This window comes from Mycobacterium sp., assembly GCF_032159765.1.
GTDB lineage: Bacteria > Actinomycetota > Actinomycetes > Mycobacteriales > Mycobacteriaceae > Mycobacterium.
On record NZ_JAVHWM010000205.1, the window covers coordinates 1 to 57,203 of the forward strand.

The window sequence follows — 57,203 nt, forward strand, 5'->3', positions numbered from 1 at the left end:
GAGGTGGAGACGGGAATCGAACCCGTGTGCACGGCTTTGCAGGCCGTTGCCTCACCACTCGGCCACTCCACCGCTGGGGGTTAATGCGACTGCACCTTCGAGCGGATGACGGGATTCGAACCCGCGACCCTCACCTTGGCAAGGTGATGCGCTACCAACTGCGCTACATCCGCGCGCGACGGGCGAGGTCGTCGCCACGTGCGAACCGAAACGATAGTCCACTCCAGTATGGCCACACAAATCTCTATCGGGCATGTCCATGGCGGTCCGCCAGGCGATTCACCGGATCTGATAACCCTCACGGGACAGGGCGAATTCGTGCCCGTACTGGAAGTCCCAGCAGTTCATTCCGGACGTCTGGCTGGTGCATTCGATCGAACCGGCGGTGATCTTCTCCCCGTACCCAAGGGCGAGCCCGTCATTGAGGGCAGTGTCTCCAGCGCAGACGAAACTCGCCCCTGCACCTGCCTTCAACGCGATGCCCTGGCCGTAGTCCGTCATGCCAGGACAGTCGGCGGGCCGCGGTGGTGGAGACCATGCGCGGTCGCGGATGTCGCACCGTACGTAATTCGGCTCGATGTAGCAGCCGATGTTCCCGGATGGAGAGCGGAAGGCTGTCAATTCGTGGACTTCACGGGTGGCCGCCAGGGTGATGTCGTAACTCTTGGTATCGCTGGCGTAGTCGGACCCGATGACGAGTGCGGCGCTGGCGACAGCGATATACAAGGCAATCCACAGTCGATGGACAGTGAACACGGAGCGAACGATACCGCCGGCGAGTCGCCCGCGTTGGCGGTTTCGACCAGCGCAAATACCCGCCGGAGTCCGTGCGTGTTAATGTTCGACCTCGTTCGCGGGTCTCGTAGCTCAGCGGGAGAGCGTCCGCCTCACACGCGGAAGGTCGCTGGTTCGAAACCAGCCGGGACCACAACCTCATCGCAGCTCAGTGGCTCCGAGCGTCATTCTCGCGATCGTGTAGCCGACTGACGCGGCGTGGATGAGGGCAACAGCCAACAATCACGTCTGACGCGGGTAATGACCGATCCCGGCATCCAAGCCTGGACGCACTCCGGACATATCATTCGGCCCGATCGGCCCCGTCAGTGGAAAGCGGTGCGCGATTCGTGCGCCGTAGACGGTGCGAGCGTCGCAGAAGGCCCCGATGTAGTGGGAAGTTGGACCCCCAAGAGTTTCGCGACGACGAAGCTCGCCGCCTGGTCGGTGTAGATGGGCACGTAGCCCTCGGTGTGCCCGCTCCATTCGTTGCCGGGGCCCGCGTGACAGATCGGGTCGCTGGGGTTGCACAGATCGAGGGCCCTGGAACCGAACAGCGGACTCTGGGTCGTTATCGGTTGACCGCTGCGGTCGGCCACATTGCCGAAGGTGACGACCGCCGCGACCATGTTGGCGTACTGGGCGGGCAGCGGAGTGCCCCTGAGGATGCCCCCCGCCGAATCTCCGGTGACGATATCGATCACCGACGCACCCTGCGAGTACCCGCCCAACACCTGCGGCATATTCGGGCATTTGTCGGCCATGGATTTGATGTGCGATACGGCGTCCTTAGAGCCGTCGTCGGTGTGCAACTGGAGAAGGCTTGCCTTGTAGTTCACCGGATACACACCGATGTTCATGCCGGTCTGCTGGCGCAGCGAGTCCACCAGGGCCTGGCCGACGCGCCCGACGCCGGGCGGTTCGTCGGTGCCTCGGGCGAAGGTCACCTCGGCGTCCGGGCAGTCGTCGGCGCTGGCCGAGGGGAGGCCGCGCGAGACAGCGCTTGGCGCGATCAGCAGAACACCGGCGGCCAGCACCGCGGCGGCGCCCAGGCCGGCCCGTCGCAAACCGCGTGACCAGGAATGACGCAACACCCCACGCGTCAGTTGGTATTCGCTCATCGGCCAGATATTACCGAGAAACCGCGGGCAGGTTCACATCTGCGGGGTCGTCCGCCCGCTAACTGACCGAACAGTCGGGGCAATCTGCAATTAGAGCGGCTGTTCGGCCATGATCGAATTATTTGACGTGTGCGCCGCACAGGGCTTCCCCGCGTTATTCTTTGGCGATGATCGCGGGCGAGAAGGCGCCTGACTTCGCTTTGTATGACCACACCGGTCGGCCTCGGACACTGTCCGCGCTCCTTTCCGGCGGGCCGGTTGTGCTCTTTTTCTTCCCACTAGCGTCCTCACCGATCTGTACAGCCCAGGCCTGCCATTTCCGTGACTTGAGCAATGAATTCGCCAGGGTGGGCGCCCAGCGGGTGGGCATCAGCACCGACACCGTCGACAAACAGGCCCACTTCGCCCAACAACGCTCGTTCGACTATCCGCTCCTCTCCGACGCGGACGGTGTGGTGTCCGAGCTGTTCGGGGTGCACCGAGGCAGGCTCGCCAAGCTGCGTGGATCCCTCGTGGCGCGTGAGGAGGATCGGCGTGGCCGGCACTCTCGGCGTCGTGGCCTGCTGTCCCGGCTGCTGCCGGTCCGGCGGACTACATTCGTCATCGACACCGACCGCACCGTACTCAAGGTCGTCTCCAGCGAGCTGCGCGCATCGGTGCACGCCGACCAGACGTTGTGGTTCTTGGAGAACTACAAGCTGCCGCATGGTTCGCCACATCTCCGTGAGAAGCACACCGACGCACATCAGCAGTCGGAGGGCATCGGCGAACCGATCGGCGACTTGTTCACAGAACCGGAAACCGCGGACGAGCCGAGCCTTGGCCGGCCATACGCGCGGACGGCAGGCCGTACCGACTCTGGTGTTGAACTGGCGCTCGAGGCTCGCGTCGAAGCGCTCGACACCACAGCGAAGCCGCCGCGCTGGCCGAAAAATGATGTGCGGGGCCAGATCCTGACCTGGTGCGCGCAGAGCCGCTCGCTCGCAGAGATCGCCGCTCGTCTGTCCTTGCCGCTCGGTGCGACGCGGTTCCTCGTCGGCGAACTGGTGACACACGGTTATCTGCGGGTGCTGGCCCCCGCCGGTGACTCGATGACAATCGACGAACGACGTGAACTGATAACAAGGACCCTGCGTGGCCTACGAGCACTCTGAGGGGTGGGGCGCCACCTCGACGAAGATCGTCATCTCCGGCGGGTTCGGCTCTGGCAAAACGACTTTCGTCGGCGCGGTCTCCGAAACCATGCCGCTGCACACCGAGGCGCTCGTCACCAACGCGTCTGCGGGGATGGACGGCCTTGAGGCCACCCCGATGAAGAACACCACGACAGTGGAAATGGACTTCGGCCGCATCGCCCTCGATGAGGATCTGGTGCTCTACCTGTTCGGCACGCCGGGCCAGCGTCGGTTCGGGTTCGTGTGGGACGACCTGGTCCGTGGCGCGATCGGCGCGATTATTCTGGCAGATGTCCGGCGCCCGCAAGACAGCTCCGCCGCCGCCGACTTCTTTGAGGCGCGTAGCCTGCCGTTTCTGATCGCCGTCGATGAATTCGACGGTGCGCCACGGCATCCGACGCACGAGGTCCGCAAGGCGTTGACCGCGCCCGACCACATCCCGGTAATTACCGTCGATGCTCGTGATCGCCACTCGGCGAGGGCCGCGTTGATCGCCGTCACGGAGTACTCACTGAGCACCCTCACACCGCTGCGTAGCTGACCAACACCCTCTAGAACACCGACGAGTGCTGTAGCGCGCTGAGCATGACGAGTCCCATGCCAATCAACAAACCCAACGCCACGAGAACAAACGCGACGAACAGGACGCAACGCGTGCCGAACCGGCGTCCTCGCTTGAACTTCGCTCGACGGTCCTCACGCTCGAGTTCGATTGCCGTGAGCGCGAACCTGATGTCCGTCAACTCGTCGCCCGCGAACGCCGCGCCCGCCGAAATCTGCCGCAGACGGGTCGCCGGGATCGCGACGCCGACCCCTGCGAATGACCGGCTCATGCGGCGCGCGTGCCGGCGACCCAGTGCGTCGGCCCTCATGCCGGGACGACACGGTCGAGAATTCCATTCCCACGGGTTTGACGCGGTCGTCACAGCCGAAATTCTGCTCCGAGGCCAGCCCTTTGTCAGCGAGTTGGCGCGACTAAACCGTCACGGCATCCAGGCCGAACATCACCGTTCGGAAACGGAGTGATGTGCGGTTTGGAAACGGAGCGATGTGCCGTGTGGCGCCCCCTAAAGATGCTGTTGATAATTAACGCGGTTGTCGAGCAGCGATTGCGGGCTTGCCGGAGTTGTTGCACCACTTGAATGCACGGATGGAGGAGTCGATGTCGGTGGCGAACTTGGGACGGGTCAACGTCGGAGTTGTAGCAGCCGGGGTTGGGTTGTGCGGGGTCGCCATAGCGTTGAGCCCGAGCGTCGCAGCTGCCCCGCTGACCACCGGCGGCGAGAATTGCATGTATACGTCGGCCGGCGAGGTCGGTGCGGTAGCTCCGGAAGCGTGCGTTCCCGCTGCCGCGCCGGTCGCTGATATGGCCGGTATCCCGATGGCCCTGCCCGGGCCCATTCCAGTTGTCCCGGCCGCGCCCGTCATCCCCGTGGTACCTGTCATCCCGGCGGTCCCTGTTGCCCCGGTTCCGTTAGGTGCTCCGATCGCAGCGGGTGCACCCGTTGCAGCTGGCGCCCCGCTTACCGAGTTGTCCGGCACCGTCGGCGGCAAGGGCGACCCGATTGCTCCGCCCCCCGACGGGGCGCCTGTGCCAGGGCAGCCAACTCCGCCCGGGCCTGTCGCCGGCGGGCCGCGCTAGAGCTGCCCGCTAAAGCTGTTCTCAATCAGCGCGACGAGTGCATCCGAGGAACCTCGATGCTGTTCTCCTGCACTATCACTGGGTCACCGACGCTGACCGTGTTGAAGTACCACTCAGCGTCTTCGGGGCTCAGGCTGACGCACCCGTGGCTAACGTTGTCATAGCCGAGCGAGTTGACCGCCCAAGGCGCCGAATGCACGAAAAGGCCACGGCCGGTGATGCGGACGGCGTAATCCACCGTCAACAAGTAACCGTCGGGAGCGTCGACCGGGATCCCGACGCTGCTCGAGTCCATGGTCACCGCGCGATCTTTGGACAGCACCGTGTACATGCCGACGGGCGTCGGGTACTCCGGTCTCCCCATCGAGGCCGGGAACACGCCCTCTTGGCCCCAGTGCGGCCGATGATGCGGCGCCGGTAGCGCCGACGGCGGACCCGCCCCGACTCCGTCGACGGTCACGGTGAACGTGTGATCCGAGATGCTGGCGACGCCAACGACTGCAGCACCCGTCTTGAAGTCCGTCATGCGGCCGCCGACTGAAAGCGCGATCGTAGTGTGCGCCGGCCAGAGTCGATCCGGAACCCACTGCGCCACAACGTCGTCGAGCCATTCGAACCTGCCCGTCATCGCGGGTGACGATGTGATATCAATGGCGCGCTCGGCGGCGCGCCGGTCGGCGACGGGTGCGCCGAACCTCACCACTACCGGGTGCGCCACACCCACGACCTCGCCCCGCGTTGGCAGAACGGATGCGATCGCGGGCCTCGGCGACGGGTTGACTGCCGCCATGCTGGCGCCGGTCGGTCCGGCAGCCACGATTGCCGTGATTCCGATCACTACAAGAACACACCGAACAACCTGAGGCATGGCTCCGGATCCCTTGAATCACAACAATGTCACTTGATCCTAGGGTGTCGCGACGATTCGAAGTGCCCGTGCGCCTTCGCAATTCGATAAACGATCCGTCACGCTTCGGCCACGGCCGGCTACGCGCGTCTGGCGTCCTTGCCGCGAAGAGTGCCCTCCGCCTTGTGGAGAGGGGCGGAGTTCTGTACCGCTGCGGGATTGACCGCGACGGGAGTCTCATCAGCGGGATCGAGCTGACGTGTCACCACGGATTCGAGCTGTTCCTCGTAGGCGCCCTCGTCTCGCGCGAGGGCGATGGTCGCCGCGGCCATCGCCAGCACGGCGATCGGCAAGGCCACCGTTTCGTAACCGGATACCGACAGCTGCTCGTTCAGAACCAGCGCGCCCAGCAGCACCGCGACGATCGGCTCCAACATCAACATCGTCGGCACCGACGCTTGTAGCGCGCCAGCGTGAAAAGCAGACTGCTGCAGCACCGTCGCGGAAATACCAACGAACACAGTCCAATACACCGGCGGCATCATGAGCATGCCCACGGGGCCCTTCTCCGCCAGCTCGTACATCACCAGCTTGGTCAGCACAGCGAGGAGCCCGAACAGCACGCCGACGGCAACGCCGATCAGCAGCGCACGTCTGCGCCCCACAGAACGGGCAGCGAACACCACGCAGGCGGCGATGATCACCGTGATCACCACAATCGCCACCGCCCACGCCACTTCCCGCCCGCGGTACTCAGCGGGTTTGGGACGCGCCATCAACACGAACATCGCCAGCGCGAGAGTGAGCACGAGTGCCCACAGCCACTCGGAGTGGGTGACGCGGCGGTGGGCAAGCCGGGCGCTCATCGGCAAGGCGAACAACAACGACGACACGAGCAGGGGCTGCACAACAATCAACGAACCGTGTGCCAGCGCCGCTGCCTGGAACACGAAGCCGGCCACCGCCGCCGCGGTGCCGACCCACCACACCGGCTTGCTCAGTAGGGCCTTCACCATCGTGAAGCTGACGCCCTTGTCGACGGGGACATCGACCGTGGCCCGCTGCCGGATCACGATGCCGATCGCCATGCAGATAGCCGACAGCAACGCGAAGACGATCACCAGTCCCTGCGTTACCAATGGGTCACCCGTAAGCGTTAGGGTCCCGCCCGTCGACGGCGCTTCGCTGCTAGCAAAACGCTAGCTTGCCGACGTTCGAGACTTCTCGATGAGTTCCTGTGCGATTCGGGCAAGCGGCACGTTCGAATCCTGCGACAACTTCCTCAGCATGTCGAAAGCCTGAATCGCGCCGATGTTATAGCGCTCCATGATCATGCCCTTCGCCTGCCCGATCATGTCGCGACTTGTCAATGCTCGCTGAAGTTGTTCATCCCGGCGAGCCGAGTTCCACGCCACTGCCGAGTGCGTGGCAAAGATCAGCCCGACTTCCTCCGTCTTCTCATCGAGGGCCCCGGGTTCCTCGGCGTAGACGTTCAGCGCACCCATCGAACGGTCGGCGATGAACAGCTGGAAAGCCATGATCGACCGGATTGGCGTCTCGGCCAGTGCGTCCCTCCGATATCTTGGCCACCTGAAGTCTTTTTCCAGGTCAGCGATGTGGAACGTCTTCTTTTCCCACGCCGAGGCCAGGCACGGCCCCTCGCCGTGGCGCTGCTGGATGTCGTCGAGGATCAGCGGGTACGCATGGCTTGCCGCCGGGGTGTCGATCCGCTTGCGATCGGTGGTGACCGTGACGCCGGCGTACTTCGCGCCCGGGATTTCCTGAACCGCATGCTCGGCCAGCTCGGCGATCACAGTGTCGGAATCACTCTCCGAGCGGTCATGCAGGGCACGCACGATCTCGGCGATGCGGCGATATGTGCCTTGCCCTTCGAGCGCGTTGGTCACCCGTTTAACTTACGCGTTTGTCAACAGCTCATGCCTGTTGGTCACACCGCGGACACGTAGCGTTTCGATATCACCCGCTGAAACAGCGAGGTGACGGGCCCTGCGGCCCTGCTCCACCATGTCGCGTGCCGTGAGAACGCGGCCACTTCGCCATACACCGCGTCCTCGGACGGCTCGTAGCGCACCGAGAAAAGCTCTTCGCCGCGCTCCGGGTGGCCTGCCAACGTGCCATATGCGAATCCCCGACGGTGCTGCTCGTCGATGACGTACACCACGCGGCACGGCGCCCGGATCGGCCCGAGGTGCACCACCGCCACCGTGCCCACCTCGGCGACCTCAGAGCTGGACGTCACGCGCACGCCGGCACCGCGCAGCATCCCGAACTTCATCACCCGCGCTGCGGCGTCCTCGAAACGCGTGAGGCCGGTGCCGATCCGCGCCGACTCGTGCAGGTGGTGGTAGCCGTCCGGAAGCGGCCCGCGCGTCGCGCCAATCTCCGTGTAGGTGAACGGCGCGTCCGCCAGCCGCGAAAGGTCCACGTCCTACGCCGCGCCGCTCTGCGGATCGATAGCCTCCGCCGTCACCTGAATCGGGTCGGCCGTTGGCAAGGACAGCACCATGCTCGACACGTTCAGCTCGCCGAGCGACCAGATTGTCTGGTACGAGGCCGCCGACGAGACCAACTGCAGCGTCACGGTCTGTCCGGGCTGCAGCGTGTGCGCGACCATCTCCAGCGGAATGGTGAGTTCGTGCTCGTCACCATCCAGCGTCACCGGTATCGGAGTCACCTGGTTGCCCAGCACAGCGCTCGTGCTGTCGACCAGCTGGGCGTAGACGTGGCGGCCCACACCGGTGCCCGAGTAGGTGAGTGTCAATGTCGGTGCACCGACGATGTAGGTGGTGGTCGTCGCGGCCGGGGTGGTGAGGTTCAGTGCGTTGCCGGCCTTCGTGCCGCCGATCGGGAGCACGAAGAACATCGGCCCGGAACCGCCCACCACCGGCAGCAACGGCAGTGTTTGGCTCGTCGTGGTCTGCGCCAGGATCGGATCGCCGTGGGCCACCGGGTAGGTGTCCGAAGCGAAGTACTGGCCCGTTTGGTCGACCCATTCGAATTTGGGGCCGGTCTGCACAGCGGTGTCGGCCTTCACATACCGGTCCAGCCACTCCAACGTGCGTTGTGTGATCAGCGCGCCGTCGCGTTGGTCGAGAAGATCGTTTGAGCAGAGGCCGTGGCCGCCGCAGAACCACAGCACCTTCGTGGGAACGCCCTCGGCCATCTCCTGCATGTTGGTGTCGGTTTCCTGCAGGGTGAACAGCGTGTCGACCGTGCCCTGGATGAAAAGCGTTGGCGCAGTGATCTGTCCGAGCAGTTCACGTATGCCTCCTGGCCCGCGATCAGCCAGCAGGGCTTGATTGTCCGGCGACACCAGTCCGGTCAGGTCGCCCAGGATCGCGGCAGGAATGATGGCGGGATTCGGCCGCGCGAGGGTCGCGACGAGCGCTCCGGTGAGGATCGATCCCCAGCCGCTCTTGAACGCTTCGCTCTTGTACAGCGAGGTGTTCAGCGTGTTCCAGGCGATCGTCGGCACGATCGCGTCGACCCGATGGTCGGTGGCCGCGGTCACCAACTGAATGCCGCCGCCGTAGGACACGCCGACCATCCCGATCCGGGGATCATGGTCGGCTTCAACGCCGTCGAGCTTGGCCTCGGGCTGAGTGGACAGCCACGTGATAATCGCGGAGACGTCCTTCGCCTCGTAGTCAGGGGAGTCGATCTCCAACTGCCCGGTCGAGTTGTATTCGCCGCGGGGATCCCATGTCACGACGTTGTAGCCCGCGTTACGCAGGGTCGCGATGCCCACCTGGCCCAGGTTGTCGGTGATCAAGCCGCCCAGCAGAGTGCCGTCGAGGTTCGTGGCACCCGGCATGCCCAGGCCCGGGCCGTTGAGGATCGTCGGCGCCTTCTGGTCCGCCTGGAGTCCGGCCGCCGGCATGAAGTGAACGTAGATCTGGGTGCCGTCGAAGGACGTCACTTTGTAGTCGCGTGCGACCGGCGTGCCGGGCGCCAGCCCAAGCTGGACCGGGTAGCCGATCAGCGGATGGATGATGTCGCCGACGACTGGAATCTGATGAATCAGCGCGACAATCGGAGTCACAAACACGGGCCCGATAATCGGCAACTGCTGCAGACCCGCGAGTGGCGCAATTTGCTCGACGGCGACCGGGGTGGTCTGCGCGACCACGAGCGGGCTTGGGCCGGTGAGGGTTTCACGACGCGCGGCCGCCATCACCGCCCACGTCGCGGGGGAGTCCGGCGGTGACGTCGGGGATGTTCCCGCGAGCGGGTTCACCAAAGAACTCACCAGGTTCGACATCGCGCCGATCGCGACGTCGACCGGTTTCCGCGGCGCGGCAGGTGCCGACACGACGTGCGGAGTGGTCGCAAGCCGGTCGGCCTCCGGTGCGTGAATTGTGGCGGCTGCCACGGCGGGGATGCCCGAGGGCGACTGCGCCTTCGCGACGTTGGTGGTGAAACTCTTTGGCGTAGCCAACGTACTTGTGCGCGTTGATGTCTCGGTTGCTTCGTGGATGAAGCCGCTTGGCGGGCGGAGCGTGTCCGGGCGGTTCTTCGGCAGTCCTAGGGCGTCCACGCCGGGAAGCGACTTCGTCAGGTCTTTGACGCGCGAAGGCTTCTTCGACTGCGCTGGCGTCTTCGCCGCGTCTGCCACGTCGGTCGGCGATTTGGCCACCGTGGCGTCTTGACCAGTCGCGGGGGTGGCGCCGCTCGACGAAGGAGTTCCCGTCGACGATGACTCGCCGCCGGTTGTCCCTGTCGGGTCGGCCCACGCCACCCCGTAGCCCGATACCACCGCGGCGCCAATCCCTAACGCCACCGCCAATCCGCCCGTCCGACCGATGCACCCCGCCGTATTCATAGCTATCTGCTTACTACGCACTTCGCGAAGTTGACAGCGATTCGCGGCGTAGGTTCGATCATGTGACCGCACATGGCATTGCACAAAAATCTGGAACCGTCACCCTCGGCGATGATCTGACCGTCAATCGGCTCGGGTTCGGGGCCATGCGATTGACCGGCGAGGGCGTCTGGGGGCCGCCCGCCGACCACGACGAGTGCATCCGCGTTCTTCGCCGTGCCTACGAGCTCGGGGTGAACTTCATCGACACGGCCAACTCGTACGGACCCTACGTGTCCGAGGAGCTGATCAGGGAGGCCTTCGGCACCTATCCCGACGACCTCGTCATCGCTACCAAGGCCGGTTTTCTGCGCACCGGGCCCAACGTGTGGATACCGCTCGGCTTCCCGGCGTACCTGCGCCAGGAGTGCGAGATGAGCTTGCGACGACTCGGGGTGGATCGCATCGACCTCTTCCAACTGCACCGCATCGATCCGAAGTTTCCGCTCGAGGATCAGTTGGGCGAGCTCGCCAAGCTGCAGCAGGAGGGAAAGATCCGGCACATCGGCTTGTCCGAGGTCGACGTCGACCAGCTCGAAGCGGCGCAGAAGGTTGCGACGATCGTGTCGGTGCAGAACATGTACAACCTCAGCGTGCGCAAGGCCGAGCCGGTGCTCGAGGCGTGCGAGGCCAAAGGCGTGGCGTTCATCCCGTGGTTCCCGCTCGCCGCGGGCCCGTTGGCCGCGAGCGACGGTCCGCTGCAGCTCATCGCCGCCACGCACGGGGCCACGCCGTCGCAACTCGCGCTCGCATGGCTGCTGAAGCGATCGCGGGTGCTGCTGCCCATCCCTGGCACGTCGAAGGTCGCCCACCTCGAGGACAACGTCGCCGCCGCCGAAATCGCGCTCTCAGACGCGGAATTCGACGAGATGAGCAGCGCGGCATAACCGCACTCAGCGATTCAGCTCGGCCCAGACCTTCTTGCCGTGCGGCGTCAGCGTGTAGCCGTACCGAGACGCGCACGCTTGGACCTTCGCTAGATCAAGCGATGCGCCATCTGCCACCGGAACAGCGTCCTCGACCTCTATCCGCACGGTCGTCGAGGCCTGCGAGAGGGTAAGCCGATATGCCGTATGCGCATGTTCCACAGCGTTGGTGGCCAACTGCGACGCGATGACTTCTGCCGAGTCGACGAGATCTGCTGCCTCCCACTCGGCGAGGGTGTGAGTGGCGAAGTGGCGTGCCACAGAGACCGTCGACGGCATCGGAAACGGAATCAAGAGTTGGGCGTTGTCGGGCGTCGTAATGGCGGACCGTTCTGCATACTGCATCGACAGGCCCAGCAGCCAGCTCTGCGAGTGTTCGTCGCGCATTGCGTCGATATCGCGCAGTCGTGACCCTCGAAGCGACGCCCCGGGGTAGGCGCACATCAGGAAGAAGCGCCGCTTCGCCGCCAGGTCGTTCCACACAGACTCCAACGCGAGAGCTCCCGTGACGTTGCCTTCAGCCCAGAGCATGGCCACCATCTCGCCGCACAGGCGGACTTCGCGTCCGTCTGCGGTGAGGGGGTCAAGGATTCGGTTGCTCAGCGCCTCGAGGACTGCACCGTCGGGGTGGCCGTCCACCATGATCTCGTTGAGCGTCTCGACGGCGTCGAGAATAACGAGGGATTCTCTTGCCCCCGCTCGCAGAGGCCTGCGGTCGAGGAGGGCGAGGACCGAAGCGCGGTGCTCAGCGGTTACGGCGACGACAACGGCTTCGCCGAGGGTCAGTCCGTCGGCGACGAAGCGGGCGAGCTCCTGGGTGAGGGCGAAATCGTCTACATAGACGTGTACGACGTGGTCATGCGGTCGCGTGTCGCGCATCTCGTCAACCGAATGCTTGTCCACCGTCACAACTCGCCTGACGTCGATCGGGGAAATGGCGCGGCGAGTCGTGCCTGCGGCGAAGGCCACGCCTTCGTCGCAAACCGGACCGCGGGCGCACTCGTGAACAGATTCACTTGCCTATGGCATTTCAGTTTCCCTGCGAGCCTCTTTCAACCACGTTCCCACGGGGTGAGGCGGCGCATTTCGAAAACTACCCCAGCTTTGCTCGTAATCGGCCGGGATGACGATATTCGTCGACAACGCGGCGAAAAGACCCCCGCTACGAGCCGGTGCCGCGGCGCGCGTCGTAGCGTCATGTCATGCACACCAGAGTCGCCGAGATGCTCGGCGTGGAGTTCCCGATCTGCGCGTTCAGTCACTGCCGTGATGTGGTGGCCGCCGTCTCGAATGCGGGCGGGTTCGGCGTGCTCGGAGCGGTGGCCCACACGCCCGAGCGTCTCGACACCGAGCTCACCTGGATCGAAGAGCAGACCGGTGGCCGACCGTACGGGGTCGACCTGTTGCTGCCGCCCAAGTACGTCGGGGCCGAGGAAGGGGGGATCGACGCCGAACGGGTACAGGCCCTGCTGCCTGCCGAACACAGGGCTTTCCTCGACGACGTTCTCGCGCGCTACGACATCTCGGTGGCGCCCGACGAGGAGCGACGGCCCCGCGGCGAGATCAACGTGTCGCCGAAGGGGTACGAGCCGCTGCTCGACGTCGCCTTCGCGCACGAGATCAAGCTGATCGCAAGCGCTTTGGGGTCGCCGCCCGCCGATCTGGTCGAGCGCGCGCACGCCAGCGACGTCGTCGTCGCCGCCTTGGCGGGCACAAAAGATCACGCGCTGCGGCACGCGGCTGCGGGCGTCGACCTGATCATCGCGCAGGGAACGGAAGCCGGCGGTCACACCGGACAGGTCGCGACCATGGTGCTGGTGCCCGAGGTCGTCGACGCCGTCGCTCCCATTCCAGTGCTCGCGGCCGGTGGTATCGGGCGGGGGCGGCAGATCGCGGCCGCGTTCGCCCTGGGAGCTGAAGGCGTGTGGTGTGGGTCGGTATGGCTGACGACAGAGGAAGCCGAAACGATGCCCGTGGTGAAAGACAAGTTCCTCGCGGCCACGTCGTCTGACACGGTGCGCTCGCGGTCGCTGACCGGCAAGCCCGCCCGCATGCTGCGCACCGCGTGGACCGACGAGTGGGAGCGGCCCGACACCCCCGAGCCGCTTGGTATGCCGCTGCAGACGACGCTGACCAGCGACTCGCAGTACCGCATCAATAAGGCGGCGAACAAACCCGGCGCGAAAGCCCGTGAGCTGGCCACCTATTTCGTCGGCCAGATCGTCGGCTCGATGGACACCGTGAAGCCGGCGCGCAGCGTCGTTTTGGAGATGGTCGAGGAATTCGCCGACACGATCGGCAGGCTCGAGCACCTCGCCGACGAGTGAGTGTCAGAGGTCGATCAGCGCATCGAGATCACCAAGAGATCGCAGTGTGTCGTTCAGATGGGTGCATGTGCCGGTGCCGACGAACTCGGTGCGGATGCGACTTCTCAGCTCGTTGATCGCCATGCCACGCACGCGCGTCGAGCTCGCCAGCGCTCCTGGACATTCGCGCCACGGCAGGACGCGGACGGCGGCCGTCAGGTCTGTGATGGTGTGCGTCGCCAAGCCGACTGTGCCGTTGACGGTGTACTCGTGAACGACCGTCTCGACGCCCGCGCCGTCGACGTGAGTGTCTCGGAAATGCGCGTCGAACCCGGCGGACTCCTCGTCGCGGGGGTCCAGGTCGAGTCGGCGCAACCGGCGCATGCTGTGTGGCGGCAACGCCTCGACGGCGTGTAGCCCGTCGCGATCACCGCGGGTGAGGTCCGGCGCGAGAGGTCCCGGTGCGTTGGGCATCAGCCGGTTCTTTTCGACGAACGTCACCACCGACGAGTGCGGCGCGAATCCGGAGCAGATGCCGGTCATGCGTTCGGACACGTGATCGTCGACCTCGAGCTCGACGCCGCGGGTGATCATCGCGTGCTGCGCGGCGTAGCCGGCGACCAGCGACGCGCCCGGCCAGTCGTCGAGCAGGAGATGCAGCAGGCTCGCCGACTCCACTTCGGTGTTCAGTGCATCGCGAAGGAGGTTGCGAAACCCGGGACCCACCAACTGCTTTCGCAGTGCGGCAAGCCGGGCATCTTCCGGCGTGCCGGCAATGCTCTCGATGATGCGATTGCTCAGGTGTGCCCGAACCTCACAGTGGGCAAGGACCTCGATCGCGCCCGTCGGGTCGGTCTGAATGTCGCGCGCCCGCAGGTCGACGTCGACCTCGCCCGAATCGGCGCCGCGAGTGTCGATGGTGCTGGTTCGCCGCAGCGACCCGGGCCGTCTCTTCGGCCACGACGCGACCGGGTCCTGCGGCCCGACGAAGTCCGAGATGAACGGCATGGAATCCAGTGTGCTGCTCGCCGCAGCGAGATCTGCAGGAGGGTCGCGGGTTGGGCCGCATCGACGACCCTGGCGCAGAAATCGGCGAGGCTGGCCGCTGACGTAGCGTGACCGGGGTGTCAACACAGCAGCACCCCGGTGGCGGGTTCAACCCGCCCGAACCCACCACCAAGGGCGGTCCCGACTACGGCGAGTTCGTCGAGGCGGTGCGGTCGTTGCAGGACCATGCCAGGGCCGTCGACGCACCGGACGAGGTGATCACGAAGGCCGCGGGGCTGCTCGAGGGTGTCACCGCGTTGCTCTCTCCGTATTGGGCTGACGAGTGGTGCTCGCCATCCGGTCGTCGGATGGACCTGCCCAACCGCGGCAACATCCTGCAAATCCCCGTCCTCTTCCGCAAGACCGACGACGGCCGCATCGGTGGGACGGCCCGATTCCGCCGATTCCACCTGGGCCGTAATGGGGCCGCTCACGGCGGTGCGATCGCGATGCTGTTCGACTCGCTGCTGGGGTACACCGCCGCGAAGCTCACCGGCAGCCCGTACCAGCGCACCGCGTTTCTCCACGTCAACTACCGCCACATCGCGCCGGTCGAAAAGGAGCTGACGGTCGACGCCGGCATCGCGCGCATCGACGGGCGCAAGATCTTCGTCGAGGGCAGCATCACCGACGGGGACGTGCTGCTGGCGGATGCCGAGGCGCTTTTCGTACGGCTGCGCCCGGGCCAGCCCTGAAACGGCGATGAGCCGCGTGCGCGAAGAGCAGAGAACGTCGTGGGGCGATGGTGCCCTGCACCGATAACATGGTCCGCGATCAGCCACAACAGACCCAATGGAGATATCGCGATGAGCGCCGCCGTGACCGCCAGCCCCGCAGCACCGATCCGGGTGGCTGCCGGGACGACCGCGGGCGCCGCCGTGCGCGAAGCGGGGCTGCCAGGGCGGGGTGAGAGCAACGCGATTGTGGTGGTGCGCGACCCCGCCGGCCAGTTGCGCGACTTGAGCTGGGTGCCTGATGCCGACGCCGACGTCGTGCCGGTCGCCGCGGACACCGACGACGGCCGCAGCGTGATCCGTCACTCCGCCGCGCATGTGCTGGCCCAGGCGGTGCAGGATCTGTTTCCCGACGCCAAGCTGGGCATCGGCCCGCCGATCACCGACGGCTTCTACTACGACTTCGACGTGGCCGAGGCGTTCACGCCCGAAGATCTCGAAGCGCTGGAAAAACGCATGCGCCAGATCGTCAAGGACGGACAGTTGTTCTCGCGCCGGGTCTACGAGTCGAAATACCAAGCGCGCGAAGAACTTGCCGACGAGCCCTACAAGCTCGAGCTCGTCGACGACAAGTCAGGCGACCCGGAGGTCATGGAGGTCGGCGGCGACGAGCTGACCGCATACGACAACCTCAATCCCCGTACCCGCGAACGAGTTTGGGGTGACCTGTGCCGCGGCCCGCACATTCCGACCACGCGGTACATTCCGGCATTCAAGCTCACTCGCAGCTCGGCGGCGTACTGGCGCGGCAACCAGGACAACGCAAGTCTGCAGCGCATCTACGGCACTGCCTGGGAGTCGCACGAGGCGCTGGACAAGTACCTCGAGTTCATCGAGGAGGCGCAGCGCCGCGATCACCGCAAGCTCGGCGCCGAACTGGACCTGTTCAGTTTTCCCGACGAAATCGGTTCCGGCCTAGCTGTTTTCCATCCCAAGGGTGGGATCATCCGCCGGGAGCTGGAGGACTACTCGCGGCGCAAGCACAGTGAGGCGGGTTACCAGTTCGTCAACAGCCCGCACATCACGAAGGCGGAGTTGTTCAAGATCTCCGGCCATCTCGACTGGTACGCGGACGGCATGTTCCCCCCGATGCATCTCGACGCCGAGTACAACGACGACGGCACCGTGCGCAAACCGGGCCAGGACTATTACCTCAAGCCCATGAACTGCCCTATGCACTGCCTGATCTTCCGGTCACGTGGGCGGTCGTATCGCGAACTTCCGTTGCGGCTCTTCGAATTCGGCACGGTGTATCGCTACGAGCTGTCGGGGGTCGTGCATGGTCTGACTCGAGTGCGTGGCCTGACGATGGACGACGCGCACATCTTCTGCACCCGCGATCAGATGCGCGACGAGTTGACGTCCCTGCTGGGTTTCGTGCTCGACCTGCTCGGCGACTACGGGCTGACCGAGTTCTACCTTGAGCTATCCACCAAGGACCCGAAGAAGTTCGTCGGCTCAGACGAATTGTGGGAGGAAGCCACCGAGGTGCTGGCCGAGGTCGGCGCCGCGTCGGGGCTGGATTTAGTACCCGATCCGGGCGGCGCCGCGTTCTACGGCCCCAAGATCTCCGTGCAGGTCAAGGATGCGTTGGGCCGCAGCTGGCAGATGTCGACAATCCAGTTGGACTTCAACTTCCCCGAGCGCTTCGAGCTGGAGTACACCGCCGCCGATGGCACCCGGCAGCGGCCGGTGATGATTCACCGCGCGCTGTTCGGCTCGATCGAGCGGTTCTTCGGCATCCTCACCGAGCACTACGCGGGCGCGTTCCCTGCCTGGCTGGCACCCGTGCAGGTGGTCGGGATCCCGGTCGCCGACGGTCACGTGCCCTATCTGGAAGACGTTGCCGCCCAATTGAAATCCCACGGCGTGCGGGTTGAGGTCGACACGAGCGACGATCGGATGGCCAAGAAGATCGTCAACCACACCAATCAAAAGGTGCCGTTCATGCTGCTGGCCGGAGACCGGGACGTCGAGGCCGGCGCCGTCAGCTTCCGGTTCGGCGACCGCAGCCAGCTCAACGGTGTTCCGCGTGATGAGGCGGTCACGGCGATCGTCGACTGGATTCAGCGACGCGAGAATGCCTCGCCCACAGCCGATCTGCTGAAACCCGGCGGTGCGCAGTGACACAGCCGCAGCCAGACGGCGATGAGCCGCTTGCGCGAAGAGCAAACGATGATGACGATCGCACCATCGTCGACAAAGGCGTCGGAGTGCCCGACAGACTGCAGCGGCTGTGGACGCCCTACCGGATGACTTATATCGCCGAGTCGCCTCTCAAGCGAGAAGACGCGACGCCGGAGCGTCCGTTCAGCGAGATCCCGACCCTGCCCGACGAGGAGGGCCTTGTCGTGGCACGCGGCGAGCAGGTGTACGTCGTGCTGAATTTGTACCCGTACAACCCTGGCCACCTGATGGTGGTCCCATACCGGCAGGTGTCCGAGCTCGAGGACCTCGACGACGCCGAGTCCGCCGAGCTGATGGCATACACGCAAAAGGCCATTCGCGTGATCAAGGCGGTGTCGCGGCCAATGGGGTTCAACGTTGGACTCAATCTGGGTAAGGTGTCCGGCGGATCGCTGGCCGAACATTTACATATGCATGTTGTGCCCCGATGGGTGGGCGACGCGAACTTCATCACGATCATCGGCGGAACGAAGATGATTCCTCAGCTGCTGCGCGACACACGGCACCTGCTCGCCACGGAATGGGCGAAACACCCGTGAGACAACCGGAGCGACGGGAGATTGAGCCGGGGCGGGCGGAGCGACGGGGGGTCCAACCCTGAGCAACTTCTACCTGATGACGCGGGCGGCCTACGAGAAGCTCAGCACGCCGGTGGCGAAGGCCGCGCTGCGTGTGGGACTTACCCCCGACAGCGTGACCATTCTTGGCACCTCGGCCTCGGTGGTCGCCGCGCTGACGCTTTTTCCGAACGGGCAGTTGTGGTGGGGCACCTTGGTGGTCTGGTTCTTCGTGTTATCGGACATGCTCGACGGTGCGATGGCGCGTGTGCAGGGCGGTGGCACCCGGTTCGGCGCGGTGCTGGACGCCACCTGCGACCGCATTGGCGACGGGGCAGTCTTCTGCGGCCTGTTGTGGTGGGCGACTTTTGGGCTGAACAGCCAGTCGCTGGCAGCCGCGACGATGATCTGCCTGGTCACCTCCCAGGTGATCAGCTACATCAAGGGCCGCGCCGAGGCCAGCGGCCTGCGCGGTGACGGCGGGCTGATCGAGCGCCCCGAACGGTTGATCATCGTGCTGGTCGGCGCGGGGCTCTCGGACCTGCCGTATTTCCCGATGCCGTGGATCTTGCCGATCGCGATGTGGTTGCTCGCGATCGGGAGCCTCGTGACAGTCGCGCAGCGGCTGCACACCGTCCGGACGTCGGCAGGAGCGACCGACAAGATCCAGACGGCGGAGCAGGTAGAGACACAGGAGACGAGCGAGACGTGATTCCCGACCTTCCGGGGTCACGACTCTGGCGTGGCGGTCGCGCCCGGATGAGTGAGCAGCTCGCTGACTTGGGATACGCCACCGGCTGGCGCGTGGTCCGCGCAATGCCGGATATCGTGGCCCGCAGAACATTTGAGGCCGGCGGCTGGTATGCGTCGCGTGGTCGTGGTCCCGAGCAACTTCGCAAGAACCTCGCCAGGGTGATCGGGGTCGCGCCGTCGGAGGTGCCGCATTCGCTGATGCGGGCGGCGTTGATCTCCTACGCCCGTTACTGGCGTGAAGCATTCCGGCTGCCGTCGATGGATCAAGGGAAGCTCTATCCGCGACTCAATGACGCCGTCGTCGGCCAGGAGAACGTGGATGCCGCACTCGAGGCGGGCTGCGGCGCGATGCTGGCGCTGCCGCACAGCGGCAACTGGGACATGGCGGGGGTGTGGCTGGTCGGATACCACGGCACGTTCACCACGGTCGCCGAGCGGCTCAAACCCGAGTCGCTCTATCGCAGGTTTATCGAGTACCGCGAGAGCCTCGGCTTCGAGATGCTGCCGCTGACCGGTGGGTCGCGGCCGCCGTACCAGGTGCTCGCAGATCGGTTGCGGGCCAACCGCGTCATCTGCCTGATGGCTGAACGTGACCTGACGCGCACGGGCGTGCAGGTCGACTTCTTCGGCGAGCCGACCCGCATGCCCGCAGGCCCCGCGAAGCTGGCAATCGAGACCGGAGCCGCCGTGCTTCCCACGTACTCCTGGTACGAGGGCGAGGACTGGCGACTCGAGGTATGCCCACGACTGGACGTCTCGTCTGGGGACGTCGGGGTCGTCACCCAGACGCTGGCCGACATCTTCGCTTCCCGTATCGCAGCCCATCCGCAGGATTGGCACATGATGCAACCGCAATGGCTTGCCGACCTCCCCGCCGAGCGCTTGGCGCGGTTAGAGGAGAATCGCTGATGAGCGCTTGCGCGAAGAAGAGAGTGCAGCGTTGAACGCTTGTGCGGAGAAGGATTGAGGCCGATGCGGATCGGGATGGTGTGCCCGTATTCGTTTGACGTGTCAGGCGGGGTCCAGTCGCACGTGCTGCAGCTCGCCGAGGTCATGCGCGCGCGAGGCCACGAGGTCAGCGTGCTGGCGCCGGCGTCGCCGGACGTTCCGCTGCCCGACTACGTCGTGTCCGGCGGCAAGGCCGTGGCTATCCCGTACAACGGCTCCGTCGCGCGGCTGCGGTTCGGCCCGGCCACCCACCGCAGGGTCAAAAAGTGGCTCGCCGATGGCGATTTCGACGTGCTGCACCTTCATGAGCCCAATGCGCCGAGCCTGTCGATGCTCGCCCTCATGGTGGCCGAAGGTCCGATTGTCGCGACCTTCCACGCGTCGACCACGAAATCGTTCACGCTGTCGGTGTTCCAAGGCATCCTGCGGCCCTTCCACGAGAAGATCATCGGCCGCATCGCGGTGTCGGACTTGGCGCGGCGCTGGCAAATCGAGGCACTGGGATCCGACGCCGTGGAGATACCCAACGGGGTGGACACCGGTAAGTTCGCCAATGCGCCTGTGCTGCAAGGATATCCGCGCTCCGGAAAGACGGTGCTGTTTCTGGGCCGCTACGACGAACGGCGCAAGGGCATGGATGTGCTGCTGGGCGCGCTGCCACGACTGGTCGAACGATTTCCCGAGGTGCAGGTGCTGATCGTCGGACCCGGTGACGAAGACGAGCTGCGGGAGCAGGCCGGAGCGCTGAGCAGGCATCTGCGCTTCTTGGGGCACGTTACCGACGACGAGAAGGCCGCCGCGTTGCGCAGTGCCGATGTCTATTGCGCACCGAACACCGGCGGCGAGAGCTTCGGGATCGTGCTCGTCGAGGCGATGGCGGCGGGCACGCCCGTGGTGGCTTCTGATCTCGACGCGTTCCGGCGCGTGCTCAAGGACGGTGAGGGCGGACGGCTTGTCCCGGTTGACGACAGCGGTGCGCTCGCCGACGCGCTCGTCGAAGTGCTCAGCGACGATGAGCTGCGGGCGCGCTACACCGCCGCGGGCAACGCCGCAATAGTCCGTTACGACTGGTCCGTGGTGGCGCAGCAGATCATGCGGGTGTACGAGACAGTCGCGGCACCGGGAGCGAAGGTCGAGGTGGCTGGCTGATGACCTGGGCCACCGTGGGCATCGCCGTACTGGTGTTGGTCTTCCTAACGGCCGCGTTGTGGGCGTATCAACGAGCCACCCGGCTTGACCGGTTGCACTTCCGGTGCGACCTGTCCTGGCAGGCGCTCGACTCTGCGCTGGCGCGCCGTGCGGTGGTGGCGCGCACCGTCGCCGACGACGCGTACGGCCCGGGGGAACGGTGCCGGCGGCTGACGGCACTGGCCGATGCCGCCGAACGGGCTCCGCGATCGCAGCGGGAGACGGCCGAGAACGAGCTGTCGTCGGAGCTGGCCGCCGTCGACATCGGCGCCCTGCGCCCGGCGATCATCGCCGAACTGGCTGATGCCGAAGCACGGGTGATGCTGGCCCGACGGTTCCACAACGACGCGGTAAGGGACACGTTGGCGTTGCGGCAGGATCGCCCGGTGAGGTGGTTGCGCCTCGGCGGAACCGCGCCGTTGCCAACCTATTTCGAGATCGTCGAGCGCGCACAGATGTCGGACGGCGTCGAGAGCGTCGTCAGTTTGCGGACGTCGGCGCGGGTCGTGCTTCTCGACGAGGACGGCAGGGTGCTCCTGTTCTGTGGTTCTGATCCGGCGCGGCCAGGCTCCGGGGCGCCCAAGTGGTGGTTCACGGTCGGCGGCGAAGCACAACCGGGGGAGACGCTGCAGCGCGCTGCGGCGCGAGAGGTGTACGAGGAGACGGGCCTGGTCGCAGATCCCGACGAGATGATCGGCCCGGTGTGGCAGCGCGACGCGCTGATCGACTTCAACGATTCGGTGATCCGAAGCCACGAGCTGTTCTTCGTGCATCGCACCCAGCGGTTCACGCCGTCGTCGGCGGGTCACAGCGCGCTGGAGCTCCGATACATCCACGGACACCGCTGGTGTAATGCCTCCGACATCGCAGAGCTGGTGGACGGTGGAGAGGCGGTATACCCGGTACAGCTGGGTGATCTGCTGCCCGAAGCGAACGCCCTCGCCGACGGGCGGTCCACGCCGATGCGCGGCACACCGCAGCCGATCCGCTGACTTTCTGCGCCGAGACTGCTGCGAGATCGCGAGTCGCGCGATTTTCGCGATCTCCCAGCAGTCTCGGCGGGAAAGGGCGTGGACCCCACCTACTAGACTGGGCCGGTACCAGGGGTTACCGACGGAAGAGGCAGCAGTGGAAACCGGCGCAAACGGCCAGACCGGAACCGCGCGCGTCAAGCGCGGGATGGCCGAGATGCTCAAGGGCGGCGTGATCATGGATGTCGTCACCCCCGAGCAGGCCCGCATTGCCGAAGCGGCTGGTGCCGTTGCCGTGATGGCGCTCGAGCGGGTGCCCGCTGACATTCGCGCCCAGGGCGGTGTCTCGCGGATGAGCGACCCCGACATGATCGAAGGCATCATCGCCGCCGTCACGATCCCGGTCATGGCGAAGGCGCGCATCGGTCATTTCGTCGAGGCGCAGATCTTGCAGAGCCTCGGCGTCGACTACGTCGACGAGTCCGAGGTGCTGACTCCAGCCGACTACACGCATCACATCGACAAGTGGAAGTTCACGGTGCCGTTCGTCTGCGGCGCAACGAATCTCGGCGAGGCTCTGCGTCGCATCACCGAGGGTGCCGCGATGATCCGCTCCAAGGGCGAGGCGGGCACCGGTGACGTGTCCAACGCGACCACGCACATGCGGGCGATCGGCGGTGAGATCCGCAGGCTCGGCTCGCTGACCGACGAGGAACTCTTCGTCGCGGCCAAAGAGCTGCAGGCGCCCTACGAACTCGTGGCCGAGGTGGCACGGGCCGGAAAGCTGCCGGTGACGTTGTTCACCGCCGGCGGCATCGCGACGCCGGCCGATGCCGCGATGATGATGCAACTGGGCGCTGAAGGCGTGTTCGTCGGCTCCGGGATCTTCAAGTCCGGTGATCCCGCGCAGCGGGCCGCGGCAATCGTCAAGGCCACCACGTTCTTCGACGATCCTGACGTGCTGGCGCGGGTGTCGCGCGGGCTGGGAGAGCCGATGGTCGGCATCAATGTCGAGGAGATCGCCGAGCCGCATCGACTGGCACAGCGCGGCTGGTAAGAGAAAAGATAGCCGCATGGCGATCGAGGAGATCCTCGATCTCGAACAACTCGAGATCAACATTTTTCGCGGCAACATCGCCGGCGTCGGTCCAGGGGTTCCTACCCGCACCTTCGGCGGCCACGTCGCCGGTCAGTCGCTCGTCTCGGCGGTGCGCACCGTCGATGAGAGGTATCAGGTGCATTCGTTGCACGGATATTTCCTGCGACCCGGGGATCCCACGGCGCCGACGATCTTTTTGGTAGACCGCCTGCGCGACGGCGGCTCGTACTCCACGAGGCGGGTCGGCGCGATCCAGCACGGCGAGACGATCTTCTCGATGTCGGCGTCGTTTCAGACCGAACAAGACGGCATTCATCATCAAGACGAGATGCCGCCGGCACCCGCACCCGAGGAGTTGACCGAGGTGCGGTCCACGCACTACATCGACAGCGAGGGCTGGGCACAGTTCCAGGAGTGGGATCTGCGGATCGTGCCGCGCGAGCTGCTCAAGCCGGTTCCAGGAAAGGCCTCACGCCAGCAGGTGTGGTTCCGTCACCGGGACCCGCTGCCCGACGACAGGGTGCTGCACATCTGTGCGCTGGCCTACATGAGCGACCTGACGCTGCTCGGTTCGGGCCAGGCGATCCACGGTGAGGAACGCAAGCACCTGCAGGTGGCTTCGCTAGATCACGCGATGTGGTTCATGCGGCCGTTTCGTGCCGACGAGTGGCTGCTCTACGACCAGTCGTCGCCGTCGGCGTGCGGCGGCCGGGCGCTGTGCCAGGGCAAGATCTTCAAACAGAACGGCGAGATGGCCGCCGCCGTGATGCAGGAGGGATTGACCCGCTACCTGCGCGATTACCTGCCGCCGTCGGAGTGACGCCACGCGTCGGTGTTCTTGCCCTGCAGGGAGACACCCGCGAGCACCTCGCGGCGCTGCGCGAGGCGGGCGCTGACGCGACGACGGTGCGTCGTCTTTCCGAACTCGACGCGGTCGACGCGCTTGTGATCCCCGGCGGCGAGAGCACCACGATGAGCCATCTCCTGGCCGAGTTCGAGCTGCTCGAGCCGCTGCGGGCGCGCATCAGCGACGGCATGCCTGTCTATGGATCCTGTGCGGGAATGATCTTGCTGGCCAGTGAGATTGCCGACGCAGGTGCGGACGGCAGGCAGGCGGTGCCGCTGCGCGGAATCGATATGACCGTGCGGCGCAATGCGTTTGGGCGTCAGGTCGACTCGTTCGAAGAAGACATCGCCCTCGAAGGACTCGACACGCCGGTGCATGCGGTGTTCATCCGGGCCCCGTGGGTAGAACGCGTCGGCGCCGGAGTGCAGGTGCTGGCGGTGGCTGCCGGCCATCCGGTTGCCGTCCGCCAGGGCCGCATGCTGGCCACGGCGTTTCATCCTGAGATCACCGGCGACCGCCGCGTGCACCGGCTTTTTGTCGACATGCTCAGAGGGTGATTTCGGCGTGCAAAACGACGCTGAGCGTAGGTTTGCACGCCGAAATCGCTAGGTGCGCAGCCAGACCCCGCGCTCACCGCGCACGAGGTATCCGGCGGACGGCGGGCTGTAGTGCGTGCCGATGATCAGAACAGGTTCGTCGGCGAGTTCGTCGGCGATGCGTGTGCGCGTGGCGGACGCGGCCGCCGCATCGTTGTCGGAGGGCGACATCCGCTCGGGCATAAACGCCCACGTAGACTGGTTGACCGGACTTCGAAGCATGCGAAAGAGGTAGAAGTTAGATGAGCGGCCATTCCAAATGGGCCACCACCAAGCACCAAAAGGCCGTCAAGGACGCGCGACGCGGTAAGGAGTTCGCCCGGCTGATCAAGAACATCGAGGTTGCGGCCCGTACCGGTGGCGGCGACCCGGCGGGCAACCCGACGCTGTATGACGCCATCCAGAAGGCCAAGAAGACGTCGGTGCCCAACGACAACATCGAACGGGCCCGCAAGCGCGGCGCGGGCGAGGAGGCCGGGGGCGCGGATTGGCAGCCCATCACCTACGAGGGCTACGGACCCAACGGGGTGGCGGTGCTCATTGAGTGCCTGACCGACAACCGCAACCGCGCCGCGGGCGAGGTGCGCATCGCGGTCACCCGCAACGGCGGCACGATGGCAGACCCGGGATCAGTGTCATACCTGTTCTCGCGCAAGGGAATTGTGATGCTGGAGAAAGACGGGCTGACCGAGGACGACGTGCTCGCCGCAGTGCTTGATGCGGGCGCCGAGGACGTCAACGACCTTGATGATTCATTCGAAGTCATCTGTGAGCCAACGGATCTTGTTGCGGTGCGTACTGCGCTGCAGGACGCCGGCATCGAATACGAATCCGCGGAGGCTGGGTTCCAGCCGTCGGTCATGGTGCCGCTGGATGCCGACGGCGCGCGCAAGCTGATCAAGCTGGTGGACGCGCTCGAGGACAACGACGACGTGCAGGACGTCTACACCAACGCCGACATCTCCGACGAGATCATGGCCGAGCTCGACGGCGAGGAGTAGCGCCGCCGCGCGGCACGCAGTTTCGGCAAGCATCGAATACTCTCGCTTCGACGCGATCCAGCAAACAGAAATCGAGGACGACGCATGGCGAAAACGGAAGTGACCGACTCCAGCGGGGTGAAGTGGTCGGTCAAGCGTTGGTGGCTCAATCCGTGGCTGGGCTCGACGGGCCTCGACATCCTCGATTTGATCATCTTCATTTTCATGCTGCCGATCCTGATCGCGTGGCCGTTCTGGTACGCCTCGAAGTGGTTGGGGGCGCGGTGGAGCATTGAGATCAGGCGCGACGGTAAGAAGGTCAGCGAAGAGCGCGTGCGCGGGTGGGGCCCGTCGGGTCAACGCGTTGACGAGCTTCGGCAGGCTGCGGAGGCCGGCGCCTTGAGCCAGCAATACCCGGCGGAACCGGTGGCCGCAGCGCCGCAGCAGTAACGCGCCGCGTGTCGTTGCCCGGCCATGTCGGGTCAACCCGTTAAAGTTTCGTCGAACAATTGTTCGGCTAGCGGTGGAGGCGGCGCGCGTGCGTGTCATGGGAGTCGATCCTGGGCTGACCCGCTGCGGGCTGTCCTTGATCGAAAGCGCGGGCGGCAGACAGCTTGTCGCGCTCGACGTGGATGTGGTGCGTACGCCCACCGACATGCCGCTGCACCGGCGGTTGCTGGCCATCAGCGAAGCGGCCGAACACTGGATGGACACGCACTGCCCTGACGTGATCGCGATTGAACGCGTGTTCTCGCAGCAGAACGTGTCCACGGTGATGGGGACCGCGCAGGCCGGCGGAGTGGTCGCGCTGGCCGCCGCCCGCAGGAACATCGATGTGCACTTCCACACCCCGAGTGAGGTCAAGGCGGCGGTTACGGGCAGCGGCGTGGCGGGCAAGGCTCAGGTCACCGCAATGGTGACGAAAATCCTTGGGCTGCAGACAAAACCGGCGCCCGCCGATGCCGCTGACGCGCTCGCGTTGGCGATCTGCCACTGTTGGCGCGCGCCCACGCTCGCGCGGATGGAGCAGGCAAAGGCATTAGCCGAGCAGCAGCGCAAGAAGTTCGAAGCGAAGGTGAAGGCGGCACGGTGATTGCATCGATTCGTGGGGAAGTTCTCGAGTTGGCCCTCGACCACGTCGTCATCGAAGCCTGCGGCGTCGGGTATCGAGTCAACGCGACGCCGTCGACGCTGGCGACGCTCCACCGCGGCAGCGAGGCCCGGCTGGTGACCGCGATGATCGTGCGCGAGGACTCGATGACGTTGTACGGCTTCGCTGATGGCGACGCGCGCGACCTGTTCACCACCTTGCTGTCGGTGTCGGGCGTAGGGCCTCGCCTGGCGATGGCGACACTCGCCGTGCACGAGGCGCCTGCGTTGCGCCAGGTGCTCGCGGACGGTGATGTCACGGCGCTCACCCGGGTGCCGGGTATCGGCAAGCGCAGCGCCGAGCGGATGGTCCTCGAGCTTCGTGACAAGGTGGGCGCTGTCTACGCGACGGCAGGCGCGCCCGCCGTCAACGGCCACTCCGTACGCGGACCTGTGGTGGAAGCCCTTGTCGGTCTTGGGTTTGCGTCGAAGCAAGCCGAGGAGGCCACCGACAGAGTGCTCTCGGGAGACGATGGTGCCACCACGTCGAGCGCGCTGCGTGCCGCCCTGTCGTTGCTGGGCAGGACGAAGTGATGAGCGCTTGCGCGAAGAGGAGATGGCCATGAGTCGCTTCGACGACGCCGCGGAACCGGAGGACCGGGAGGTCTCCGCGGCTCTGACGGTCGGCGAGGGCGACATCGACGCGAGCCTGCGGCCCCGCACGCTGGACGAGTTCATCGGCCAGCCGCGTGTGCGCGAACAGCTCCAGCTCGTCCTCGAAGGCGCGAAGAACCGCGGCAGCACACCGGATCACATCCTGCTGTCCGGGCCGCCCGGGCTCGGCAAGACGTCGCTGGCGATGATCATCGCCTCCGAGCTGGGGAGTGCGTTGCGGTTGACGTCGGGGCCGGCGCTGGAGCGTGCCGGCGACCTTGCGGCCATGCTGTCCAACCTGGTCGAGCATGACGTGCTGTTCATCGACGAGATCCACCGCATCGCCCGGCCGGCCGAAGAAATGCTGTACCTGGCCATGGAAGACTTCCGCGTCGACGTCATCGTCGGGAAAGGTCCAGGGGCGACGTCGATTCCGCTCGACGTCGCGCCCTTCACGCTCGTCGGCGCCACCACCCGGTCGGGCGCGCTCACTGGCCCCCTGCGGGACCGGTTTGGATTCACCGCGCACATGGACTTCTACGATCCGGCCGAGCTCGAGCAGGTGCTGGCGCGCTCGGCGCGAATCCTTGGCATCGCGTTGGACAGTGACGCCGGCGCGGAGATTGCCAGCCGCTCGCGCGGCACACCGCGCATCGCGAACCGGCTGCTGCGCCGCGTCCGCGATTACGCCGAGGTCAGAGCCGACGGCGTGATTACCCGCGACGTCGCCAAACAGGCGCTGGCGGTCTACGACGTCGACGAACTCGGGCTGGACCGCCTGGACCGTGGCGTGCTTAACGCGCTGATCCGAAGTTTCGGTGGGGGTCCGGTGGGCGTGTCGACACTCGCCGTTGCCGTCGGCGAGGAAGTGACCACGGTCGAGGAGGTGTGCGAGCCGTTCCTGGTGCGGGCCGGGATGGTCGCGCGGACTCCCCGTGGACGGGTAGCCACCACCTTGGCCTGGACCCACCTGGGCATGCGGCCACCTGCGGGTGCCAGCGGGCTGGGACAACCCAGGCTCTTCGACTAGGAAAGGGACACGCAGATGGGGACGCTGGCAACGCGTATCGGCGGAGCCTTCGGGATCTTGGCCGCGCTTGTGATGATTCCCGCGTTCACGGTAGGTAGCCCCGATCAGCCGCACACCGCCGACGAGGCCCGCGCGTACTACGACGCCGGCACCTCGTTTGTCACGGCCAACGGCACGGTGCCGATGCTGCACACGCTCTTCGGCATTGTTTTCGTCGGCGCGCTGACGTCCATGCTGATCCGCGCGGTCGGTCCGCGAGCGGAGATTTACATCGCGCTGGCGGGGGGTGTGATCTGGCTCGCGCTGACGGCCGCGGGTCTTGCCGTCGAGGTTGCGTTTCCCGCCACGATCGTCCGATTCGGCGACGTGACCGTCAACGCAGTAAGTCAGCCGCTGCTCGTGTTGTCGACCTGGCTTTATCACTATTCGCAACTTGGTGCTGCCGCGATGATTCTCAGCTCATCGATCTCGATCTGGCGCACCGGCGTGCTGCCTAAATGGGCGTGCGCGCTGGGGATACTGGGCATACCGCCGCTGCTGCACACTTGGATTCCGCTGCCCGCCGCGATCAGCACCCTGGTCTGGGTCGGATTGATCGGTGTGGTGATGCTGGTCGCGGCGAAGCAGACTAGGCCGGCCGCGGTGGAAGCCCGCGCCGCGAAAGTGGAAGGTTGAGCTGACATGGAGATTGCAGCCCTGGTGTTCGCCGCGCTCGCGGCACTGGTTCATGTCTACATTTGGGTGCTCGAGTCGTTCTTGTGGACGGCACCCCGCACCAGGGCGGCATTCGGGACATCCGAGGAAGAGGCTGCGGCCACGAAGCTGCTCGCGCTGAACCAGGGTTTCTACAACCTGTTCCTGGCGATCGTCACCGCCGTCGGCGTCGTGTACTTCGCGGGCGGTTGCGTGCCGGTCGGATCCGCGCTGATCTTCGCAGGAACTGCGTCTATGGCGCTGGCGGCCGTCGTGCTGGTGGTCTCGTCGCCGGACAAAGCGCGCGGCGCGCTGATCCAGGGCACGTTTCCGCTTGTTGCAATCGTGTTGCTCGCGGTCTCTTTGATGCGCTGACGGTTATGGCGTCACCCGATGCGGGTACTCGCGTCCCGGTCGGAAAAAGGAGACGTCATGAACGAGATGGACAGCGACGTGCCCGTGCGCGGCAGTCGGATGCGAATCGCACGCAGCCGTGGGGCGGCGAGCGGCTTTTTACTCATTCTGTTGGGAGCGTGGGGCGCGCTGATTCCGTTCGTCGGGCCCTCCTTCGATTTTGCGTACAGCCCGGATCAGATGTGGGTCTGGACGACGGCACGCGGCTGGCTCGAAGTGCTGCCTGGCGCGGTCGCCGTGGTCGGAGGCGTGCTGTTGCTGAGCTCGCGCAACCGAGCGACAGCGATGCTCGGCGGTTGGCTGACTGTGGCCGCCGGAGCGTGGTTCGTTGTCGGGCGGACGTTCACCAACCTGTTGAGCATGGGGGACCCCGGCACTCCGATCGCGGTTCGGGAAGTCAAACGCGTGGCGTTGGAGATCGCTTACTTCTCCGGGCTCGGTGTGCTGATCGTGTTCCTCGGCGCGGTGGCGATAGGCCGGGTTTCGGTACGCAGTCTGCGCGACGTGCAGGTCGCGCAGAGCGCGGTCGTCACGCCGGAACCGGTCACCGAGACGCCGCGCTCGGTGGTCGCGACCGAGCCGCCGCCGTCGGCGACGACGGAGCCGGTTCAACCCGCGTTCGGGCGCCACGCCGAGCCGCAGACCGAACGCATGCCGGTCGAACGGGTCGAGGAGCCGGAGCATCGCGGGTTCGGCTGGTTCCGGCGGCACCGCCAGACGACCACCACCCGCTGATTCGCCGTTAGGCCGCCCGTAACTCGGCCAGTCCGTCGGCCCGGTCTTTGATGGGCTGATAGCCGAGTTCGCGGCGGGCCTTGGCGATATTGATCGTGCATTCCTGCGACGAAACCCAGTAGGTGAAGCGCGTCAGCGGCGGCTGACCCGGCAGCGGGAAGACGCGCCACAGACTCTCGCTCGTCGCGGCCAGGGGCCCCGCCACCCATGTGGGGATCGACCGGCTCGGTGGCGTGACGCCCTGAGTTTCCAGCAGTGCACAGACGAACTCGCGAAACTCCACGGGCTCTCCGTCGGTGACGAAGTACACCTCCCCGCCGCGTCCCTTGCGTGCGCCCAGCACCAGTCCCTCGACGACGTTGTCGACATGCGTGACGTCGGTGAGCTGCTTCCCGCCGCCGATCCAGGCGAACTTGCCCGCCTTCACCATCTCGACCATCGCCGGCAGAAGCGTCGTATCGCCCGCGCCCCACACGAAACGCGGCCGCACCACCACGGTTTCGAAACCCTCGCCGTTCGCGTCCTTCACGGCCTGCTCGGCGCGCGCCTTCGTGGCCGGATAGGGCGCAGGCGAGTCGGGCCTTAGCGGCGCGGTCTCGTCGACGTTGTGCAACGGCTCCCCGGCGATCAGCACCGCCTCGGTGCCGCAATGCACAAACCGCGCCACACCTGCGGATCGTGTTGCGGTCAGGACGTTTTCGGTGCCGGTGACGTTGTCGCGGACGAAGTCCTCCCACGGGCCCGACTGCTCGACGTTGGCTGCGAGGTGGTAGGCCGTATCGCAACCCTCGGCGCCCGCCGTCATCGCCGCAACGTCGGCGAGGTCGCCGCGCACCGCTTGGGCGCCCAGCGCCTCGACCGCGGCGGCCGAACGGTCCGAGCGCGCCAGTGCACGCACGTGCACACCGTCGGCGACGAGTCGCGTGATCAGCCGCCCGCCGATGAAACCCGACCCGCCGGTCACGAATGCGGTACTCATGTTGCCCCTCTCGCCGAAAGTGAAGCCATGGTTGTAAATCAGCCGAAACTACGACATGGAATTCTATTTCGGCGCAGCGGGGTTGACGTTTGGGCAGATGAAATTGAGCCAGTACTGCGTCCGCGACTCGGTGTCGGAGCCGTTGATTACCCATTCAGCGGGATTCTTCGCAGTCATGCTCACCGAGGGGATCCCTGGCGACTTGATCTGAGGGAGCACCACGTTCTCGGCGACCGGCGGATTTGCGAACAAGTCGACGGTGGCGCTGAGCTTCTCGCGATCGGCTGAGATCGTGAGTTGATCTTTGGTCAATACGCATTTGGTGTCACTGAGCGGGATGTTCTGATTTCTTCCCGCGACCGTGTACGTGAGTTTGAGCGCCTTTTGGCCTGCCGGTTCGTCAGTCGATGGCGTGAAGATCAGCCAGCCGACAACCAACCCGACAACGATGGCGACAGTCGCGGCCGCCACCAGCAACACGGCCTTGCGCCGACGGGCCGGCGCGCCCAGTGACGATCGCAGCGTGTCGACCTCCGTACGCGTTTGATGCGTGACGTCGGAGCGGGCACCGAGGGTGTCGAGCAAGCGCGCGATGTCACGCTGCGCGATGGGATCGTCACCGATCTCCTGCAGCGCCGTGCGGATCTCGAACACCAACTGCGCCTGCTCATGTGGGCTCAGTTGCGGGGCGGCGACCGCTGTGCCCAGCCGCGCGATGTTCGCGAACGGCATCGGAGGTGGCGGCGGCAGTGGGTCAGGCAGGGGTGCGAGTCTGGCGTGCAGCTCTTGGACGGCGTGAAACAGCCGGACTCCTGTCTCTGGCGTCTGTTCTCGGTAGTCCACCACATGGAGTGCAGCAAGCGGTTGCGCTCTCATCGTGTCGACTGCTGCGACCTGGACGGGCAGGATCGGCCGCTGCAGGGCCTGGGCGTACCCCAACTCGGCCTGGCACGGTTGTGATTTCAGTGAGCGGTTGGACATCGCAAACACCACGATGTCGCAGCCACGGATCCGATCGAGGATCGCGTTCCACCACTGCTGACCGCCACCGAGTTCGTCGTCGTACCACACCTCGTGCGCGTGCCGCAGAGCCGCCACCAACTTGTGGACTGCCGCGCCGTCGCGGCTGGAGTAACTGACGAATATCCTCATCGGCCGCGCTAGCCGATGTTGACCATCACGTGCTTGACGCGGGTGTATTCCTCGAACCCGTACATGGAGAGGTCCTTGCCGTGGCCCGATGACTTGAAGCCACCATGCGGCATCTCAGCGACGATCGGGATGTGTGTGTTGATCCATACGCATCCGAAATCCAGTGCCGCAGACATGCGCAACGCCACCGACACGTCCTTCGTCCACACCGACGACGCCAGCCCGTACTCGACACCGTTGGCCAGCCGGGCCACGCCCTCGACGTCGTCGAACGACTGCACGGTGATCACCGGCCCGAAGATCTCATTCTGCGACAGCCGATCGTCTTGGCGCAGGCCGCCGATGACGGTCGGCTCGACGTAGTAGCCGGTGTCGCCCTGCCGATGTCCGCCGATTGCGACCGACGCGTGGTCGGGCACCTCGTTGAGGAAGCCGAGCACGCGCTGCAGCTGGTTGTCATTGTTGACCGGCGGGACCCACGCGTCCTCATCGTCGGCGGCTCTGCCGAAAGTCGTTGCCGCGCCGCGGGCTTGCTCGGCCAACGCGTCCGTCAAGTCGCTGACCACCGACGCGTGACCGATCACCCTGGTCGCCGCGGTGCAGTCCTGCCCGGCATTGAAATAGCCTGCGGTGGCAATGCCTTCGGCGGCTGCGGCGATGTCGGCGTCCGGGAACACGATCACGGGCGCTTTGCCGCCGAGCTCGAGGTGCGTGCGCTTCAGGTTGGCCCCGGCCGACTCGGCCACCGCCCGCCCGGCCGCGACCGATCCCGTGATCGACACCATCTGCGGTGTCGGGTGCGCCACCAGAGCAGCTCCCGTCGCCCGGTCGCCGGTAACAACATTCAGCACACCGGGTGGCAGGTGCTTGGCCGCGAGCTCGGCCAGCATCACCGTGCTCACCGGGGTGGTGTCGCTGGGCTTGATGACGACGGTGTTGCCTGCCGCGATCGCCGGGACGAACTTCCAGATCGCCATCATCATCGGGTAGTTCCACGGAGTCACCTGCCCGATCACGCCGACCGGCTCGCGGCGGATCCATGAGGTGTGCCCCTCCATGTACTCACCGGCGGATTTGCCCTCCAAAAGCCTTGCCGCACCGGCGAAAAACCTGGTCTGATCGATCATCGGCGGGACTTCCTCGGCCATCGTGACGTGCACGGGCTTGCCCGTGTTGCGCCCCTCGGCCTCGGCAAGTGCCTGGCCTGCCCTCTCCATCTCATCGGCGAAGCCGAGCAGCGCCTTTTGACGCGCCGACGGTGTGGTGCGTTTCCACTCCGAAAACGCCCGCGCCGCAGCCGCATACGCGTTGTCGATGTCCTCGTGGTTGGACACTCCGGCGGTGCCGTACTGTTCACCGGTCGACGGGTCGACCAATGGCATCGTCTCGCCACTCGTCGAGTCGACAAGCTTGCCGTCGATGAAGTTCTGCACTGCGGTCATGTCCGTGCTCCTGTCTTGCCGCTCATTCGCCGGCGTCTTTGAGGATCAATGCCAGTACGTCGAGGCCTTCGATCAATAACTCGTCGCTGATGACAAGCGGCGGCAGGAACCGAAGGATGTTGTTGAAGGTGCCGCACGTCAAGACGATCACGCCCGCCGAGTGCGCGCGAGTGGCGAGCGTCCGGGCCAGCACCGGGTCCGGCTCGGCCGACCCGGATTTCACCAGTTCCACCGCGATCATCGCGCCGCGGCCGCGGACATCACCGATGCGGTCGTCCTCGGCCTGCATCCGCCCGAGCGACGACTTCATCAGCTGCTCGATCTGGACCGCGCGCTGCACGAGGCCGTCGGCCTCGATGGTGTCGATCGTGGCCAGCGCGGCCGCACAGGCGATCGGGTTTCCGCCATAGGTTCCGCCAAGCCCACTGATGTGCGGCGCGTCCATGATCTCGCTGCGACCGGTCACTGCCGACAACGGCAGTCCGTCGGCAATGCCCTTGGCGGTGACGATCAGATCCGGCTCGATGCCTTCGTGTTCGCAGGCGAACATCGTGCCCGTCCGCGCGAAGCCTGTTTGCACCTCGTCGGCGATGAACACCACACCGTTGTCGCGGCACCAGCCCAGCAGGGCGGGTAGGAATCCCTCGGCGGGGACGATGAATCCACCCTCGCCCTGGATCGGTTCGATGACTATCGCCGCGAGGTTGTCCGCGCCAATCGCCTTGTCGATGGCCGTGATTGCGCGCTCGGCGGCCAGCGCGCCGTCCGTGGCCAGCTCCTTGCTCAGCAGTCCGTCGCGGTACGGATAGGACAGCGGCGCGCGGTAGATCTCGGGCGCGAACGGACCGAAGCCACTCTTGTACGGCATCGACTTCGCGGTCAGCGCCATGGTCAGGTTGGTGCGTCCGTGATACGCGTGGTCGAACGCGACGACGGCGGTCTTGCGGGTGTAGACCCGTGCGATCTTGACGGCGTTCTCGACGGCTTCTGCGCCCGAATTGAAGAGTGCCGAACGCTTTTCGCCGACGCCCGGGGTCAGCGCGTTGAGTCGCTCGGCCACCGCCACATAGCCCTCGTAGGGCGTGATCATGAAGCACGTGTGTGTGAACTCGGCGACCTGGCGAGACACGGCGTCGACAACCCGTGGCGCCGCGTTGCCGATCGTGGTGACCGCGATCCCGGAGCCGAGGTCGATCAGCCGGTTTCCGTCGACGTCCTCGACGATCCCGCCGCCCGCGGCGGCCGCATAGACGGGCATCGTGGTGCCGACGCCGCGCGGTACGGCCGCGGCCTTGCGATCGATGAGTTCCCTCGACCTCGGGCCGGGAATCTCAGTGACGAGCCTGCGGCTCTGCTCCAGGACGGTCAACGGCTCTCCTCACGCGGCCCCACCCGCAAGTGAGCCTAGTGCGAATCACGTGATCTGCTGGGCGGTTAGGGAATCGGAGTTCGCGGGCGAGGATTCGCCGACCTCCAGATCGTCGGCCTCCAGCGGTCCTTCGTAAGTGCTCGCGAACTCCGCGGCTGTGACAGGCCACAACTCTCCGTCGGCGTCGCGCACCACCCAGTCGTCGTTTCCAGTTTTCACTGATCGGACAACTTCGTTGAGACGAGACGGGCGCGCCTCGACAATCCCCGTTCGGGACCAGCGTCCCTCGTCGTCTTGCGTATGCGTGGCGCGGAAGATGTCGTCGGCCACCGCATGGATTTGACCGTCAGCGCCTTCGACGGCCCAGTCGCCCGCTTCGGCGTGCATCGTCTCTCCGCTAGCCGAGGTCCAGGTGAACGGTTCGGCGTGGCGTTCAGCCACCACGGTGCCGCTGCGCCGGTACGTCTCCCACACCGGCCGCGAGCGGTACCCGAGTTCGTGCAATGCCAGCAGCGTGTCGGAGACGCTCGCTGTGACCTTCTTCAATCGGACCGGGTCATCTTTGACCACAGACCAGTCGACGAGCTGGTCGGTGATCTCATTGGCGTCATCGCGGACCGCGCCGTATTTCCAGCCGGCCTCGCGGTAGTACCTGCACCAGTCTTCGTGTTCGGCCCGCGCCATCGCCAAGGCGGCCTCGCGGTCGAACCCCATCCGTTCGAGCTGCTCGAGCGGGTCGAGATTCTGCAGGTCCCGTAGTGCGGCGTCGGATCCGCGCCGGCCGCGGGTGCTCCAGGTGTGTTCGGCGATCTCTTCGACCATCCCGAGCGTGTGGGTGACGAGGCGCCGGTTTGACCCGCGGTAGAACTCGTTGAGTTTCGACCAGGGGACCGCCGCCGGCACCTCGGCGGCGTATCGCTCGTGGATGAGCCGCGCCGCGCGTTCCCACGCATCGTGTGCCTGGCCTTTCGGAAGGTCCATCGCGAGCCGGTAAGTGCGCAGCTTGCCTACCAGCGGCTGCCGGTCCTCGGTGACCCGTGCTTTTGGGTCCCATGCGTATACGAGCGTCGTCGGGAAGCGGTTCGCCAGCCGGATCCCGGCCGTGGGGTCGACGACTGCGGCGTCCGAGTCGACGAAGATGACAGCCGTGGCCGCTGCCTCGCCGCTGTCGGACAGCAAGTCCGACAGCACGCGCACCGATGGCGGGTTCGTTACCGCCTCGATCGCCGGCCGATCCGCTCGCAGCCCGAACTCCTCACGATGCCGTTCGTGGTCCTCGCGGTATTCGTCGGAGTTCTCGGCGAGCAAGGTCAGCGCCGGCAGGGGCTGGTCTCTGGGATCGGGGTAGAAGTCTCGTTCGGCCTGGCGGCGCGAGAGGTCGGCGAGCAGCGCCAGCGTGAGCGGCGAGGAGCCCGCGATGACGATCCGCTTGAGGCCGCTGGTGGTCAGGATGCGGTCGAGCAGTCGGCGCGCGGTGACCTCGTACATCCCGACTGCGTCGGCGAGCCAGGGGCGGTCGGCTCCGCCGAATTGTTGCGCCCGCCATGCTTCGGCCTGCCACGGGTCGTCGATCCTGACGATCAGCGGGATGCGACGAGTCCGGCCGATCTCGGTGAGGCGGTCGGTGATCGTGCTGAGGCGTTGCAGGTTGGTCCAGGGGTCGGGGGAGAGCAGATAGAGCCTGTTCAGGCGTCGCCACATCGCGAGTGCCTTGAGCGCGTCGGGCTTGTTGAGATCCACGGAGATGACGCGAGCCCCGAGCGCGCGTGACTGTCGCTCGGTGACACCTTCGGCGTTGTCGGTCACCACCACCAGGGTGCTGCCCGGGTCCAACGTCGAGCCGATGGCGCCGAGCAGTGTCTGTGCGGCTTCGTCGATGCCGACGACAGCCGTCACCGACTTGGCGAAGAAGACCCGCAGCCGATCCATCCTGGACTGGAACACCGCGGCCGCGATGCCGATCAGGCTGATGAACAACGCGCTCAGTGCCGCGATCCGCGCCAACTCGAGGGCCGGCGGTATCGGAGAGGGGCAGGCTCCCCGGCCGGTGATGATCGGGTCGCCCATGCCGCCCTTTACCAGGGCGGCACCCCAGATGAGCTGAGTGAACCCGGGGGTGCGGTCGGCGTCGCACGGCACGTACGAGGCGATGCCCAAAACAAGGCTCACTGCGCTCAAGACGACGACGATCGTGATCGAGGTGCCTGCGTTGCTGCGGCGTGAGATATACAGCTGGAAGCACACCGCTCCCAGTGCAAACACCGCCAGCGCCAACGTCCAGAACGACCCAGGCCTGCCGTACCCGGCAAGTTGATCAGGCAGCGACTCGGCCGCTCGAGGGTAGGCCGCGAACAGCACCAGCGACCCGATTACCACCGCGGCGAATGCCGCAACGGCAATCCGGCTCGCCGCCGACGTCCCGGGTGAGATCCGCAATGGACGCTCCTTGCTCTGTTGTCGACCAGGCAACCTGCAGAAATCCTTCCACCGACCGGTACCCATATGCACATGGGCAGCAATCTTGGGGCGGGCGAAGCGGCTGCGCGAAGAGCAAGAACGTCGATGAGCCGCTTGCGCGAAGAGCAAGAAAGGTCGATGACCCGATTGCGCGAAGAGCAAAAAACTGAGCGCGCCCCGAGGGCCGCCCTGGCGCAGATGGCACACTGGTCAGTTGCGAGGCCCTGCGCCTGCGGGGCTCATACCGCCTGTACTACATGAAAGACTTGTGCACTCATGGATCTGCTCATCTTCCTGCCGTTGTTCGTCGTCATGGGTGTGTTCCTGTTCTTCGCGTCACGGCGCCAGAAGAAAGCCATGCAAGCCACCATTGACCTGCACGAATCGCTGCAGATCGGCGATCGGGTGCACACCACGTCGGGACTGCAGGCCACGATTATGGGCATCACCGACGACACGGTCGACCTCGAAATCGCCCCAGGTGTGATCACCACCTGGATGAAGCTGGCGATCCGGGACCGCATCTTGGACGACGAGGACGAGGACGAGGATGCCGACGGCGAAATCAACCGCGAGCTGACCGACAGTGACGCGATAGAGGAACCCCGCCGACTCACCAGCGACTGACAGCGCGTCGGCGGCACGTACGCTCGGCCGCTGTAGACGAAACAAAACCCTGAGGAGATAGAAGGACTGTGGCGTCGTCGTCGCCGCCGGTGCACCCTGCCCGGTACCTAGGCTTTTTCTTGATCCTGGCCATCGGCGTGTATCTGCTGGTGTTCCTTACCGGTGACAAGCAGACAAGACCAAAGCTCGGCATCGATCTGCAAGGCGGCACGCGGGTGACGCTGACCGCGCGCACCCCCAACGGCTCCCGGCCCACTGACGATGCGCTCCGGCAGGCCCAGCAGATCATCCTCGCTCGCGTGAACGGGCTCGGCGTTTCGGGATCTGAAGTGGTGATTGACGGCGACCACCTCGTGATTACTGTTCCGGGCACCGACGGGAATGAGGCGAAAAGCCTCGGTAAAACCGCCCAGCTCTTCATCCGGCCGGTGATCGATTCCGTCCCGATCGGGCCCCAGGCGCCGCCAGGAGGGATGCCTGAGCCGCCGCCGGGCGGGATACCCGGGATGCCGCCCGGTATGGCGCCGAGTGGGAATCCCGGTGAGCCGCCCGCGCCGGGTGCGGTTCCGGGCGAGGGCGCCCCGCCGGCTGCGAATCCTGGTGAGAGCCAACCACCTCCTCAGCCGCGGCCATATCCACAGGAGCCTGCGCCGCCCGCGCCGCCGCCCCCTCCTGGCCCAGAGCCCCCGCCGGGTCCGCCGCCGCAGGGCCCGCCCCCTGACCCGGTAAAGGACCGCACGAAGGCAATCGCCTTCCAGAAGTTGTTGCGCCAGACGCCGGGCGTGGAGCGCCAGGCAGCTATCTATCTGATGCAAACCCGGTGTGAAGGCCCCGACCTCCTCGCCGGCAACGACGACCCGAACCTGCCGCTGGTCACGTGTGGTGAAGGTGCCACCAAGGACCAGAAGATGATCTACGTGCTGGACAAGTCGATCATCAGCGGCGATCAAATCGACACCGCCAGTTCAGGTTTCGATAAGCAGGGCAACAGGTGGGTGGTGGACCTCAAGTTCAAGTCGGCGGGCTCGAACATCTGGGGGGATTACACCGCCGGCCACGTCGGCCAGGCCACCGCGTTCGTGCTCGACTCGAGAGTGGTCAGCGCCCCGGTGATCCGAGAGGCCATTCCGGGTGGAAACACGCAGATCACCGGTGATTTCACCGGCTCGCAGGCGCGTGAGCTCGCCACGGTGCTCAAGTACGGGTCGCTGCCGCTGTCTTTCGAGTCGTCTCAGTCCGAAACTGTCTCTGCGACATTGGGTTTGACATCCCTGCGGGCCGGTCTGATCGCCGGGGCCATCGGTCTGGCGCTCGTGCTGCTCTACTCGCTGCTGTACTACCGGGTGCTAGGCCTGCTCACGGCGTTATCGCTGGTGGCGTCCGGGGTGATGGTTTACGGGATCCTCATCTTGTTGGGCCGCTATATCAATTACACGCTGGACCTCGCCGGCATCGCCGGTCTGATCATCGGCATCGGGACCACTGCGGACTCATTCGTCGTGTTCTTCGAACGCATCAAAGATGAGATCCGCGAAGGCCGTTCGTTCCGCTCGGCGGTACCCAGAGGCTGGGCGCGCGCCCGCAAGACGATCCTTTCGGGTAACGCCGTGAGCTTCCTGGCCGCCGCCGTGCTCTACTTCCTTGCGATCGGCCAGGTGAAAGGTTTCGCGTTCACGCTCGGTTTGACGACGATCCTCGACGTCGTCGTGGTGTTCCTGGTGACCTGGCCGCTGGTGTACATGGCGTCGAAGTCGACGTTGCTGGCCAAACCGGCGTTCAACGGCCTAGGGGCCGTGCAGCAGATCGCGCGGGAACGGCGGGCGGCCGTGCGCACGGGTCCCAAGGGATCGACCGTTTAACAGACATGAGGTAGGGGATGGCTTCGAGTAAGGACGACGTGGAGTCGACGGTCGAAACGCTTGAATCGAACGCGATTGAGGCAGACGCCGTCGACGAGCGCTCGCGCGAAGAGCAGACATCTTCGGCGGCAGTGCCGCACCACAACTTCTTCACCCGGTTGTATACGGGCACCGGCGCGTTCGAGGTCGTCGGCCGACGCAAGATGTGGTTCGCCATCAGCGGGGTCATCGTCGCAATCGCGATCGTGAGCATCGCGGTGCGCGGTTTCACGCTCGGCATCGACTTCAAAGGCGGAACCCAGATCTCGTTCCCGAGTGGCAGCGCGACAACACAGCAGGTCTCGGCGGTGTTCCGGGAAACCATCGGCCACGATCCAGAGCAAGTGGTTCTGATCGGGAACGATCCCAAGACGGTGCAGATCCGCTCGGAGACGTTGACGAACGACCAAACCAACCAGCTGCGAGATGCGTTGTTCAACGCATTCCATCCGACCGTCAATGGCCAGGCCAGTCCCAAGAACATCAGTGACTCCGCGGTGTCGTCCACGTGGGGTGGTGAGATCACCAAAAAGGCGCTGATCGCTCTCGGGGTGTTCCTGATCCTCGTCACCATCTACATCACGGTCCGCTACGAGCGCTACATGGCGGTCTCCGCGCTTGCCGCCCTCGGCTTCGACCTCACCACCACCGCGGGGGTGTACTCGCTCGTCGGCTTCGAGGTCAGCCCGGCCACCGTCATCGGGTTGCTCACCATCCTGGGCTTCTCCCTGTACGACACCGTGATCGTGTTCGACAAGGTCGAGGAGAACACGCACGGGTTCCAGCACACCACCCGGCGGACGTTCGCCGAACAGGCCAACCTCGCCATCAACCAGACATTCATGCGCTCCATCAACACCAGCCTGATCTCCGTGATCCCGGTGATATCGCTGATCGTCGTCGCGGTCTGGCTGCTGGGCGTCGGCACGCTGAAAGACCTCGCGCTGGTTCAGCTGGTCGGCATCATGGTCGGCACGTATTCGTCGATCTTCCTGGCGACCCCGCTGTTGGTGACCTTGCGAGAACGCACCGACCTCGTCAAGACCCACACCCGGCGGGTGCTGCGACGCCGCGGATCGGGCGGCAGCGCAGCGAGCACCGAGGAGGCATCCCCGGCCGACCTCGCGTCCACAGACGAGGAAGAACCCGCCGGACGGCACGCGGTCGCGGTGGCAGCCAAGCCCGCGCCGGGCGCCCGCCCGATTCGGCCCACAGCCAAAACCACGGGACGGCCGACGGGCAAGCGGAACCCGCGGCGGAGCTAACTCGATGCCGCGTCGCAGCTGGCCCGCAGCGGTCGTCGCGGCCGGTCTGCTGATCGCGCCTGCCGCGCTGACCTCCTGCGCGTCAACTCCCGCAGACCAGGTCGACTACGTGGTCGACGGGCCGCTCACCACCTACAACGCCAACAGTGTCGTCGGCGCGGCGTCGGCGGCGCCGCAAGCTTTCGGCCGCGTACTCACCGGGTTCGGCTATCACGGCCCCGACGGGCAGGTAGTTGCTGACCACGACGTCGGCACGGTGTCGGTGGTGGGCCGCGAACCGCTGCTGCTCGACTACACGATCGCCGACAGCGCGGTTTATTCCGACGGCAAGCCGATCACGTGCGACGACATGGTGCTGGCGTGGGCGGCGCAGTCGGGACGCCTGCCCGGTTTCGACGCGGCAAGTCGGGCAGGCTATAGCGACATCGAATCAGTCGACTGCACGCCCGGACAGAAAAAGGCCCGCGTGACGTTCGCCCCGAGCCGGCCGTTCGCCGATTATCCGCAGCTGTTCACGGCGACCTCGTTGATGCCTTCCCATGTGCTGGCCGACCTGCTGGGAGTCGACGTCACCACCGCGCTGCAGAACAACGACGCGACCGTCGTGGCCAAGATCGCCGACGCCTGGAACACGTTGTGGGATCTCAAACCCGGTGTCAACCTGAGGTGGTTCCCGTCGTCTGGCCCGTACAAGCTGGACTCGGTGCGTTCGGACGGCGCTGTGGTGCTGGTCGTCAACGATCGTTGGTGGGCAACGAAACCGATCACCAAGCGGGTCATCGTCTACCCGCGCGCGGCGGATGTTCCTCAGCGCCTCAAGGACAGCTCGGCGGACGTGGTGGACATCGCCTCCGGCCTGGTCGGTGGACTGACGGTGCCGAACGGCTACGAGCGCGTCGACACCGCGTCGGGGGGCATCCAGCAATTGATTCTCTCCGACGAGGGCGCGCTGGCGGCCCCGGCGGCACGGCGCGCGCTCGCGTTGTGCACGCCCCGTGACGTGATCGCCCGCGACGCGGGGGTGCCGATCGCCAACGTGCGTCTGAACCCGGCGTTGGACGATGCATTCGCCGCAGGGGAGAGCACCGCAGCCAACAACCAATACGCCGCGGCGAACGCCGATGCCGCCAAGGCGGCGCTGAACGGCACGCCATTGACGGTGCGGATCGGCTATCAGGCACCCAACGCCCGGCTCGGCGGAGCGGTCAAGGCCATCGCCACGGCATGTGCGCCCGCCGGGATCACCGTCCAGGACGCGGCGACCGACCACACGGGCCCGCAATCGATCAAGAACAAGGAGATCGAGGTGCTGCTGGCGAGCACCGGGGGCGCGGTAGGCAGCGGTTCCAGCGCGTCGTCATCTATCGACGCGTACGCGCTGCACACCGCCAACGGCAACAACCTGTCCGGGTACTCCAACCCGCAGGTGGACGGCATCATCGACAACCTGGCGATCACGTCCGACGCCAAAGAGATCGCCCGGCTGCTCGGCGACTCCGCGGGTGTCTTGTGGAACGACATGCCGACCCTGCCGCTGTACCGTCAGCAGCGCACCGTGATCTCGTCGAAGAAGATGGAAGCTGTGACCCCTAATCCGACCCGGTGGGGCGCCGGGTGGAACATGGACCGATGGGCACTCAGGGAATGACCGCGCGTGCAGGACGCGATGTTGCCACCGTGATCGCCGCGCTCACCCGCGAGGTCGCCGACTTCCCGTCGCCCGGCATTCAGTTCAAGGACCTCACGCCGGTGCTGGCGGATCCGGACGGTCTGGCTGCGGTGACCGACGCGCTGGCTGACATCGCATCTGGCGCCGAGCTGATCGCTGCGGTCGACGCGCGAGGTTTTCTGCTGGGCGGCGCGGTGGCCACCCGGTTGGGTACAGGGGTGCTGGCCGTGCGCAAGGGTGGAAAGCTGCCGCCGCCGGTGCTGGCGCAGACCTACACGCTCGAATATGGCTCGGCCACGCTGGAGATCCCTGCTGACGGGATCGATCTGGCCGGCCGCAACGTGGTGATCATCGACGACGTGCTGGCCACCGGAGGGACGCTGGCCGCCACTGCGCGGTTGCTTGACGACGCCGGCGCCAACGTCACCGGTGCGGCCGTGGTGCTCGAACTGGTCGGGCTGCGCGGCCGCGACGCGGTGGCTCCTCTGCCCGTCACCAGCTTGCACCAGGTCTGAGCGTTTATCCTCTACTTAGGAGGTGCTGATGGCGGCTGACGATACGGGCGTGGGCCAGGCCGTCCAGACGCCGCCGGCTACCGATACATCCGCGGGCAAGCCCTCGAGCGCGTCGAGGCGGGTTCGTGCCCGGCTGGCCCGCCGGATGACTGCCCAGCGCAGCACCCTCAACCCGGTCCTCGAACCGCTGGTCTCCGTGCACCGCGAGGTCTACCCGAAGGCCGACCTCACGATGCTGCAGCGTGCGTACGAAGTCGCCGAGCAGCGGCACGCCGAACAATTCCGCCGCTCCGGTGACCCGTACATCACCCATCCGTTGGCCGTTGCGAACATCCTGGCCGAACTTGGGATGGATACCACCACGCTGGTCGCCGCCCTGCTGCACGACACGGTCGAGGACACGGGCTACACCTTGGATGCGCTGACCGCCGACTTCGGCGAAGAGGTGGGCCATCTTGTCGACGGGGTGACCAAGCTGGACAAGGTCGTGCTGGGCACGGCGGCCGAGGGGGAGACCATCCGCAAGATGGTGATCGCCATGGCCCGCGATCCACGCGTGCTCGTGATCAAGGTCGCCGACCGCCTGCACAACATGCGCACGATGCGTTTCCTGCCGCCCGAGAAGCAGGCCCGCAAGGCCAGGGAGACCCTGGAAGTCATTGCGCCGCTGGCGCATCGGCTGGGGATGGCAACGGTCAAGTGGGAGCTCGAGGATCTCTCCTTTGCGATCTTGCATCCGAAACGCTACGAGGAGATCGTGCGGCTGGTCGCTGATCGGGCGCCCTCGCGTGACACCTATCTCGCGAAGGTGCGGGCCGAGATCGTCTCGACGCTGGGCGCTTCGAAGATCAACGCCGTGGTCGAAGGAAGGCCCAAGCATTACTGGTCGATCTACCAGAAGATGATTGTCAAGGGCCGCGACTTCGACGACATCCACGACCTGGTGGGTGTGCGCATCCTGTGTGACGAGATCCGTGACTGCTATGCCGCTGTGGGCGTGGTGCATTCGTTGTGGCAACCGATGGCGGGACGCTTCAAGGACTACATCGCGCAGCCGCGGTTCGGTGTGTACCAGTCGCTTCACACGACGGTCGTCGGACCAGAGGGCAAGGGCCTGGAGATCCAGATCCGCACCCGCGACATGCACCGCACCGCGGAGTACGGTATCGCCGCGCACTGGCGGTACAAAGAAGTTAAGGGCCGCAACGGCTTACCGCAGGGGCACGCGGCCGCCGAGATCGACGATATGGCGTGGATGCGACAGTTGCTCGACTGGCAGCGGGAGGCCGCTGACCCTGGGGAGTTCCTCGAGTCGCTGCGCTACGACCTCGCTGTGCAAGAGCTTTTCGTGTTCACCCCGAAGGGCGACGTCATCACGCTGCCCGCCGGCTCCACTCCGGTCGACTTCGCGTACGCGGTGCACACCGAGGTGGGCCACCGCTGCATCGGGGCGCGCGTCAACGGCCGGCTCGTCGCGCTCGAACGCAACCTTGAAAACGGCGAAGTGGTCGAGATTTTCACGTCCAAGGCACCGAACGCCGGTCCGTCACGCGACTGGCAGTCATTTGTCGTCTCGCCCCGAGCGAAGGCGAAGATCCGGCAGTGGTTCGCCAAGGAGCGTCGCGAGGAGGCGCTCGAGGCGGGCAAGGAGGCGATCGCGCGCGAGGTTCGTCGAGGCGGACTGCCGTTGCAGCGGTTGATGAATGCCGAGTCGATGGGCGCACTCGCGCGCGAGCTGCGGTACGCCGACGTTTCGGCGATGTACACCGCCGTGGGCGAGGGCCACGTTTCGGCGCGGCACGTGGTGCAGCGGCTGGTCGCACAGCTGGGTGGTGACGAAGCCGCCGAGGACGAGCTGGCCGAACGGTCGACACCCGCGACAATGCCACTGCGCCAGCGCAATACAGAGGACACCGGGGTGGCGGTTCCGGGTGCACCCGGAGTGCTGACCAAGTTGGCCAAGTGCTGCACGCCGGTACCGGGAGACAATATTCTCGGTTTCGTCACCCGCGGCGGCGGCGTCAGCGTGCATCGCACGGACTGTACGAATGCCGAGTCCCTGCAACATCAATCCGAGCGGATCATCGACGTGGAGTGGGCACCGTCGCCGTCGTCGGTGTTCTTGGTGGCTATTCAGGTCGAGGCGCTCGACCGGCACCGGTTGCTGTCCGATGTCACGCGCGTGCTTGCCGACGAGAAGGTGAACATCCTGTCGGCGTCGGTCACCACCTCCGGTGACCGCGTCGCGATCAGCCGGTTCACGTTCGAGATGGGCGACCCGAAGCACCTCGGTCACGTCCTCAACGTGGTGCGCAACGTCGAAGGCGTCTACGACGTCTATCGGGTGACCTCGGCGGCTTAGCCGCCCCAACTGCTGAGCTGAGAGCGGATATCTGCAAACCGATTCTGGATCGCCTGATGCAAACCCAATATGGGTTCGATTGCCGCAAAGGTCATCTCGCGCAGCTGTGCTCGCTGCTGCGGGTTGTCGATGAAACTGCTCGCCACAGGCATCTGCGCCTGTACAGCGATCAGTCCTATCGCGAGCAGTCGTGGTTCGGCCGGCTTGTCATCGATGGCATTGCGAAGCACCTCAATCATGCGGCGGCCCAAGGTATCGACCATGTCCTGGTCGAAGGGCTCGAAGCGAACGGCAGGAATCACTCCCAGTTTCCGGCATTTGCGTCGTTGTATCCAACCGGACTCTTGAAGTTGATCGTTCACGGCTTGCTGGGTGCGTTCGCGGCCACGGGCGATCCATGACGCCCAGTCCCACCCTCCTGAATCGTTTTGAGCTTCGAGCAGAACCGGATCGTCGGGATGAACCGTTGCGGTGCAACGCACCCGCCCGTTCCTGTCCTCCACAGATCCGGCCAGGTACAGGTCGGTCAGAATCGCGGCACGCAGGGCATAGTGAAGCAGCCAACGTGTATTGACACCGGCCCCGCCGAATCGCCGGTGCGCTCGGTCGTACGCCAGTAGGTAGAGCTGGCCGTGCAGCGCGTGCGGTAGCTGCACTGGATCAACTATCAGATCGAGGGTTGCTGATACCACCGCCGGGACCGTAGGTCGGTGGCTGCCATTGCCAAGTGTCCTGTTCGGGGGTTGGACCCACGGTCCGCCGGCGCCGGGCCAGGTAGATCACCAGACCGATGGTCACCGCAAGCACCACGACCCCAGCGACGACCAGCCCGATCCGCAGCGGCGTCGACGGATTCACCGGAACAGATTTGGGCTCTGCCGGACCCGCCGAGAACGAGATCGGCAGCGCACCGCTTTTCAGTGCGCTCGCCAGATCGCGGGCGGCGTCAGCGGTGAAATCACCTGTGATTTGAGTGTTTCCACCCGGAATGGCCTCTCGGATCACTGGGGCGCTGACCACCTGGGTGTCGATGACGAACCCGGTTGCCGTACCGATGTGGCTGGCGGTGTAGTCGGCCCAGGCGTTCGCGGCGGTCGAGTTGAACGTGAGGTCCACGACCCACCTGTCGCCCTGCTTGTCGAAACCTGAACTGGCGGTGTCGATTTGATCGCCGCTGATGATCGACTTGTCCAGCAGGTAGATCATCTTCTGGTCCTTGGTGCCACCTTCACCACACGTGACCAGCGGCAGGTGCGGGTCGTCGTTGCCGGCGAGGAGGTCGGCGCCGTTACACCGCGTTTGCAACAGATAGACAGCTGCTTGCCGCTCCAGCCCCGGGGTCTGGCGCAGCAGTTTCTGGAATTGGATGGCCTTGGCGCGATCGTTGGCCGGGTCAGGAGGTGGGGCACCCGGCGAGGTCGGCGCGGGTCCGGGGGGAGCGCTCGGTACTCCCGTTGGCGTCAATGAGTCCGGCGCATTGTTAACGGGGAGTGAGTCGATGACGGGCCGGATGTACAGCCGGCCTGACAGCGCGACGCCGCGGATGGGGTCGGCGCTGCGGCCGGGCACGCCGACCACCAATTGATCGCCATCAACATTGACATGTCCCTCGATGCCGAGATCGCGCAGCCGTTCACTGATCACTTCCTGAGATCGCGTCAGCGCCTGGGAAGAAGGGGGCGCACCGTCCGGGGTGTTCGCCGTCAGCGTGACCTCTGTGAGGGCTTCAGACTTACCGCCCAACCACTTGTCCCTGGTCAGGAAACCGACCAGCAGGTAGGCGACGACGAGCACAAGGATCATCAGCGCCACGAGCCACGGGGTGGCTCGCGAACGCGACGGCTGTGGCGGGAGGACGGGCGGTGGCGGAGGCGTTGGCGTATACATCGGATCCCCCTGTCGCCGGGCGCCGCAGCGCAACTCTCTGAGACCTTATGCGGTTGTGATTCGCCAGGCTGGCAGCTCGACGCAACCTGTGGACAGCCGATTGAGTGAACACATGTTTCTGTTTGCGGTACCGCGGGTACCGCAGGTGCGTGACCTTCGATCTGACGCCAACGGCGGCCCAGCATGACCTAGCCACGCGCGCGCACGCCTTCGCCGAAGACTTCGTCAGGCCGGTCGCCCAGCACTACGACAAGTGTCAGGAGTTTCCGTGGCCGGTGCTTGAAGAGGCCGCCGAGGAGGGTTTCTACAGCCCGCTGTTCTACCGCGATCTGATCGGCGACCCGACCGGGTTGTCGCTGCCGATGTTCATGGAGGAAATCTTCTGGGGCTGCGCGGGCATCGGGTTGGCCTTGGTGATGCCGGCGCTGGCGCTCTCGGCGATCGGCCAGGCGGCAACGCCCGAGCAGATGCTGCAGTGGGCGCCCGAATGCTTCGGCACCCCAGGGGATCTAAAGCTTGCCGCCCTTGCCATCTCCGAACCCGAGGGCGGCAGCGATGTGCGCAATCTGCGCACGCGAGCCACTCGCGACGGCGACGACTGGATCATCGACGGGCACAAGATGTGGATCGGAAACGGCGGCATCGCCAACGTGCACGTGGTCAACGCGGTGGTGGACCAGGAGCTAGGGCACAAAGGCCAGGCGCTGTTCGTCGTGCCAGGCGGCGCGCCGGGTTTGGAACTGGTGCGCAAGCTCGACAAGCTTGGTTGCCGGGCGTCGCACACTGCCGAGCTGAAGTTCAACGGCGTGCGCGTGCCCGCAGAAAACCTCCTTGGCGGCAAAGAGAAGATGGAGCACAAGTTCGCGACGGCGCGCGAGGCAATGGAGGGTGGACGGCATTCGGGCTCAGCCACACTTGGCACGTTTGAGCAGACGCGGCCGATGGTCGCCGCACAGGCGCTCGGAATAGCCAGGGCCGCCCTGGAATACATGACCGCGTATGCCAATAGGCGAGAGGCATTCGGTGCACCGATCATCGACAACCAGGGCATCGCGTTCCCGATCGCCGAGCTGGCAACGCAGATCGACGCGGCGCGCCTGCTGACGTGGCGCGCGTCATGGATGGCGGCCAACGGGATTGCGTTCGAGCGCGGCGAAGGCTCCATGTCGAAGATGGCGGCCAGCGAGGTCGCCGTCAGGGCCACCGAACGTGCGATCCAGACGTTGGGCGGGTGGGGTTACATCACCGACCACCCCGTCGAGAAGTGGTACCGAGATGCCAAGCTGTACACCATCTTCGAAGGCACCAGCGAGATCCAGCGCGTCGTCATCTCGAACGCTCTCGGGGCTGCCGATGGGAAGCCGCCTCTGCATTTCGATCTGGAGCCCTCAGGTGGCGCCCTGAACAAGATGTTCGGTCGCGGCACACCGGCGCGCGGACGCGTCGCGGATGCAGGTCTCGCGATGAAAGATCGTGTGCCCGAACCGATCATGAAGGCCGCGATGAAGTTCTTGCGGCCGCCCCGGTGACCGCACTGGTCGTTCAGTCCAGCCTTAACGAAGTGATCGTGACGTCCGATGCGGGCTGTCCGTCTTCTGAGCCGTCCGCAGTGCCGGCAGCTGCGATCTTGTCCAGCGTCGCCAGCCCGGTTTGGTCGACGGTGCCGAAGACCGTGTATTGCGGCGGTAGCCGCGAGTCCCCGCAGACGAGGAAGAACTGGCTGCCGTTGGTACCCGGTCCGGCGTTGGCCATAGCCAGCGTTCCGCGCGGATACACGACCGGCTGACTCAGGTCTGGATCGTCGGGTGGGTATTGGTCGGTCGGGTACTCGTTGGCGAACTGGTAGCCCGGACTGCCGGTGCCATCGCCCTTCGGGTCGCCACACTGCAGCACGTGAAGGCTCTCTGAGGACGTCAGCCTGTGACAGTGCGTGTCGTTGTAGAAACCCTTCTGCGCCAGGCTCGCGAAGCTGTTTACAGTGCACGGCGCTTTCGCGTTGTCGAGCATCAGACCGATCGCGCCCTGGTTCGTCGTCATGCTGGCGTTGACCTGGGCAGGATCTGTGGGCACCCGCCCTGACCGCGGGGGAGTCACCTGCCTGGCCGCAGGCTCGCTGCTTGCCGGGTACGTGCAGTTCGCGCCCAAGTCAGCCGGCGGCCGGAACGGCGGCAGCACACCACCGGGCGGGCGCTCCGTGGTCGACGACGGCACCACCGACGACGACGAGGAGGACGTGGTGGAAGTTGACGACGCAGACGAGGCCGTGGAGTTGGACGTGCCGGCCTCGGACGGCCGGAACACGAACACCATGACGACGGCGACCGCCGTCACCGTCAACACATAGCCGAGAATTGTTCCCGCAAGCGCAGTTCCGTGACCTTCCTCTTCGCGCCGCTTGATCTGCGACAGCGACATGTGCCCCAACACGACGCCGACCGGGGGCAAGACGATGCCGGTGAGCAGCGCCGGGACAGCCAGCGCGTTGGTGGGCCGGCGCGGGTACGGCGGAGACGGAGGGTAGGGGCTGGGCGGCGGTGGATACGCCACCGCTCAGTCCACTCGCGCCGAGGTAATCGTCACGTCGGTCTTCGGTTTGCCGTCCGGCGCACCATCCACTGTGCCGCCGGCCGCGATCTTGTCCAGCGTCGCCATGTCTTTCTCGTCGATGGTCCCGAACACGGTGTACGTGGGCGGCAGCTGCGAGTCTTTGTAGACGAGGAAGAACTGGCTGCCGTTGCTGCTGGGCTGGCCGGTGTTGGCCATCGCCAGCGTTCCGCGGGGGTAGATCACCGGGTTGTTGAGTACCGGGTCGTCAGGCACATATTGGTTTGTCGGGTACTCGTTGGCGAACTGGTAGCCGGGGCCGCCCTTGCCGTCGCCCGCGGGATCGCCGCACTGCAGCACGGAGAGCTTGGGACCCGTGGTGAGCCGGTGGCAGTGGGTGTCGTTGAAGTAACCCTTCTGGGCCAGGCTCGCAAAGCTGTTGACGGTGCACGGCGCCTGCGCGTTGTTGAGGTGAAGACCAAGCGGGCCCTGGTTGGTCGTGATGCTCACGCTGGTCTGCTTCTCCGATGTCGGGACCTTGCCCGACCGTGGCGGGTCGACCTGCTTGGAGGCCGGGAACCCCGTCGCCGGATAGGTGCAGTTCGCGCCGAGATCGGCTGGCGGCTTGAACGGCGGCAGCACGCCGGCATCGCCTGGCGGAGTGTCGGGCAGCGACGAGACGGGGCTCTGCGCGGCCGAATTCGCCGACGTCGGTTTGTCCTTGTTGAAGAACACCAGCCACGCCGCCACACCGGCGAGCGCGGCGACGACTACCACCAGCGCGGCGATCGTCAGGATCCGATTGCGTCGGGCCTGTTGCGCACGCCGCTCGAGCTGGCGCTCCAATTTGCGTTTCGCCGCCGCACGCCGCTGCTTGCTCGTCGGCACCCCACTGTCCTCCTCTTCGCCTTCGCCCACGGAGTCGCCGGTTGTGCTCTCCTCTTCGCCCAAGGGCTTATCGGGCGTCGTCTCCGTTTCGCTCGTCGGTTCGGCAGATTCGCGGCTCATGGCCACCGAGTGTGCCATGCAGTGCTGAGCGACCTACTCGGCAGGCTTTATCGCGCTCCTCGCTGGTGCCTGCGAGACTGGATGTCGTGTTGATCACCGGATTCCCCGCCGGGATGTTGGCGTGCAATTGCTACGTGGTCGCCAACGACGACGGGTGTGACGCGATCGTCGTCGACCCGGGCCAGCGCGCGATGGCTCCACTGCGCCGGATCCTGGACGAGCACGCGCTGACTCCGGCGGCCGTCGTCCTGACCCACGGGCACATCGACCACATCTGGTCGGCGCAGAAGGTGGCCGACACCTACGGCTGCCCGGCGTTCATTCACCCCGAGGACCGGTTCATGCTGTCCGACCCGATCAACGGCTTCGGGCCGCGCGTGGCCCAGCTCATGTTCGGCGCGTTGTTCCGCGAGCCCAAGCAGGTCGTGGAGCTCGACCGCGACGGCGACAAGATTGAACTCGGTGGCATCACCGTCACCGTCGAGCACACACCTGGACACACCCGGGGATCGGTCGTGTTCCGCGTCGACGACGGCCCGAGCGAAGTCGTGTTCAGCGGCGACACGCTCTTCCTGAACTCCGTGGGACGCACTGACCTGCCGGGCGGCAGTGGCCGGGATCTGCTGGGGTCGATCGTGGAAAAACTGTTGGTGCTCGACGACGACACTGTGGTACTACCTGGGCACGGCGAACCCACCACGATCGGTGCAGAACGCCGCAGCAACCCCTTCCTCAGAGGCCTCACTTCGTGACCGAGTTCCAAGCACCCAAGGGCGTCCCCGATCTGATCCCGCCGGAATCAGGCGAGTTCGTCGCCGTCCGCGACGGAATGCTGCGCAGCGCGCGACTGGCGGGCTATTCCCCGATCGAGCTGCCGATCTTCGAAGACACTGCGCTGTTCGCCCGGGGCGTCGGCGAATCCACCGACATCGTGTCCAAAGAGATGTACACCTTCACCGATAAGGGCGGGCGGTCCATCACGCTTCGGCCTGAAGGCACCGCCGGGGTCATCCGCGCGGCGATCCAGCACGGCCTCGACCGCGGCGCGCTGCCCGTCAAACTCTGCTACGCCGGGCCGTTCTTCCGCTACGAACGCCCACAGGCCGGGCGCACGCGGCAATTCCAGCAGGTCGGCATCGAGGCGATCGGAGTCGACGATCCCGCGCTGGACGCCGAGGTGATCACGATCGCCGACGCCGGCTTCCGCTCTCTCGGCCTTACCGACTTCCGGCTGGAGATCACGTCGCTGGGCGACAACTCCTGCCGCCCGCAATACCGGGAGTTGTTGCAGGAGTTCCTGCTCACCCTCGATCTCGACGACGACACGCGGCAGCGGGCGAGCATCAACCCGTTGCGAGTGCTCGACGACAAGCGCGAACACGTCCGCAGCCAGCTCGCCGATGCGCCGGTGATGCTCGACCACCTGTCGGAGGAAGCGAAGCGCCACTTCGACACGGTGCTGGCGCACCTCGACCGGCTCGAGGTGCCGTATGTGATCAATCCGCGGCTGGTGCGCGGGCTGGACTACTACACCAAGACCACGTTCGAGTTCGCGCACGACGGGCTGGGGGCCCAGTCCGCTATCGGCGGCGGCGGCCGCTACGACGGGCTCATGCGCGAGCTGGGAGGACAAGACCTGTCCGGCATCGGGTTCGGAATCGGTGTCGACAGGACCATGCTCGCTCTTCAGGCCGAAGGGAAGACCGCGGGCGTCGCGTCGCGGGTCGATGTGTTCTGCATCCCGGTAGACGATGACGCGAAGCTCGACGTCGCCGAGATCGCGGCACGGCTGCGTGCCGATGGCGTTCGGGCGGACGTCGCCTATGGCGACCGGGGGCTGAAGGCGATGCTGCGCGCCGCCGACCGTTCCGGCGCTTCGCTGGCGCTGATCAAAGACGACGACGCGGCGGTCAAGGTCAAGGATCTCGCGACGGGCGAGCAGGTCGATGTCGACGCAGGGTCGGTTGTCGACGCGGTTCTGGCGAGGCTGCGCGGGTAACGATCCGGTAGCGTTCGGCGATGTGACCAACGTGCACAGAGCAGCTACCCGGCTCGGCGCAGCGTTGCTGGCTGCCGCGGGCCTGATGTCAACCGATGCCATCGCCGACGCCGACCCGGCCGGACACCAGGTGACCTACACGATCACGTCTGGCCAGGAGGCCACGCTCAGCGTCAACTACGTGTTCGCAAGTCCGCCGAGCAAGAACGCCTTCGACGCGAACCCGAGTGCGTATCTGCGCAACGAGCGGATCTCCGTCGGCCCGGACGCGCCATGGATCTTCCCGACGACGCTGACTGACACGAGCTGGGCCTATGTCATGGCCGGCGGTGCCGCGCGCTACAACGGGACGCCGAATCCGCATTGCGTGATCACCGTCGACGGCGGCGTGGCTGCCGATCAGAGCGGCGACACGGCCGCAACCTGCGCACTCAAGCCCTGGTAGCGATCATCCGGTCGGCTACTTGACAATCATTCGAACGGGCGTTCGAATAGACTTGTGCGATGGGACGCGCAAGGCATCAACGTCGACGACGGAGCGCTGCCGGGCTTGCAGCGCGTCGGGTTCGTGCGCAGCGTCCGCACCCCCGAGTTCGACGGGATCACGTTCCACGAGGTGCTGTGCAAGTCGGCCGTGAACAAGATTCCCGAAGCGGCCATGCTGCCGTTCAGGTACACGGTCAACGGGTACCGCGGCTGTTCGCACGCCTGCCGTTACTGCTTCGCGCGTCCCACCCATGAGTACCTCGACTTCGATCCGGGCCGGGACTTCGACACCGAGATCGTCGTCAAGACCAACGTCGCTGAGGTGTTGCGCCGTGAGCTTCATCGACCATCATGGCGTCGAGAAACCATTGCTCTGGGCACCAACACCGATCCGTATCAACGCGCCGAGGGTCGATATGAGCTCATGCCGGGAATCATTGGCGCCCTGGCCGATTCCGGCACACCGTTCTCGATTCTCACCAAGGGCACATTGCTGCGACGTGACTTGCGGCTGCTGCGGGCCGCCTCCGAAGCGGTGCCGGTCAGCATCGCCATATCGCTGGCGGTGGGCGACCCCGATTTGCACCGTGACGTCGAACCCGGCACACCGTCTCCCCAGGCCCGACTGGCGTTGATCACCGCGATACGCGAGGCCGGCTTCGCATGCCACGTGATGGTCGCGCCGGTATTGCCGTACCTCAGCGACTCGGCGGAGCACATAGACGCGCTCCTCGGCCAGATCGCATGCGCGGGAGGTTCTTCCGTCACGCTGTTCGGCCTGCACTTGCGCGGCTCCACCCGCGGCTGGTTCATGAGCTGGCTTGCGCGGTCGCATCCGGAACTCGTCGGCCGCTACCGCGAGCTGTACCGGCGCGGCGCATACCTCCCTGCCGACTACCGCGAGATGCTGAGCCGGCGCGCGGCGCCGCTGATCGCCAAGCACGGATTGTCCGGAGACAAACGAGATTTCACCGAAGTGCGGGCGCCTGCCACGCCCGCGGCGCCTGTTCAGCCAACTCTCTTCTAGGCGAGCGCCTTAAAGATTCGGCGCGTGGTAGGTGTCGCACTGCTTGTAGTCGCCGGTGTCGGAACCGACCTTGAACCAGTGCTGGCGTTGTTCTGATGACCCGTGGGTCCACGATTCCGGGTTCACGCGTCCGCTGGTCTCCTTCTGGATGCGGTCGTCACCCACGGATGACGCAGCTGACAGCGCATCGGCAATGTCCTGGTCCGTCAACGGTTTCAGGAAAGGGACACCGGTGCTCTGCTGCTTGACCGTCGACGCGTAGTGCGCCCAGACGCCGGCGTAGCAGTCGGCCTGCAACTCTGTGCGCACGCTGCCCCCCGTTGCACCTTGCGCGCCCTGCTGGGACTTACCGATATCGCCGAGCAGGTTCTGCACGTGATGGCCGAACTCATGGGCCACCACGTACTCCTGCGCCAATGGGCCTCCGCTGGAACCGAATTGCTGCACCAGCACATCGAAGAAACCGGTATCGAAGTACGCCGTCTGATCTGCGGGACAGTAGAACGGGCCGACCGCGGTGGTCGCCGCTCCGCACGCGGTGTTGACCTGGTTCGAGAAGAGCCGTATCTGCGGGCGGGTGTAGTTGGGGCCGAGGAGCTCGGCCCAGACCGCGTCCACCGAGTTCCCGGTCGCGATGATCTTGCATCCCAGGATCTTGTTCGCATCGTCGGCGGTCTTGCACTGGCTCGTGTCGAAACCGCCCTGGTCCGACCCGGCTTGCGTTTGAGGCGGTGCGACCGTGCTCGGGTCGACGCCCAACAGCAACGCGACAACCAGGATTAGTAGACCCCCGACGCCGCCGCCGATAGCGATGCCTCGGCCTCCGCCGCTGCTCGAGGTCGTGCTCGTGTCGATCTGAATGCCCTCGTTGAAGGTCATTGCATCGCTCCATCGCCTCGCGTCTTAACCGTCAGGACCAGCTTCGCACACTACGATTCGGGTGTGGCGACGGATGAGCCGCTTGCGCGAAGACCAGAGGTTTGGGATGAGCCGCTTGCGCGAAGACCAGATCTTCTGGATGAGCCGCGCGGGATCGTCGCGCGTGCGCCCTGCGGCGATCTGCGGGGCACGACCGAGCTCGATGTCAATGTCTGGCGTGGTGTGCCCTACGCCGAGCAGCCGGTCGACGAGCGGCGGTTCCTGGCGCCCGCGCCGTTGCTGCCGTGGACCGGCGTACGTGACGCCGTCGAGCACGGCCCGATCCCGATGCAGGGCAAGACCTTTGTCGGCGGCGGCCGCGACGATCCGAAGGTGCGCAGTGAAGCGTGCCTGACGCTGACCGTGTGGTCGCCGGACACCGCGGCCTCACTGCCGGTGATGGTGTGGATACCCGGCGGCGCGTTCGTGTTCGGAGCGGGGAATTTCCAGCTCTACAACGGCGCGCGGCTGGCTGCCAACGGGCAAGTGGTCGTTGTGAACGTCACGTACCGCATCGGGGTGTTCGGCGGCTTCGAACTGTCGAGCCTCGGCCCGGGCTTCGACGACAACCTCGCGCTACGCGATCAAATTGCGGCGTTGGAGTGGGTGCGCAATAACGTCGCCGCGTTCGGGGGCGACCCTGCGCGGGTGACCGTTTTCGGGGAGTCGGCAGGCGCGACGTCGGTGCTCGCGTTGCTTGCCAGTCCCGCCGCCGAGGGGTTGTTCGGCCGAGCGATCGCGCAAAGCCCGGCCTTGCCCTTGATCGCTGACCGCGACGTACGCGCCCGGCGCGCCGACGAGTTTGTCCGCGAACTCGGCGTCAGTGTGGCCGACATCAAGAGCTTGCCGCATAGGCAGTTACGGCACGCAGCAGGCCAGGTGCAGGGTCGCAGCGCGGCCACCAGCCCGACGCTCGCATATGGGTTGACGTACGGGGTCGACCTGCTGCCGCAGCATCCGACCGACGCCGCCCGCTCCGGTGCGATCACGCGTATGCCGCTGATCGTCGGTGTGAACAGCCGGGAAGCATCGATGTTCGCGTGGGCGCGACCGCCGATGATTCCGACCACTGAGGCGCTCGTCGAAAAGTACTTCGAGCGCGTGGCGCCGGAGTCCCGTGATCGCGTGCTCGGCGCCTATCCCCGCTATCCGCGAGGCCGCACCGCGATCACAGTGGGATCCGACATCATGTTCGGGGCACCGACATGGGCATTCACCGACGCGTACAGCGCGCTCGCGCCTACACATGCCTACCGGTTCGACCACGCCGGCCTCAGCTTGCGAGCGCTGCGCCTGGGTGCCACCCACGGCAGCGAGATCGTCCATATCCACCACACCTACGGCTCTTATCTGGGCCGCCTGCTCCACCCGCTCGGCCGGCGGGTGAGACCCGCGGTCGGCCGC

At 65.8% G+C, this 57,203-nt stretch carries 54 protein-coding genes, 3 tRNA genes and 4 pseudogenes (1 of these 61 running past the window's edge); 38 read left to right on the forward strand and 23 right to left on the reverse strand.

Annotation, left to right across the window (positions count from 1 at the left end):
* Position 1 precedes the first annotated feature (1 nt).
* The 3 genes from QOH60_RS26325 to QOH60_RS26335 all read right to left on the reverse strand — a co-directional run bounded on the left by QOH60_RS26325 (position 2) and on the right by QOH60_RS26335 (position 756).
* Positions 2–72: transfer RNA gene (locus tag QOH60_RS26325), tRNA-Cys, on the reverse strand.
* Between the two features lie 28 nt (positions 73–100).
* Positions 101–173: transfer RNA gene (locus tag QOH60_RS26330), tRNA-Gly, on the reverse strand.
* Between the two features lie 106 nt (positions 174–279).
* Positions 280–756, reverse strand: coding sequence for a DUF6636 domain-containing protein (locus QOH60_RS26335; protein WP_526424829.1), 477 nt, complete (start codon positions 754–756; stop codon positions 280–282).
* Positions 757–856: 100 nt separating this feature from the next.
* Between QOH60_RS26335 and QOH60_RS26340 the strand changes: the two genes are divergently transcribed.
* Positions 857–928: transfer RNA gene (locus tag QOH60_RS26340), tRNA-Val, on the forward strand.
* 172 nt (positions 929–1,100) lie between these two features.
* Here QOH60_RS26340 and QOH60_RS26345 read toward each other — a convergent pair.
* Positions 1,101–1,895, reverse strand: coding sequence for a cutinase family protein (locus tag QOH60_RS26345; RefSeq protein WP_526424830.1), 795 nt, complete (start codon positions 1,893–1,895; stop codon positions 1,101–1,103).
* Positions 1,896–2,062: 167 nt separating this feature from the next.
* Between QOH60_RS26345 and QOH60_RS26350 the strand changes: the two are divergent.
* The 3 genes and pseudogenes from QOH60_RS26350 to QOH60_RS26360 form a co-directional block, all read left to right on the forward strand.
* Positions 2,063–2,581: pseudogene (locus QOH60_RS26350) on the forward strand (peroxiredoxin); the annotation flags it as partial.
* A 183-nt stretch (positions 2,582–2,764) separates the two neighbouring features.
* Positions 2,765–3,049: pseudogene (locus tag QOH60_RS26355) on the forward strand (DUF742 domain-containing protein); the annotation flags it as partial.
* The gene (locus tag QOH60_RS26360; protein ID WP_526424831.1) at positions 3,030–3,611 is read left to right on the forward strand and encodes a GTP-binding protein; all 582 of its coding nucleotides are present in this window, start codon (positions 3,030–3,032) and stop codon (positions 3,609–3,611) included. The pseudogene QOH60_RS26355 and the gene QOH60_RS26360, both read left to right, overlap by 20 nt.
* Positions 3,612–3,621: 10 nt before the next feature.
* Here the strand turns inward: QOH60_RS26360 and QOH60_RS26365 are convergent, their stop codons facing one another.
* Positions 3,622–3,903, reverse strand: a complete 282-nt coding sequence (locus tag QOH60_RS26365) for a hypothetical protein (RefSeq protein ID WP_526424832.1) — start codon at positions 3,901–3,903, stop codon at positions 3,622–3,624.
* A gap of 317 nt (positions 3,904–4,220) precedes the next feature.
* On the opposite strand from QOH60_RS26365, the gene QOH60_RS26370 reads away from it, so the two are divergent.
* Complete coding sequence (locus QOH60_RS26370; protein WP_526424833.1) at positions 4,221–4,712, forward strand: hypothetical protein; 492 nt, start codon at positions 4,221–4,223, stop codon at positions 4,710–4,712.
* Between the two features lie 25 nt (positions 4,713–4,737).
* Here QOH60_RS26370 and QOH60_RS26375 read toward each other — a convergent pair whose 3' ends face one another.
* The 5 genes from QOH60_RS26375 to QOH60_RS26395 form a co-directional block, all read right to left on the reverse strand.
* Positions 4,738–5,580 carry a L,D-transpeptidase gene (locus tag QOH60_RS26375; RefSeq protein WP_526424834.1) on the reverse strand — a complete coding sequence of 281 codons (843 nt, stop codon included), beginning with the start codon at positions 5,578–5,580 and terminating at the stop codon, positions 4,738–4,740.
* A 119-nt stretch (positions 5,581–5,699) separates the two neighbouring features.
* Positions 5,700–6,698, reverse strand: a complete 999-nt coding sequence (locus tag QOH60_RS26380; RefSeq protein WP_526424835.1) for a DMT family transporter — start codon at positions 6,696–6,698, stop codon at positions 5,700–5,702.
* Between the two features lie 60 nt (positions 6,699–6,758).
* The gene (locus QOH60_RS26385; RefSeq protein WP_526424836.1) at positions 6,759–7,466 is read right to left on the reverse strand and encodes a GAF and ANTAR domain-containing protein; all 708 of its coding nucleotides are present in this window, start codon (positions 7,464–7,466) and stop codon (positions 6,759–6,761) included.
* 41 nt (positions 7,467–7,507) lie between these two features.
* Entirely contained in the window at positions 7,508–8,005 is a 498-nt protein-coding gene (locus QOH60_RS26390) for a DUF1990 domain-containing protein (protein WP_526424837.1), read from the reverse strand.
* A 3-nt stretch (positions 8,006–8,008) separates the two neighbouring features.
* The gene (locus QOH60_RS26395) at positions 8,009–10,360 is read right to left on the reverse strand and encodes a CocE/NonD family hydrolase (RefSeq protein WP_526424838.1); all 2,352 of its coding nucleotides are present in this window, start codon (positions 10,358–10,360) and stop codon (positions 8,009–8,011) included.
* A 104-nt stretch (positions 10,361–10,464) separates the two neighbouring features.
* Between QOH60_RS26395 and QOH60_RS26400 the strand changes: the two genes are divergently transcribed.
* Entirely contained in the window at positions 10,465–11,328 is an 864-nt protein-coding gene (locus QOH60_RS26400; RefSeq protein WP_526424839.1) for an aldo/keto reductase, read from the forward strand.
* A gap of 6 nt (positions 11,329–11,334) precedes the next feature.
* On the opposite strand, the gene QOH60_RS26405 is transcribed toward QOH60_RS26400, so the two are convergent.
* Positions 11,335–12,270 (reverse strand): ATP-binding protein, encoded by a 936-nt coding sequence (locus tag QOH60_RS26405; RefSeq protein WP_526424840.1) that lies wholly within the window; start codon positions 12,268–12,270, stop codon positions 11,335–11,337.
* A gap of 299 nt (positions 12,271–12,569) precedes the next feature.
* Between QOH60_RS26405 and QOH60_RS26410 the strand changes: the two genes are divergently transcribed.
* Positions 12,570–13,694: an NAD(P)H-dependent flavin oxidoreductase gene (locus QOH60_RS26410; protein ID WP_526424841.1), complete on the forward strand. Its 1,125-nt coding sequence runs from the start codon at positions 12,570–12,572 to the stop codon at positions 13,692–13,694.
* Positions 13,691–13,744, forward strand: a pseudogene (locus QOH60_RS26415) (hypothetical protein); the annotation flags it as partial. The gene QOH60_RS26410 and the pseudogene QOH60_RS26415, both read left to right, overlap by 4 nt.
* On the opposite strand, the pseudogene QOH60_RS26420 reads toward QOH60_RS26415, so the two are convergent.
* A pseudogene (locus QOH60_RS26420) lies at positions 13,734–14,681 on the reverse strand (DUF2889 domain-containing protein); the annotation flags it as partial. The pseudogenes QOH60_RS26415 and QOH60_RS26420 overlap by 11 nt on opposite strands.
* Positions 14,682–14,797: 116 nt before the next feature.
* Between QOH60_RS26420 and QOH60_RS26425 the strand changes: the two are divergent.
* The 10 genes from QOH60_RS26425 (at position 14,798) to pdxT (ending at position 24,561) form a co-directional block, all read left to right on the forward strand.
* Positions 14,798–15,415 carry a PaaI family thioesterase gene (locus QOH60_RS26425; protein ID WP_526424842.1) on the forward strand — a complete coding sequence of 206 codons (618 nt, stop codon included), beginning with the start codon at positions 14,798–14,800 and terminating at the stop codon, positions 15,413–15,415.
* A 111-nt stretch (positions 15,416–15,526) separates the two neighbouring features.
* On the forward strand, positions 15,527–17,581 hold the full coding sequence (gene thrS, locus QOH60_RS26430; RefSeq protein WP_526424843.1) for a threonine--tRNA ligase: 2,055 nt from the start codon (positions 15,527–15,529) through the stop codon (positions 17,579–17,581).
* A complete protein-coding gene (locus tag QOH60_RS26435; RefSeq protein ID WP_526424844.1) occupies positions 17,578–18,180 on the forward strand; it encodes an ATP adenylyltransferase in 603 nt (200 codons plus the stop codon). Before thrS ends, QOH60_RS26435 begins: the two co-directional genes overlap by 4 nt.
* Positions 18,181–18,238: 58 nt before the next feature.
* Entirely contained in the window at positions 18,239–18,910 is a 672-nt protein-coding gene (gene pgsA / locus QOH60_RS26440) for a phosphatidylinositol phosphate synthase (protein WP_526424881.1), read from the forward strand.
* On the forward strand, positions 18,907–19,860 hold the full coding sequence (locus QOH60_RS26445) for a phosphatidylinositol mannoside acyltransferase (protein WP_526424845.1): 954 nt from the start codon (positions 18,907–18,909) through the stop codon (positions 19,858–19,860). Before pgsA ends, QOH60_RS26445 begins: the two co-directional genes overlap by 4 nt.
* Before the next feature lie 63 nt (positions 19,861–19,923).
* Positions 19,924–21,048 (forward strand): glycosyltransferase family 4 protein, encoded by a 1,125-nt coding sequence (locus QOH60_RS26450; protein WP_526424846.1) that lies wholly within the window; start codon positions 19,924–19,926, stop codon positions 21,046–21,048.
* Positions 21,048–22,079, forward strand: a complete 1,032-nt coding sequence (locus QOH60_RS26455) for an NUDIX hydrolase (protein ID WP_526424847.1) — start codon at positions 21,048–21,050, stop codon at positions 22,077–22,079. Before QOH60_RS26450 ends, QOH60_RS26455 begins: the two co-directional genes overlap by 1 nt.
* Before the next feature lie 136 nt (positions 22,080–22,215).
* The gene (gene pdxS, locus QOH60_RS26460) at positions 22,216–23,115 is read left to right on the forward strand and encodes a pyridoxal 5'-phosphate synthase lyase subunit PdxS (RefSeq protein WP_526424848.1); all 900 of its coding nucleotides are present in this window, start codon (positions 22,216–22,218) and stop codon (positions 23,113–23,115) included.
* 16 nt (positions 23,116–23,131) lie between these two features.
* Positions 23,132–23,977, forward strand: a complete 846-nt coding sequence (tesB, locus tag QOH60_RS26465) for an acyl-CoA thioesterase II (protein ID WP_526424849.1) — start codon at positions 23,132–23,134, stop codon at positions 23,975–23,977.
* Entirely contained in the window at positions 23,974–24,561 is a 588-nt protein-coding gene (pdxT, locus tag QOH60_RS26470; RefSeq protein WP_526424850.1) for a pyridoxal 5'-phosphate synthase glutaminase subunit PdxT, read from the forward strand. Before tesB ends, pdxT begins: the two co-directional genes overlap by 4 nt.
* A 48-nt stretch (positions 24,562–24,609) precedes the next feature.
* Here pdxT and QOH60_RS26475 read toward each other — a convergent pair whose 3' ends face one another.
* Positions 24,610–24,783, reverse strand: a complete 174-nt coding sequence (locus tag QOH60_RS26475) for a hypothetical protein (RefSeq protein WP_526424851.1) — start codon at positions 24,781–24,783, stop codon at positions 24,610–24,612.
* Positions 24,784–24,842: 59 nt separating this feature from the next.
* Here QOH60_RS26475 and QOH60_RS26480 point away from each other — a divergent pair, with 59 nt between their 5' ends.
* From QOH60_RS26480 to QOH60_RS26515, 8 genes are all read left to right on the forward strand, one after another.
* A complete protein-coding gene (locus QOH60_RS26480) occupies positions 24,843–25,601 on the forward strand; it encodes a YebC/PmpR family DNA-binding transcriptional regulator (RefSeq protein ID WP_526424852.1) in 759 nt (252 codons plus the stop codon).
* A gap of 84 nt (positions 25,602–25,685) precedes the next feature.
* Entirely contained in the window at positions 25,686–26,030 is a 345-nt protein-coding gene (locus tag QOH60_RS26485; protein WP_526424853.1) for a hypothetical protein, read from the forward strand.
* A gap of 88 nt (positions 26,031–26,118) precedes the next feature.
* Positions 26,119–26,673, forward strand: a complete 555-nt coding sequence (gene ruvC / locus QOH60_RS26490; protein ID WP_526424854.1) for a crossover junction endodeoxyribonuclease RuvC — start codon at positions 26,119–26,121, stop codon at positions 26,671–26,673.
* Complete coding sequence (gene ruvA, locus QOH60_RS26495; RefSeq protein ID WP_526424855.1) at positions 26,670–27,263, forward strand: Holliday junction branch migration protein RuvA; 594 nt, start codon at positions 26,670–26,672, stop codon at positions 27,261–27,263. Before ruvC ends, ruvA begins: the two co-directional genes overlap by 4 nt.
* Before the next feature lie 28 nt (positions 27,264–27,291).
* Complete coding sequence (ruvB, locus tag QOH60_RS26500) at positions 27,292–28,353, forward strand: Holliday junction branch migration DNA helicase RuvB (RefSeq protein ID WP_526424856.1); 1,062 nt, start codon at positions 27,292–27,294, stop codon at positions 28,351–28,353.
* A 15-nt stretch (positions 28,354–28,368) separates the two neighbouring features.
* Entirely contained in the window at positions 28,369–29,028 is a 660-nt protein-coding gene (locus QOH60_RS26505) for a hypothetical protein (protein WP_526424857.1), read from the forward strand.
* Between the two features lie 6 nt (positions 29,029–29,034).
* Entirely contained in the window at positions 29,035–29,421 is a 387-nt protein-coding gene (locus tag QOH60_RS26510) for a DUF1304 domain-containing protein (RefSeq protein WP_526424858.1), read from the forward strand.
* 57 nt (positions 29,422–29,478) lie between these two features.
* On the forward strand, positions 29,479–30,195 hold the full coding sequence (locus QOH60_RS26515; protein WP_526424859.1) for a hypothetical protein: 717 nt from the start codon (positions 29,479–29,481) through the stop codon (positions 30,193–30,195).
* Positions 30,196–30,202: 7 nt separating this feature from the next.
* Here the strand turns inward: QOH60_RS26515 and QOH60_RS26520 are convergent, their stop codons facing one another.
* The 5 genes from QOH60_RS26520 to QOH60_RS26540 form a co-directional block, all read right to left on the reverse strand.
* Positions 30,203–31,174 carry an NAD-dependent epimerase/dehydratase family protein gene (locus QOH60_RS26520; protein ID WP_526424860.1) on the reverse strand — a complete coding sequence of 324 codons (972 nt, stop codon included), beginning with the start codon at positions 31,172–31,174 and terminating at the stop codon, positions 30,203–30,205.
* A 63-nt stretch (positions 31,175–31,237) separates the two neighbouring features.
* Positions 31,238–32,326, reverse strand: coding sequence for a TIR domain-containing protein (locus QOH60_RS26525; protein ID WP_526424861.1), 1,089 nt, complete (start codon positions 32,324–32,326; stop codon positions 31,238–31,240).
* 8 nt (positions 32,327–32,334) lie between these two features.
* On the reverse strand, positions 32,335–33,768 hold the full coding sequence (locus QOH60_RS26530) for an aminobutyraldehyde dehydrogenase (RefSeq protein WP_526424862.1): 1,434 nt from the start codon (positions 33,766–33,768) through the stop codon (positions 32,335–32,337).
* A 22-nt stretch (positions 33,769–33,790) separates the two neighbouring features.
* Complete coding sequence (gene gabT / locus QOH60_RS26535) at positions 33,791–35,137, reverse strand: 4-aminobutyrate--2-oxoglutarate transaminase (protein ID WP_526424863.1); 1,347 nt, start codon at positions 35,135–35,137, stop codon at positions 33,791–33,793.
* Positions 35,138–35,182: 45 nt separating this feature from the next.
* Positions 35,183–37,573 carry a hypothetical protein gene (locus tag QOH60_RS26540; RefSeq protein WP_526424864.1) on the reverse strand — a complete coding sequence of 797 codons (2,391 nt, stop codon included), beginning with the start codon at positions 37,571–37,573 and terminating at the stop codon, positions 35,183–35,185.
* A 297-nt stretch (positions 37,574–37,870) separates the two neighbouring features.
* Between QOH60_RS26540 and yajC the strand changes: the two genes are divergently transcribed.
* The 6 genes from yajC (at position 37,871) to QOH60_RS26570 (ending at position 45,930) form a co-directional block, all read left to right on the forward strand.
* On the forward strand, positions 37,871–38,221 hold the full coding sequence (gene yajC, locus QOH60_RS26545) for a preprotein translocase subunit YajC (RefSeq protein WP_526424865.1): 351 nt from the start codon (positions 37,871–37,873) through the stop codon (positions 38,219–38,221).
* A gap of 68 nt (positions 38,222–38,289) precedes the next feature.
* Entirely contained in the window at positions 38,290–40,080 is a 1,791-nt protein-coding gene (gene secD / locus QOH60_RS26550) for a protein translocase subunit SecD (protein ID WP_526424866.1), read from the forward strand.
* Positions 40,081–40,097: 17 nt separating this feature from the next.
* Complete coding sequence (gene secF / locus QOH60_RS26555) at positions 40,098–41,384, forward strand: protein translocase subunit SecF (protein ID WP_526424867.1); 1,287 nt, start codon at positions 40,098–40,100, stop codon at positions 41,382–41,384.
* 4 nt (positions 41,385–41,388) lie between these two features.
* Positions 41,389–43,032, forward strand: a complete 1,644-nt coding sequence (locus QOH60_RS26560; RefSeq protein ID WP_526424868.1) for an ABC transporter substrate-binding protein — start codon at positions 41,389–41,391, stop codon at positions 43,030–43,032.
* Positions 43,029–43,568 (forward strand): adenine phosphoribosyltransferase, encoded by a 540-nt coding sequence (locus QOH60_RS26565; RefSeq protein ID WP_526424882.1) that lies wholly within the window; start codon positions 43,029–43,031, stop codon positions 43,566–43,568. The genes QOH60_RS26560 and QOH60_RS26565 overlap by 4 nt, the downstream gene beginning before the upstream one ends.
* A gap of 28 nt (positions 43,569–43,596) precedes the next feature.
* The gene (locus QOH60_RS26570) at positions 43,597–45,930 is read left to right on the forward strand and encodes a RelA/SpoT family protein (RefSeq protein ID WP_526424869.1); all 2,334 of its coding nucleotides are present in this window, start codon (positions 43,597–43,599) and stop codon (positions 45,928–45,930) included.
* Here the strand turns inward: QOH60_RS26570 and QOH60_RS26575 are convergent.
* Together QOH60_RS26575 and QOH60_RS26580 are read right to left on the reverse strand one after the other, a co-directional pair.
* Positions 45,927–46,622, reverse strand: a complete 696-nt coding sequence (locus QOH60_RS26575; protein ID WP_526424870.1) for a GPP34 family phosphoprotein — start codon at positions 46,620–46,622, stop codon at positions 45,927–45,929. The genes QOH60_RS26570 and QOH60_RS26575 overlap by 4 nt on opposite strands.
* A complete protein-coding gene (locus QOH60_RS26580) occupies positions 46,591–47,817 on the reverse strand; it encodes a preprotein translocase subunit SecD (RefSeq protein ID WP_526424871.1) in 1,227 nt (408 codons plus the stop codon). Before QOH60_RS26580 ends, QOH60_RS26575 begins: the two co-directional genes overlap by 32 nt.
* Before the next feature lie 149 nt (positions 47,818–47,966).
* Here QOH60_RS26580 and QOH60_RS26585 point away from each other — a divergent pair, with 149 nt between their 5' ends.
* Positions 47,967–49,346, forward strand: coding sequence for an acyl-CoA dehydrogenase family protein (locus tag QOH60_RS26585; protein ID WP_526424872.1), 1,380 nt, complete (start codon positions 47,967–47,969; stop codon positions 49,344–49,346).
* 13 nt (positions 49,347–49,359) lie between these two features.
* Here the strand turns inward: QOH60_RS26585 and QOH60_RS26590 are convergent, their stop codons facing one another.
* The gene (locus QOH60_RS26590) at positions 49,360–50,364 is read right to left on the reverse strand and encodes a peptidylprolyl isomerase (protein ID WP_526424873.1); all 1,005 of its coding nucleotides are present in this window, start codon (positions 50,362–50,364) and stop codon (positions 49,360–49,362) included.
* 3 nt (positions 50,365–50,367) lie between these two features.
* Positions 50,368–51,249: a peptidylprolyl isomerase gene (locus QOH60_RS26595; protein ID WP_526424883.1), complete on the reverse strand. Its 882-nt coding sequence runs from the start codon at positions 51,247–51,249 to the stop codon at positions 50,368–50,370.
* Between the two features lie 206 nt (positions 51,250–51,455).
* Between QOH60_RS26595 and QOH60_RS26600 the strand changes: the two genes are divergently transcribed.
* Genes QOH60_RS26600 through QOH60_RS26615 form a run of 4 tightly spaced genes read left to right on the forward strand, consistent with a single transcriptional unit; the run spans position 51,456 to position 54,881 of the window.
* A complete protein-coding gene (locus QOH60_RS26600; RefSeq protein ID WP_526424874.1) occupies positions 51,456–52,121 on the forward strand; it encodes an MBL fold metallo-hydrolase in 666 nt (221 codons plus the stop codon).
* Complete coding sequence (hisS, locus tag QOH60_RS26605) at positions 52,118–53,368, forward strand: histidine--tRNA ligase (protein WP_526424875.1); 1,251 nt, start codon at positions 52,118–52,120, stop codon at positions 53,366–53,368. The genes QOH60_RS26600 and hisS overlap by 4 nt, the downstream gene beginning before the upstream one ends.
* 22 nt (positions 53,369–53,390) lie before the next feature.
* On the forward strand, positions 53,391–53,813 hold the full coding sequence (locus tag QOH60_RS26610) for an Rv2576c family protein (protein ID WP_526424876.1): 423 nt from the start codon (positions 53,391–53,393) through the stop codon (positions 53,811–53,813).
* A 54-nt stretch (positions 53,814–53,867) separates the two neighbouring features.
* Positions 53,868–54,881: an Rv2578c family radical SAM protein gene (locus tag QOH60_RS26615; protein ID WP_526424877.1), complete on the forward strand. Its 1,014-nt coding sequence runs from the start codon at positions 53,868–53,870 to the stop codon at positions 54,879–54,881.
* A 9-nt stretch (positions 54,882–54,890) separates the two neighbouring features.
* Here QOH60_RS26615 and ypfJ read toward each other — a convergent pair whose 3' ends face one another.
* Positions 54,891–55,760 carry a KPN_02809 family neutral zinc metallopeptidase gene (gene ypfJ / locus QOH60_RS26620; RefSeq protein ID WP_526424878.1) on the reverse strand — a complete coding sequence of 290 codons (870 nt, stop codon included), beginning with the start codon at positions 55,758–55,760 and terminating at the stop codon, positions 54,891–54,893.
* A 135-nt stretch (positions 55,761–55,895) separates the two neighbouring features.
* On the opposite strand from ypfJ, the gene QOH60_RS26625 reads away from it, so the two are divergent.
* Positions 55,896–57,203: the 5' portion of a carboxylesterase/lipase family protein gene (locus tag QOH60_RS26625; protein ID WP_526424884.1), read on the forward strand. It continues 165 nt past the right edge of the window; 1,308 of the gene's 1,473 nt are visible here — the first part of the coding sequence; the start codon lies at positions 55,896–55,898; its stop codon lies off the right edge, out of view.

Bases quoted from the DNA above. Each gene is read 5' to 3' on its own strand.
- QOH60_RS26345 (WP_526424830.1), bottom strand. From the start codon at position 1,895: ATGAGCGAATACCAACTGACGCGTGGGGTGTTGCGTCATTCCTGGTCA.
- QOH60_RS26365 (WP_526424832.1), bottom strand. From the start codon at position 3,903: ATGAGCCGGTCATTCGCAGGGGTCGGCGTCGCGATCCCGGCGACCCGT.
- QOH60_RS26370 (WP_526424833.1), top strand. From the start codon at position 4,221: ATGGAGGAGTCGATGTCGGTGGCGAACTTGGGACGGGTCAACGTCGGA.
- QOH60_RS26375 (WP_526424834.1), bottom strand. From the start codon at position 5,580: ATGCCTCAGGTTGTTCGGTGTGTTCTTGTAGTGATCGGAATCACGGCA.
- QOH60_RS26410 (WP_526424841.1), top strand. From the start codon at position 12,570: ATGCACACCAGAGTCGCCGAGATGCTCGGCGTGGAGTTCCCGATCTGC.
- thrS (WP_526424843.1), top strand. From the start codon at position 15,527: ATGAGCGCCGCCGTGACCGCCAGCCCCGCAGCACCGATCCGGGTGGCT.
- QOH60_RS26450 (WP_526424846.1), top strand. From the start codon at position 19,924: ATGCGGATCGGGATGGTGTGCCCGTATTCGTTTGACGTGTCAGGCGGG.
- QOH60_RS26455 (WP_526424847.1), top strand. From the start codon at position 21,048: ATGACCTGGGCCACCGTGGGCATCGCCGTACTGGTGTTGGTCTTCCTA.
- tesB (WP_526424849.1), top strand. From the start codon at position 23,132: ATGGCGATCGAGGAGATCCTCGATCTCGAACAACTCGAGATCAACATT.
- QOH60_RS26475 (WP_526424851.1), bottom strand. From the start codon at position 24,783: ATGCCCGAGCGGATGTCGCCCTCCGACAACGATGCGGCGGCCGCGTCC.
- QOH60_RS26480 (WP_526424852.1), top strand. From the start codon at position 24,843: ATGAGCGGCCATTCCAAATGGGCCACCACCAAGCACCAAAAGGCCGTC.
- QOH60_RS26485 (WP_526424853.1), top strand. From the start codon at position 25,686: ATGGCGAAAACGGAAGTGACCGACTCCAGCGGGGTGAAGTGGTCGGTC.
- ruvB (WP_526424856.1), top strand. From the start codon at position 27,292: ATGAGTCGCTTCGACGACGCCGCGGAACCGGAGGACCGGGAGGTCTCC.
- QOH60_RS26505 (WP_526424857.1), top strand. From the start codon at position 28,369: ATGGGGACGCTGGCAACGCGTATCGGCGGAGCCTTCGGGATCTTGGCC.
- QOH60_RS26510 (WP_526424858.1), top strand. From the start codon at position 29,035: ATGGAGATTGCAGCCCTGGTGTTCGCCGCGCTCGCGGCACTGGTTCAT.
- QOH60_RS26515 (WP_526424859.1), top strand. From the start codon at position 29,479: ATGAACGAGATGGACAGCGACGTGCCCGTGCGCGGCAGTCGGATGCGA.
- QOH60_RS26520 (WP_526424860.1), bottom strand. From the start codon at position 31,174: ATGAGTACCGCATTCGTGACCGGCGGGTCGGGTTTCATCGGCGGGCGG.
- QOH60_RS26525 (WP_526424861.1), bottom strand. From the start codon at position 32,326: ATGAGGATATTCGTCAGTTACTCCAGCCGCGACGGCGCGGCAGTCCAC.
- QOH60_RS26530 (WP_526424862.1), bottom strand. From the start codon at position 33,768: ATGACCGCAGTGCAGAACTTCATCGACGGCAAGCTTGTCGACTCGACG.
- yajC (WP_526424865.1), top strand. From the start codon at position 37,871: ATGGATCTGCTCATCTTCCTGCCGTTGTTCGTCGTCATGGGTGTGTTC.
- secF (WP_526424867.1), top strand. From the start codon at position 40,098: ATGGCTTCGAGTAAGGACGACGTGGAGTCGACGGTCGAAACGCTTGAA.
- QOH60_RS26560 (WP_526424868.1), top strand. From the start codon at position 41,389: ATGCCGCGTCGCAGCTGGCCCGCAGCGGTCGTCGCGGCCGGTCTGCTG.
- QOH60_RS26565 (WP_526424882.1), top strand. From the start codon at position 43,029: ATGACCGCGCGTGCAGGACGCGATGTTGCCACCGTGATCGCCGCGCTC.
- QOH60_RS26570 (WP_526424869.1), top strand. From the start codon at position 43,597: ATGGCGGCTGACGATACGGGCGTGGGCCAGGCCGTCCAGACGCCGCCG.
- QOH60_RS26580 (WP_526424871.1), bottom strand. From the start codon at position 47,817: ATGTATACGCCAACGCCTCCGCCACCGCCCGTCCTCCCGCCACAGCCG.
- ypfJ (WP_526424878.1), bottom strand. From the start codon at position 55,760: ATGACCTTCAACGAGGGCATTCAGATCGACACGAGCACGACCTCGAGC.